This is a genomic window from Hydrocarboniphaga sp., assembly GCF_028291725.1.
Classification (GTDB): domain Bacteria; phylum Pseudomonadota; class Gammaproteobacteria; order Nevskiales; family Nevskiaceae; genus Hydrocarboniphaga.
The window spans coordinates 57,477-114,522 of the sequence record NZ_JAQGNT010000100.1; the positions used below are offsets into that span (position 1 = coordinate 57,477).

Below are 57,046 nucleotides of genomic sequence, written 5' to 3' on the forward strand. Positions count from 1 at the left end.
TGTCCAAGATTTCGCGCATCGTCGACATGTTTGCACGGCGTTTGCAGATACAGGAGAACCTGACCAAGCAGATCGGCGAGTGCATCCAGTCGGTTACCCATGCGGCCGGCGTCGCCGTCGTCATCGAAGCGAAACACCTGTGTTCGATGATGCGTGGGGTCGAGAAGCAGAATTCCGCGATGGTGACGTCGATGATGATCGGCCGCTTCCGCGAAGACCCGCGCACACGGATGGAGTTTCTGAACCTCGTGCGCACCCAGTAGTCTCAGCTATGACTCTCATTGACCGATCGGTCCGGTGCCACCCCAGGGTTCGGGTAGACTTTCAGGCCGGCCCGACGGGGGCGTCCTTGAACAGAGCCCGGAACAGAGCCCGCACCGGCGGTACCTCCCTACGGCCGTCGTCATCCGGGTTGGAGGTATGAAGATGGGCTCAGCCCCAGGCTTGAAGTTGGAGAAGACCGCGCAGGTCGAAGTATTGGCCTCGATGGACGCTTTCGTGCGCGCCGAGATGGAAGCGCACCGGGAGCGCCGCAATCTGTGGTTCCCCAACGAACTGGTGCCGGCCGACGCCGACCTGCCCGGCAGCTGGGACGAGTCGCTGCGTGAGGTCCGCGCCGCTGCCCGCGATCTGCCGGACGTGGTCCGCGTCGCGGTCGCGCTGAACCTGCTGACCGAAGAGGGGCTGCCGCACTTCCATCGCCTGATTGCCGTGTATTTCGGCGAGCACTCGGCCTGGTCGGACTGGAACAACATGTGGACGGCTGAAGAAGACCGTCACGGCTGCGCGCTGCGCGACTACGTCCGCGACGCGCGCCTGTTCAATATGGGTGAACTCGAGCGCCAGCAGTACGCGTACATCGAGGCCGGGTTCGATCCGGAGTGGGAACAGGATCCCTATCGCCTGCTCGCGTACACCTCGCTGCAGGAGAAGGCCACCCAGCTGTCGCATGCCAATACCGGGCGTATGGCTGCCGGCTGCGAGAACCTGCTGCAGCGCGTACTCGCACATCTGGCTGGAGACGAGTCGCGGCACTACGTGTTCTACCGCTCGATGTTCGGCGAGATCATCAACCGCGATCCGGATCGCGCGCTGGTGTCGCTGCAAAAAGTAGTATCGAACTTCTCGATGCCGGGCCACCGCATCGCCGGCTTCGACGACATGAGCGAAGTCGTGCGCCGTGCGGATATTTTCGGCGCGCGCCAGTATCAGCGTATCGTCGAGGAGTGCCTGGCGCACTGGGAAGTCGACAAGCTCACCGGGCTGTCAGCCAGCGGCGCCGAGGCGCAGGAAAAGCTGCTCAAGGTGCCGGCGCGGCTCGAGCGCATGGCCGACTATGTGGCCAGCAAGGAAAAGCCGAAGACTTTCCGCTTCGCCTTCGCCTACAACCGCGAAATCGTTATCTAAGTGCCTCGTTTCCCAAGTACAGTCACGAATCCGCGGCGGATTTTCGCGCCTGGGGGCGTTGCGACTCCTCGCCATAGCGGGGCTATGCCTCGTCGTCGCGCCTTGCCAGTCGCAAAACTCCGCGTGCGCCTTCGTGACCGTACTTGGGAACCGAGGCACTAAGGCGAATGCCTGCGCTGCCGAAGCTCAAGGGCCAGCGGGTCCTGATCACCGGCGCGGGCAGCGGCCTCGGCCGTGCGCTCGCGCAGGGCTTCGCCGCCGCGGGCTGGCGTGTTGCCTGCAGCGATGTGCGCCTGGATGCCGCGCAACAGACGGCTAGCGATCTCGCTGCTGGTGGCGCAAGCAGCTTGGCACTGGCGCTCGATGTGCGCTCGGAAGCAGGCTTCGCCGACGTCGTCGCCGAGGTACAAAAAGCCTGGGGCGGCATCGACGTGCTGGTCAACAACGCGGGCGTCGCCACCGCTGGCACCGTCGCCGATTCGCCGATCGAACAATGGCGTTTCGTGCTCGACATCAACCTGCTCGGCTGCGTGCGCGGCGCGCGTGCGGTGATTCCGTTGATGAAAGCGCAGGGCGCCGGCCGCATCGTCAACGTCGCCTCCTTCGCCGGCATCGCCAACCCGCCGGCGCTGGCCAGCTACAACGTCAGCAAGGCCGCAGTGATTTCGCTGTCCGAGACGCTGCGCAGCGAACTGGCTGGCGACGGCATCGGCGTAAGTGTCGCCGCGCCGTCGTTCTTCAAGACCGATCTGCTGAACAGCGGCCGCGGCGAAATCGCCGATGCGGCGCACAGCACCGCGCCGCAGATGCAGCGCATCGTCGAGCGCCTGATGGACAAGGCCAGCGTTAGCGCGGCCGACGTCGCAGGCGATATTTTCGATGCGGTGCAGAACGAGCGCTTCCTGGTGATCACGCATGCCGAGGCGCGCAAGCAGGCGCTGATCAAACGCTATGCGCCGGAGATGTTCTTCAGGATGGCGCTGAAGTCGACGGCGGCGTTTCTGGCGAAACGGACGTAGTTCGATCACTGAACTGTAGGAGCGGCCCATGGCCGCGATTGAGGCTTCACCGACACAATCGCGGCCATGGGCCGCTCCTACAGTGGCGACACGCTGGCGCAGCGCTTTGGTGAAACGGACTACGAGTTGCGAACCTCGAAGTCGTCGAAGCCGGGCGAGTCCTCGCTTATCCATTCGAGCTGGTCCACCTGCGCCGCGGCCGGCCCCAGATGCAGCCAGGCGCGCAGTTGCTCCAGTGCGTCCGGCTCGCCGTAGGCGCAGCCCTCTACCGAACCGTCCTCGCAATTGCGCACCCAGCCGCGCAGGCCCAGCTCCAGCGCCTTGTGCCGCGTCGACTGGCGGAAGTAGACGCCCTGAACCCGTCCGTTCACGCTAAAGCGGTAACATAGCTTGAAGGCTGAGTTCATCGAGACACCGGTTCCGGGACGTCGCAGGAGTGCCGACATGGGCATGTTAAAACGCTGGCGCGAGCGCATCGACAAGCGCGGTGCCGATCATCGTCTTGCCGACGGCGATGCGACTCTGCCCGAACGCTTCGCGTTCTCGGCCGCGATTCCGGCCGGCAGCTTCGGCTCGCTGTGCCGCGTCGATCTGCAGCTGCTGCGCGAACCGCAGCAGGACGGCGAGCGCATGCATCTGCGCGCGCACTTCCAGACCAACTTCGCCTCGGTGCTCAGGCCGGCGCTGCTGCAGGCGGCCGGCGCGATGGCGGACGAGCCGTCCGCGTCGCGCGCGATCGAGCCGGCGGGCCGTGCCGCGCGGATCGCCCATGCCGGCCTGCAGAAAGTCCTGGCGACGCGCCTGGTGCAGCGCGTGGCCGCGCCGCTGCTGACGCACGACTTCAACACCTGGATGGAGATCCAGGCTTCGACCGAGCCGCTCGACGACGGCGCGCATTCGCTGGTGCCGCAGCAGGAGAGGCTCGCCGCGATGGGTATTCAACCCGCGCGCGGCATCGGTCCGCAGGCCGAGAACTGGTCGAGCCAAACGCCCAACGGCTATGCGCAGCTATCGCTGCTGCAGGTCGACAAGTCGCATCTGCCGCCGGAGCTGGCGAAGCACTTCGGCAAGCAGCCGTTCCAGCTGGCCGCGGCGATCGTCAATACCGTCGAGCGCAAGTAGCCTGCGTAGGTCGGCAATCCCTTGCCGACATGAGGCGGTGATTGCGCATCCGAGGGTACACGTCGGCAAAGGATTGCCGACCTACGGTGATTGGTTGACCCCTAGCGCCTGCAGGGTTTCGATGGTCAGACCACCCTGCGTCAGCTCGTTCCTGGCCTGGTAGGCGCGTAGTGCCTGCGTCGAACGAGAGCCCCAGCGGCCGTCGCTCGAGCCCGGATCGAATCCGTCTTTTGCCAGTGCCTGCTGCACGCGACGCAACAGCTGCGGTGTCGCGTTGATGTCGCAGACCATGCTGAACCACTGGTTGCGCGCCGCCGATATCTGGACGACGCGAGTGACGTCCTCGTAGACCGGCGGTGTCGGCACGCTGCGCTGGTACGCGGGCTCGACGATCTGGCGGACGCGCCGCGTGATCGTGCGCTCGGGCGCATCGACCAGCCTGGTTTCGGCCGGCGTAATCAAGTTCTTGTGACGCAGCGTTTTGTAGACCGCCGGCTGCGCGACCGGCTCGCTGCGCGCCGGCTCGACCAGCAGTTTGCGCTTCACGATCCGGTATTCGATCGGGCCTTCCACCGCGCACATTTCGCCAGTGACCGGATGTGGCTTCAGCACCGTGCCGGTGCGCGTCACCACGCGCTCTTCGACGGTCCTGTACTGCGCCGGCTGCACGCGATCATGCGAGCCGGCCGGCTTCACCAGCACCTGCTCCTCGACGACCTCGTATTCGGCCGGCCGGGTCACGACGCGGCGTTTGCCGGCCGGGCGCGTCTCGGTTTTCTCGACCCATTCGTAGCGCGCCGGCACCGTTTCGAAGCGCTCGCCGCCAGGCACTTTCAGCACTGATTCGGTCCGGCGCTCGTAGCGCGCCGGCTGCAGCCACTGCGCCCAGCATTCACCGGGCTGCGCTTTCGGCGGCTCGGCCAGCAGCAGGCCTGCGTCGGCCGGTGGCCCGGCTGCCTGCGCGGCCGTCACCATCAGGCTGGCCGCAAGCAGCAGTGCCGCGCGGTGCATGGGGCGCTTCAAGCTCGTTTCGCTCAGCTGTCGCTGGCACGTCCGGCGGAATGAACGCCGAGACGTTCGAGCGTCTCCAGCGTGATGCCGCCCTGGGCCATGCCCTGCGAGGCCTGGTAGCGGCGCACGCCATCGGCCGTGCCGCTGCCGATGCGGCCGTCGAGCGGGCCGCTGTAGTAGCCGGCGGATTTGAGTGCCTGCTGCAGCGCGCGCACGGTGTCCGGCGTCGCATTGGTTTCGCAGAGCACGCCGCGCCATTCCATGTGGCCGTCGGCGATTTTCTCTTGCCGGGTGAGGATCTGGTATTCGGCCGGGATCGCGATGCGGTTTTCGCGTGCCGGCTCGACGAGCCTGCGCACCTTGATGTTCTGGTACTGCGCCGGCACTTCTTCCTTGCGGACCTCGGCCTCTTTCACCAGCACCTGGCGGCGCACGGTCTGGTATTCGGCCGGGATTTCGCTGCGCCGCGTCGTCGCGGGCTGGTCGACTTCGCTGTGCGTGACCTCGCGATATTCGGCCGGACTCTCGACCAGGCACATGATGTCGCCAGTGAGGTTGTCGACTTTCTCGACCAGGCCGTGGCCGCGCTTCCATTGCTGGCTCGCCGGCTTCACCAGCTGGCGTTCGCTCGTCGTTTTATAAGTCGCCGGAACCTGCTCCAGCTTCTCGGCCGCCGGTTTGACCAGCAGTTGCTGCTCTTCCCATCGGTACTGGGCCGGTACGACTTCGACGATGCGCTCCGACGCCGGCTTGACCATCACCGTCTGCTCGTCCCATTCGTAGCGCTCGGGGATCACCTCGATGCGCTCGGACTCGGCTTTTTTCAGCACCGACTCGCTGAGCGTCTTGAACTGCGGCGGCGTGTAGACGCGGGCATAGCATTCGCCGACGCGTGCGCGCAGCGGCAGGCCGGTGTCGAAGACCGCTTCCTGGGCAAAGACGGGCGCAGCGACGAAGGCCGCCAGCACGCAGCCGGCGGCAAAACGATGGCGTAGCATGGACACTCCCTGGTGTCCGGCAAGCCTAGCGGTGTGACGCACGCACGCCAAGCAGACATTCCATACCGGTCCCCGATACTGGCCACTAGTTCGTAGGGCGGGTCATGACCCGCCGTTTTTCGGCCTGCGAGAAACAAAATCAAAACGGCGGGTCGCGACCCGCCCTACATAAGGCGCACCTTGAACAGCGCCCGCGAGCGCGTCCAGATGTAGCCGACCACGCCCAACGTCGCCATGCCGCCGGCGATCACCGACGGCACCGTGCCCAGCAGTTTCGCGGCCAGGCCCGACTCGAATGCGCCGAGTTCGTTCGACGCCGAGATGAAGATGCTGTTGACCGAGGCGACGCGGCCGCGCATGTGATCCGCGGGCAGGGTCTGCAGCAGCGTGTTGCGGATCACCACGCTGACGCTGTCGAAGGCGCCGCTGGCGAACAGCGCCGCAGCCGACAGCCAGAACGTCTTGGAGACGGCGAACGCCAGCGTCGCGACGCCGAAGCCGGCGACCACCAGCAGCAGCGTACTCCAGGGCCGGCGCGTCGGCGGATACCAGTTGCAGGCGATCACCGTGATCAGTGCGCCGGCGGCCGGCGCCGCGCGCAACAGGCCCAGGCCCTGCGGGCCGACCTTGAGAATATCTTCGGCAAAGATCGGCAGGATCGCGACCACGCCGCCGAACAGCACCGAGAACATGTCCAGCGAGATCGCGTACAGCAGGATCTTGGTCTTCCAGACGTAGGCGATGCCTTCGCGCAGGCTCGCCCACAGCGCGATGCCGGCCGGCGGCGACACCGGCTGCTTCTCGATGCGGCCGATCAGCACGATGTTGATCAGCACCATCGCCAGCACCACGATCAAGGTGCCGGTCAGGCCGACGCCGACGTACAGGAACCCGGCGAGCACCGGACCGGCGATCGCGCCCGCCTGGAAGAAAGTCGCGTTCCAGCTCGCCGAGTTGGAATAGATCTCACGCGGAATCAGGAACGGCCGCAGCGACGCCGATGCCGGCGAATAGATGCCGCGCGCCAGGCCGAGCATGAACACCGAGGTGTAGATGATGCCCAACGTCACCGGCTGCGACAGCATCGCCTGGGTCGACGGCAGCGTCGCGCAGAGCAGCAGCGCCGATCCGGCCGCGATCACCGCGCCGGCCATCTGCATCAGCCGGGTTTTTTCGCGGCGGTCGGCGAGATGTCCGCCGAACAGCGCCAGGCCTATGAACGGAACCGCTTCGGCGAGGCCGATCAGGCCCAGCGCCAGCGGATCGTGCGTCATCTGGTACAGCGCGTAGCCGAGCACCACGGCCTGGATCAGCACGCCGGTGGATAGCAGCAGGTTCGCCGTGATCAGCCGCCGGAACGGCGCGTGACGCAGGGCGGCGTAGGGGTCGTGGCGGGGGCTGCTCATGGAAGCCGCGCAGGGTACAGATTGATGCGGCGGATGTCTCGCGCGCGTCCCTCGATACGGCCCGCATGCGGGCCTACTCGGGAGGAACGGAGATCCGCGCAAAACCCCGTTCCTCCCGAGTAGTTCGCGCAGCGAACGTATCGAGGGACGGACGAGACCCCGCGTTCTTGAACGCCCACAAAAAAAGGCCGGACGGCTTGCGCCGTCCGGCCCTGGTTACAACGCGACGCTTGAGGCTTACTTCGCCAGCACGCGGAACTCGACGCGGCGATTCTGCGCACGGCCCTCGTCGGTGTCGTTGCTCGCAACCGGCTTGCTCTCGCCGTAGCCCTTCGCGGTCAGACGGCTGGCCGGGATGCCCTGGGTGACCAGGTAGGCCTTGACCGAGTTCGCGCGGGACTGCGACAGCTTCAGGTTGTACGCGTCGCTACCCTTGCTGTCGGTGTGACCGGCCAGCTCGACCTTCATCTGCGGATCGCTCTTCAGGCCAACCGCGACACTGTCGAGGACGGTCTTGCTGTCACCGGTCAGGGTTGCCTTGTTGAACTCGAAGTTGACGTTCTGCAGCACGATGGTCTGGGCTTCGCGGACGCAGCCTTCGGCATCGACCTTCAGGCCGTACGGGGTGTTCGGGCACTTGTCGGCATAGTCCGGCACGCCGTCACGATCGCTGTCGAGCGGGCAACCGCTGGCATCCACGGTGGCGCCACGCGGGGTGTTCGGGCACTTGTCGAGGTAGTCGGCAACGCCGTCACCGTCGGAGTCGACCGGGCAGCCCTGGGCATTGACCGGCGCACCGCGCGGGGTGTTCGGGCACTTGTCGAGGTAGTCCGGCACGCCGTCGCCGTCCGCGTCGAGCGGGCAGCCGCGGCTGTCGACCTGGACGCCGGCCGGCGTGTTCGGGCAGGCATCGTTCGGGTCGACCACGCCGTCGCCGTCGGCATCCAGCGGCTTGCGCTTGCCGATGTCGGCCTGCAGCGCGACGCCGACTTCGAGGTCGTACAGCGGGTCGTTGCCAGCGGAGGCATGGTCGCTGAACACCGCCACGTAGCGGCCTTCGGTGCGCAGCTTCAGGCCCTCTGTCAGCGGAACGAAGAAGCCGAGGCCGGCATTGGCGTAACCGCCGCCGGCGGTGTCGCCCTCGACTTTTTCACTGGTGTAGCCGCCGCCCGCGAGGACGAACGGCTGGAAGCCGCCGGTCGTGAACGGGAACAGGAAGTCGCCACCGGCGCCCCAGGCGGAATCCTTGCCGGAGCCGAGGTCGCGCTCGCCCTGCAGGCCGAACACATTGCCTTCGAACATCAGGCCGCTGTCCAGACGCGTGCCGATGAAGGCGCGAGAGCCCCAGCCGTCGCCCATGTTGCGGTTGGAATCGGGGTGATTCCAGAACGCGCCGCCGCCGACATAGGCTTTGGGCTCTTCGTAGCCGGCAGAATCATCTGCGGCGACCACTTTTTGCGTGAACCCGGCAACCGCGCAGAACGCGGCGGCCGAGAACGCTAGACAACGAAGTCGGGACGACATTGGCAACCTCCTGGTAAGAAAAAATCCCACAACAAACCTTTTTGAACTTGTTCGCCGCCAACCCAGGAAGAGCCCCCCCGATGTCGCGCCGGCCACACAACAGGCGCTATGGTTAGCTGAACCAATTAATTTAACCTGAACGCGGCCCTGAACGTGGTGTTTGTAAGCCCCGGTATCGAGAGCAAATTTTGCCCGATCCCTGATCTTTTTGTCAGGCGCCGCCGTGCTCTTTGGTATCCAGAAAACGCACGTCCGGATGGCGCTCCTGGGTCATCGAAAGGTTGACGCTGCTCGACGCCAGATAGACCCAATCGCCGTAGTGGTCCTTGGCGATTCGGGTTTCGTTTTTGTCGACGAAGGCCTTGAACAGTTTTTCGTCAGTCCCCGTGACCCAGCGCGCGCAATACACCTGCACCGGCTCGAAAACGCATTCGACGCTGTACTCGTCGCGCAGCCGGAACTGCACCACGTCGAACTGCAAAGTGCCGACCGCGCCGAGGATGATGTCGTTGTTGGTCAGCGGCCGGTAGACCTGGGTCGCACCCTCCTCGCTGAGCTGGTCCAGGCCCTTGTTCAGCTGCTTGGCTTTCAGCGGGTCCTTCAGCACCACGCGGCGGAACAGGTCCGGCGCGAAGTTCGGGATGCCGGTGAAGCGCAGTGCCTCGCCTTCGGAGAACGAGTCGCCGATCGCGATCGTGCCGTGGTTGTGCAGGCCGATGATGTCGCCCGGATACGCTTCTTCGACAGCTTCGCGGTCCGCGGCCATGAAGATCAGCGCGTGGTTCACCCGCACCGGCCCGCCGAGGCGCACGCTGTGCAGCGTCATGCCCTTGCGATACACGCCGGAACAGACGCGCAGGAACGCGACTCTGTCGCGGTGCTTGGGGTCCATGTTCGCCTGGATCTTGAACACGAAGCCGCTGAACTTGGGCTCGGTCGGCAGCACTTCGCGGCCTTCGGTGAGCCGCGGCAGCGGGCTCGGCGCCCAGTCGGTGAAACCCTTGAGCAGCTCGCGCACGCCGAAGTTGTTGATCGCCGCGCCGAAGAACACCGGCGTCAGCTTCGCGGCGCGGTACAGATCCAGATCGAAGTCGGTACCAGCCATCTGCAGCAGCTCGATCTCGTCCTGCAGCGTCTTGAACACCGCGCCGAAACGCTCCAGCAGGCCGGGCGTCGCGATGCCGTCGATGGTCTCGATTTCCGAGATCCGGTGCTTGTCGCCCGAATACAGATAAAAGCGGTCTTCGAGCAGGTGATACACGCCCTTGAACTCGCGGCCCATGCCCAGCGGCCAGGTGATCGGCGTGCACTGGATGCCCAGCACTTTCTCGACTTCGTCGAGCAGCTCCAGCGGCGGCCGGCCCTCGCGGTCGAGCTTGTTGATGAAAGTGATGATCGGCGTATCGCGCAGCCGGCAGACTTCCATCAGCTTGATCGTGCGGTTTTCCACGCCCTTGGCGCAGTCGATCACCATCAGCGCGCTGTCGACCGCGGTCAGCGTGCGATAGGTGTCCTCGCTGAAGTCTTCGTGGCCGGGCGTGTCCAGCAGATTCACGATCTTGCCGTTGTACGGGAACTGCATCACCGAAGTGGTGATCGAGATGCCGCGCTGCTGTTCCAGCGCCATCCAGTCGCTGGTCGCATGCCGCGTCGCCTTGCGGCCCTTGACGGTGCCAGCGAGCTGGATCGCGCCGCCGAACAGCAGCAGCTTTTCCGTCAGCGTGGTCTTGCCCGCGTCGGGATGCGAAATGATGGCGAACGTGCGGCGGCGCAGTGTCTCTTCGGCGACAGTGGACATTAGGACCTGCAGACAGTCATTGGATCGCTTCGCTGGCTAAAGCCAGCCCTTCGGGTTGCCGCCAACCATGCGGCCATCCATCGTTGCTCGTCGTCACCATAGTCAAACTATGCCTCCTCCTCGCGCCTTGTCTGACCGCATGGTTGGCGGCGACGCAGCGATCCAATGACTGTCAGCAGGCCCTCGCGGGCGGCTGAGGCCAAGACGGGGCCGCGGATTGTAGCCCTCGTCAACGTGAACCGCTCGTAGGTCGGCAATCCCTTGCCGACGTGAACCCTTCGATGCGCAACCGGGGCCTCACGTCGGCAAGGGATTGCCGACCTACGCTGATTTCACCGCCGCTCGCGCCGGTGGACCGCGAACAGCGGGTGCGCGCCGAACTTCTTGGCCAGCTCCAGCTCGCCGGCATATTCGGCCGAAAACCTATCCGGCGACTCCAGCATCAGCCGCGCGACGAAGGCGTCCGAGCCGAACACCGTGCCCGGCGGCGTCACCGGCTCGATGCGCGCGGCGAAGCTGATCTGCGACCCATAAAACACCGGCGTGCCGCGCAGCGCATCCAGGTCCTCGAACGCGGGCGCGTAGTGCGCGGCGACGCGCAGCTCCAGCTTGGACGCAACGCCGTTGGGGTCGCGGCGCTGCTGGTCCAGCGCCTGCAGGATGTCGGCCGCGATTTCGGCCGCCGTGCTGGCGTCCCGGGTCACCACGTGCAGCGCATCGCCCCAGGTTGCGCTGTGCAGCACGCTCTGGCCGTAATGGCTCAGCCGCGTGCTCATCGTGCCCATGACCTCGCGCCAGAAGCGCTGCATCTCGGTGTCGGGGATGCGGCCGAAGCCGGCAAAGTCCGCGAACAGGATGCCGACCATGCGCCGATTCGGAGCCGGCGGCGGGCCGTCAACGTATTCGCCGGGCTCGCCCGAGCGCAGGAACACGCGCTGATCCATGCGCTGCACCCACGCCGGCCGCCATTCGCAGCCGAGCCGCAGCGCGGTCAGCAGCGCGGCGCCCAGTGCGGTGCAGGCCAGCTGGTGCGCGCGCCACTCGGCCTCCTCGTCGAGGAAGCCGGGCACGATCGCAAGGCGCTGCGCGCGATCGACCACGCGGCGCAGCCGCGCCGCGGTGGCTTCGCCCCAGCGCGAGCTCCACTCGGCGTGCGCGTCGGCGGCCGGTTGCGACAGCAGCGGATACAGATGCGCGCCGCGCTCCAGCAGATGCTCGGCGACATCCAGATCCACCGTGTCGAGCAGCGCCATGAAGACCAGCGCGCCGGGCGGAATATCGGCCTCGATGCGCAGTTCGCGCGCCGCGGCACTCAATGCGGCTCCGCTGTCCGGCCGGCGGCGCAGCAGCAGCAGCGGCGGCATGCGCAGATTCGCCAGCACCGAGGGGTCGGCCGCCAAGCGCTCGCACAGGCGCCGCATTTGCTGCAGCGTGCGGCCGCGGCGGACCACGTCGTTGACGCACAGCTCGTTGGCCTGCTGCAGCCGCTCGCGGCACTGCGCCTGGTCGCCCAGGTGCAGCGCCGCTTCGGCGCCCGACACCAGATGAAAGAACTGCTCGGATTCCGAGGCCGGGCGCAGCTCGGCCAGGCGCGTCCGCACTTGCTGCGCGACATCGCGCGCCTGCGCCGGCTGGCCGGCCATCAGCAGCATCGTCGCGGCATTGATGCCGCTGTACGGCCCGCGCCAGCGGCGGAAAGAATCCGAATAGACTTCTGCCGAACGCAGGAAATGCGCGCTCGCGTCGCCGCCTCCGGCCAGCGCCAGGTCTTTCTCCAGCCGTCCCTGCAGCGCAAGCCAGTCCTCGTCCAACTCCTGCGGTTCCAGCGCCAGCCGGCCGTAGTGCTCCAGCGCGAGCTGGGTGCCGCCGACGTTGGCCAGCGCGAGCAGCCGCAGGTATTCCATGCGCCGCGATACCAGGCCGCGCTTCAACGCCCGCGACAGCAGGTCGTGGCAACGCAGGTCGTTGCCGTCGCGCATCGCCGCCTCGGCCTGCGCCAGCACCGCGGCGGCTTCGTCGTTGGCGGGGCCGGCGTCGCGCGCGGGCTGCGCGTCGGTATCAGTGAAGGCGACGCCGGGGTCGATCACGATCAGCGGCCGATGATGGTTGCGGTGCTGATCATCCGGCGCCAGCGTCGACAACGGCAGCGGGATCCGCTGCGGATGGCGGCGCCATTCCACGACTTCGGCGGTGCCGCCGGGTTCGCCGAGTTTTTGCGAACGCAGCACCGCGATCAGCACGTCGGACTGCTCGGCCAGGCAGGCCGCCAGCGCGCGATATTGCTGGGTGCGCCATTCGGCGGAAGCCGCGAGCACGTCCAGATCGGCGGCGTGCGCGTCGTAGAGCGTCACGCGCCATTGCGCTTCTTCGAGCAGGCGCATGATCGCCGCGTGACAGCGCTGGCGTACGTCGTCGGACAAGCTCTGGCCCTCGGCTTCGGCGCGCAGGATCCAGTCGCGATACAGCCATTCCGGCGGCACCGGCAGCAGCGCGACGCTGGCGCAGGCGACGCCATGGCGCTGAAACCATTCGAGTGCGCTGCGATGAAAGACCAGGTCGATGCCCGGCGCGGCACCGGTCATCAGCACCACTTTGCCGGCGGCGGACTGCCGCCGGATGTCGGGCAGCACGCGCCGCAGCAGGTGCGCGGTGGTGTGGGTTTCTTCGTCGGCCGACAGCAGCAGGTGGCCGGTGCCACCGAGCAGCAGCGCCGCGTCGGCACCCGCGCGCGCGTAGCCGCGCCGCAACAGCAGCCACTGCCTGATGCCGATGTCGCTGCTTTCCGCCGAATTCACTTCGCGTCGATTGCCTTGGCCTTGCACTGCAGTCTAGTACAGTGACCTACGAGCTGAGTTCGTATCGCTAAATTCCGATAGACGCGCGCAGCTACGCTGTCCACACTCGATACGGGGCGAAAAAAGCGGCACCTTAGCGGCGAGGGGGACATTTGTCTGAGCAGCCGTACCGGTATTGGGCGTTCATCAGCTACAGCCATCACGACGCGCGTGCGGCGGAGCAGCTGCGCCGCTGGCTGGAGCGTTACTCGGTGCCGCGCCGCCTGGTCGGCCGCGCGTCACCGGCCGGAGCGCTGCCGCGCCGCCTGTTCCCGATCTTTCGTGACCGCGACGAGTTGCCGAGTTCGGCCGAACTCGGCGGCGTCATCAATCGTGCGCTGCTCGCGTCGCGCTATCTGATCGTGGTGTGCTCGCCGCAGGCCGCAGCGAGCCACTGGGTCAACGAGGAAATCCGCCAGTTCAAGGCCATGGGCCGCGCCGATCGCGTGCTCGCGCTGATCGTCGACGGCGAGCCCAACGCCGTCGATCCGGCGCATGAATGTTTTCCGCCGGCGCTGCGCTGGGACGACGATGCCGCCGACAGTTCCACGCGGACGCCGATCGAGCCGATCGCCGCCGATGCGCGGCGTAGCGGCGACGGCGAATCGCTGGCGCGGATCAAGCTGGTCTCGGGCCTGCTCAACGTCGGTCTCGACGAGCTGCTGCGCCGCGAACGCCGCCGCCTGCTGCAACTGCGCCTCGCCTGGTTCTTCGGCCTCGCCACGGCCGCTGCGCTGGCGGCTTCGGCGCTGGTGCTGCAGCAGCGCGAATACGCGGCGCGCGAGCGTGCGGCGACGTTGTCGCGACTGGTCGAGAATGGCCGCGGCGAGCTGCTCGCCGGCGCGCAGATGCGCGCGGCGGTGTACTTGTCCGAGGCCTATCGGCAGGGGGTCGACACGCCGGCGCTGCGTTTCATGCTGCGCCAGGCGATGCAGCCGATCGACGCGCTGACCCAGGTGATCGACAACGGCGAGTCGGTGCGCGCGATGGCGCTGAGCCGCGACGACCGCAGCCTGGTCACTTTGTCCAGCTCCGGCGAGCTGCGTGTCTGGTCGCAGCCATCCGGCCGTGAGCTGGCGCATCTGCCAGTTCCGGACTTCGCAAGCAGCCAGGCGTTCTGCGGCCCGCTGCTGAGTGACGACGGCAGCCGGCTGATGTTCGCCACCGTCCCCAGCGATGGCGGCGCCGCGTTGTTGCAGGTCTGGTCGCTGCCGGACGGCGCGCGCCTGCTGCAGGTGCCGATGGCGAATTTCAACTGCACCGTGACGGTGCCTTTCAGCCCCGACGGCTCAAAGCTGCTGGCGATCGCACCGAACGGCCGGCCCACAGTGTGGCCGCTGGCCGGCGGCGCCGCGTGGTCCGCGCCCGGCGCCGAAGGTAGCGAGGCCACCGCGGTGAGTTTCAGCGCCGACGGCCGCTGGCTCGCCGCCGGCTACCGCGACGGCAGCGTGCTGCTGTGGGAGCCCGGCAACAACAGGCCGGTGCTGCGCCTGACTGGCCTGGGCCAGACCGTCATGGGTATCGATTTCCAGCCGGCGGGCGATGTGCTGGTGGCCAATGGCGTCGACGGCGCCATGCGCGGATGGACCGTACCCGACGGCCACATCGCGTTTGCCGGCGGCCATGCCCAGCCGATCTACCAGATGCAGTTTGCGGCCGCCGCCAAGCGCCTGTTGACGCTGGGATCGGACGGCGAGCGCGTCTGGCGCACCGACAACGGCAGCCTGGTCTATGCCAGCGGCAGCAGCAACCGTTTTGCGTCCAGCTCGCTGCGCGCCGACGGCGAGCAGCTGGCCCGGGTCGAATGGCGCCAGACCGTGGTGTCGGACGTCATCAGCTCGAAGCCGCTGTTCACGTTCAACGTCGACGCCACCGTGGCCTTGTTCACCGGCAGCGGCGCGCAGCTGATGAGCGCCGACCCCGACGGCCATATCGCGATCTGGAGCGAGCGCTTCCGGCCGGTGGCCAGCGCCTGGCATGGCCCGCGCGTCGGTCAGCCGCCCACCTGGTGGTCGCCGCTGGTGGCCTTCGCGCAGCTGTCCGACGGCCGTGTGCTGAGTGGTGGCCCGGATGGCCGCCTGCTGCTGTGGAACGGCCGGGATCTCGTGCCGGTCGGGCGCTTGGCGGATCAGGGCGCGGCCATCAGCGTGGTCGCGGCGACGCCGGACGGCCAGCGCGCCGCCGCCGCGGACGTCTCCGGCCGCATCGAGCTGTGGGATCTTGCCAGCGGCCGGTCGCTGCAGCGTTTCGACCTGCCGGGCCATTTCATCTCCAAGCTGCTGATCAGCCCGGACGGGCACTACCTGTTCGCAGCCGACCGCTCCAACCACGGCTATCTGTGGCGTACCGACGACGGCCGGCGCCTGGCGGACTACGCGATGGACTCGCGCTTTGCCGCGGATTTCAGCGAGGACTCGACGCACCTGGCGATCGGCGTGCAGCACCGCGTACAGACCATCGCGCTGGCCTCGCTGACCACCGAGCTGAGCGAGTCTCTGGCAGCGAGCGACCCACCCGTCGGCTGCCTGAAGTTTGCGCCGGCATCCGATGCGCTGGTGGCGATGGCCGACGACGAGAGCGGCGCGGCGCGCTGGGTTTCGTTGCGCGGCAGCGAGCGCCGGCAGCTGAGCATCGACGGCGCCACCGGCTGCTTCAAGGCGGAGTTCGAGCGCAGCGGCGAGCGGGTGCTGCTGCAGCAGGGCGGATCTTCGGTTTCGATCTGGGAGCCGCGGAGCAATCGCCTGCTCAAGCTGGGCGAACACGCGGGCCCGATCTTCGACGCGCACTGGAGCCCGGACGGCCGCTTCGTCGTCACCGGCGCGCTCGACGGCCTGGCCGACGTCGCCGACAGCTACGACGGCAAGCTGTTGCAGAAACTGGCGGTCCACGCCGGGCAGGTGTCGGCGGCGGCGTTCTCGCTTGACGGCGTCACGGTTTACAGCGCCGGCGACGACGGCCGCCTGCAGGCCTGGGAAGCCGGCCTGGAAACCCGGCCCGCCGTCGAGATCGCCAGCAAGGTCGCCTGCATCAGCCCGTGGCGGCTCGACGGCACCGCGCTGATCACGCAGTCCGTCGATCTGAGGAACTGCGTCGGGGCCGAACCCGCCGCGGCGCGCAAGCCATGAAGCGGGCGGGCCTCGACTTGGCGCCTCACCAGGATTTCGCGAGATTCCAGTACACCGCGCCGCCGCTCAGATTGGGGTCGGCGCTCTCGTTCCAGCGGTAGCTCAGATTCGCGTTGACCAGGTTGGACAAGCCCAGCCGCTGCTGCAGCCAGGAGCGCAGATCCAGGCCGACCGCGACCTGGTCGACCGGGCTCGCGGCGCCGGGCACGTACCACAGCGGATCGGCGTCGCGCTGCCAGCCGGCGGTGACCGCGACATTGGCGATTTCGCGGCGCAGATTCGCCTGTGCGACCCACTGGCCCGCCTCGGCGCCATCGATCTCGGTGACCCGGCGCACACCGACCGCGGTGTCACCGGTCCAGGGGCCCGCCGAGCGGGTCTGCGACAGCTGCAGTTCATAGCCCGAGGCAGCCGGGCCGGTGCTCTGCTGCATCGTTGACGGCAGTGTCTCGAGCATCGTGAATCGCAGGCGGCCGGATCGATCCGCCGGGCCAAACTGCCAGGCGCCACTCCAGCTGTCGACACCCAGCCCGCCGGCAACGCGATCTGGGGCGTTGACGCTGCAGCTGCGCGCGCCGAACTGCAGCGACTGGTCCGCCGCGCCGAGCACGCCGAGGCCCAGCTGCACTTTGCCGCCCAGGCTGCAATCCAGCGGTGTCGCCGGGTCCGCGACGCTACGCTGGGTCGCGGCCCATTGCAGCTGCAGGCTCAGCGGCGAAGTGGTCCACGCCAGCTGCGCCTGGTGCTGCTCGCGCCGCTGCGTATCGCCGGCCGAGGTCAGCGTGCTGCTGTCGACAGTGTTGAAGCTCAGGCTCGGCTTGCCGCCGGCAACGCTGGGCAGCGCCGTCGCCACCGATTGCGTGAACGCACCGCCGCCGATTTGCGAGGGCGCCGCTAGCAGCGGCGCGGTTTGAGGATGATCGGCCAGCCGCGGCAGCAGGTCGCCGCCCTGGATCGCGTAGCCCGCCTGGTAATTGACCAGATCAAGCGGCCCGGCAACGCTGACGCGGCTGTCGATCCAGTTGCTGCTGGGCGCGTCGCGGTCGGCGATGACGCCGCCGATGCTGAGCTGCGGCGCGCGGGTGTCGGGAGCCTTGTCGGGGACCGGGGGTGCCGCAGCGCAGCCGAGCAGCAGCGCGGCGGCACAACAAAACGGCAGGGGGCGCATCGCTGAAATCAATCGACCATCCTTGGTCTTTCCATCGCGTCGGCTTGTGGACCGCTGATGCCACGCAAGATTCAGGCAGAACGCGAACCCAGGATGATGTCGCGCTGGACCAGGCCGTTGAGCAGCGTCGAGCCGGCCTCGACGATCGCGTCCGGATCGGCGTTGTCGAGTTCGACGGCCAGTGTCTGCAGCAGATCGCGCGCGCTGAGCTGGGGCTGCGATTCGATCGCGCGCAACAGCAGCAAGGTCAGCGCATTGATCTCCATGAAGCGCACTTCGTCGCCGCGGTTGCGGTACACGCACAGATAGGTCGCATCGGCCGGCGCACTCTGCGGCTGATGCTCCATGCCGATGCGATGCACCGGGTAGCGATAGCTCAAGGTCCAGGCCAGCGGCGACAGCTGTGGCGGCCGCTCGAACGAGAACGGCAGCTCGGCTTTCAGCTCCGTGGGATCGCTCGCCAGCGCCAGCTCCACCCATTCGTAATGGCACAGCTCCGCGATCCAGCCCGGATCGCCGCCGCGTTCGCCGGCACTAGCAGCCTGTCGGGCTTGGGAGATCGTAGCGAGGGTTTGGCCTGCTGTGTCCAAGCTGTGGGCGACTGAGGAAAATATCGAGTCATATTTGACGAGGGCGCCCGCAGCTTGGGCGCAGCGGGCCGAAGCCGCAGTAGATCTTGCCAAGCCCGACAGGCTGCTAGCGTCGAGCCAGGCGATGAAGTCTTCCGGCAGATGGCGCAGCTCCGGGTTCTGGCAACGATGTTCGGCGACAAAGCGGCGCAGGCGCGCATGCCAGTCGTCATCGCCGCAGATCGAGCGCAGCACCGGGAACGTGCCGGCCAGCGTGCGCTCGATGTTGTTGTAGACCAGGCGTCGGTAAACCTGCAGCGCCGCGGGCGAAACGCCGTCGGGCGCATCGAGCTGCGGATCGCGCAGCGCGGCCGTCAGTGCGTACTGTGTTTTCGCGAGCGCCGTCGCGGCTGCGCTAGACATGCATCGGCTCGTTCATGGCGCGCGCCTGATGCGCGCGCAGCGTCTGCAATTCTGCCAGCAGCTGCGGCCACGGCGGCAGATTGAAGTCGCGCTCGAGCACGGTCGGCAGCACGCCGAAGCGCGCATACGCATGATCCAGCAGCGCCCACACCGGCGCGATCACCGCCTCGCCATGCGTGTCGATGCGCAGGCCGTCGGCCTGCAGCTGATGCCCGGCGACATGCAGGCCGCGCACCCGGCCGAGCGGCAGCGAGTCGATCAGCGCGCTCGCGTCCTCGCCGTGATTCATCGCGTTGACGTAGACATTGTTGACGTCGAGCACCAGATCGCAGTCCGCGCGCTCGATCACCGCATTCAGAAACTGCGCTTCGCTGAGTTCTCCGGGCAGACGTGCATAGGCGCTGATGTTCTCCAGCGCGATGGTCCGCTCCAGCACGTCCTGCACGATCGCGACGCGCCCGGCCAGGTGCTCGACCGCCTCGTCGGTGAACGGCAGCGGCAGCAGTTCGTAGAGCTGGCCGTCGTCGCTGCAGAACGACAGGTGATCGCTGTAGTCGGCGATATCGTGCGCGTCGAGGAAGCCGCGCAGGCGCCGCAGCCAGTCCAGATCCAGCGGGGCCGGCCCGCCGATCGACAGCGCCAGGCCGTGCGCGCGCAGCGGATAGCGCTCGCTCAGCGCGCGAAAACGCCGGCCGAGCGCGCCGCCGACTTCCATCCAGTTTTCCGGCGCGGCCTCCAGAAAGTCCGGCGCGCCCAGTGCCTCATCGGCCTGCGCCAGCGGATCGAGCAAAGCCCGCCGCAGGCCGAGTCCGGCCGCTACCGTCATCGGGTCGCTGCGCGCGCTGCTACTTCTTGGCCGCCGGCGCAGGCTGCTGCTCGCTCGCAACTTTCTGCGCAGCCTTGGCGTCGGCCGCCTTGGCATCCGCGCTCTTGTCCGAGGCCGCGCCGCCCATGTCACCGCCGCAGCCGCCTTCGCCGCAGCTGTGCTCAGCCTGCTTCTTCGAGGCGGCCGCATCATCCGCCGAGGCGAGCGTATAGCCCGACGCCAGGTCCGTGGCCTGAAACGTCGGTGCTGCCGCCTGCGCGCCGATCGCGCCCAGGCCCAGGCCGGCGCCGATCAGCCGCGCCAGCGGCCGGTTGCGGAGGGTCGGTTTGTTCATCGGTAAAACTCCAGAGAAAAGCTCGAAGCCCATGATGGTACCCAGCCGCCGCCGCTGGAACCACCCGTAGGTCGGCAATACCTTGCCGACGTGCACCCTACGATGCGCAATCACTGCCTCACGTCGGCCAGGGCTTGCCGACCTACGACGGCGCTACCACGACGCGGTCGCGTCCCTGGCGCTTGGCCTCGTACAAGGCCGCGTCGGCCAAACTCACGAGCCGGGCAGCGGTCTGGTCTTCGGCCGGCACCAGCACGGCAATCCCGATGCTCACGGTGACGATGCCGCGATCCGCGCCGCCGTGGATCTTGGCCAGCGCGGCGACGGCGGCGCGGCTGCGCTCGGCCAGCGGCAGCGCCATGTGCATTTCCGCGTCCGGCAGGATCAGCGCGAACTCTTCGCCGCCGTAGCGCGCCGCCAGATCGATGCCCTGGCGTACGCTGCCGGCCAGCGCCGCGGCCACGCCGCTCAGGCAGACATCGCCTGCGGGGTGGCCGTAGAGATCGTTGTAGCGCTTGAAGTGATCGACATCGATCATCGCGATGCCGAGCGAGCGGCGCATGCGCAGCGCCCGCCGCCATTCGCACTCCAGGGTTTCGGTGAAGCGCCGGCGGTTGGGCAGCCCGGTCAGCTCGTCGGTGAGGCTGAGCGTCTCCAGCCGCAGATTGGCGGACTCCAGGGCCTGGGTGCGCTCGATCACCTTGCGCTCCAGCGAGGCGTAGAGCAGTGCATTCTCCAGCGATACCGCGAGCTGGCCGGCGACCAGCTGCACCGCGTCCAGGCGCCAGGCCGAGAACGCGGCGCTGCTCAGCCGGTTCTCCAGCACCAGCATCGCGCGCATCACACCCTGCATCAGCACCGGCACGATCAGCAGCGAGCAGCGTTGCAGCGTCGCCAGATACGGGTCGTGCGCGAAGCGGTCGTCGCGGGTGGCGTCTTCCACCAGCAGCGTCGCGCCGCTGCGCTCGGTGTAGCGCAGCGCCGACAGCGGCAGCAGCGCTAGCGCCTCGGGCTCGTCGAGCGCCAGCATGTCGGCGCCCCGATCCGTGGCCCGCACCAGCGCCCAGCCCGAGGACGCTTCGGAGCGCATCACCAGCTGCACGCCGGAGGCGCCGGTCATCGCGCCGAGCGCTTCGTCGAGGCGCAGCCGCAGCCGCGCCATGCTGGTTTCCGAGCTGAGCGCCTGCGACACCCGCAGCACCGCCAGCATGTCGATGGAATCGACCGAGACGCTGCCTTCGTCCGTGGTTTGCGAGTACGAGCCGGAATGGGGGCCGTGGCTGGAGCGAGTGGGCCCCGCTTGGTGCATCGACTGCAGCAAAGGATGGCCGCGTTCCAGCTCGGCAAGCTTGGCGGCCGCGCCCCAGGCGCGGTATTCGCGATAAGCCTCGGCGAGCAGCTGCCGGCTGCGATGCGTCAGCCCCTGTTCGAGGTGGAAGGCGCTCGCGCGCTCGGCGATCAGTGCGCGATGCCAGACGCGCGAGCGCGCGAGCGCCTCGTGCAGCGCGCCGTCGAAGGCGCGTGCGGCGGCCCAGGTGTCGCCGCGGCTCCAGGCGCGTTCCGCCTGAGCCAGCAGCGACAGATGCAGGAAATTGGCGGGCGCATCGGCGGCGCGATCCGCCAGAAAGTCCACGCAGCGGTCCAGTTCCATCGCGGCCTCGGCGCGCTGCCCGACAGGGCCGCTGCGCGTGCGCTCGGCGCAGGCCAGGGCCTGCAGCAGATGCGCGGTGGCGGTGCCGGGCGTGCTCTGGATGTAGGGCAGCAGCGGCATCGCCGCGGCGGCGTGGATCAGCAGATCGTCGGTGTGGCCGAAAATCGCGGCACTGATGGCGCGGGCGATGTGGAAGTTGGCGGCGGCGGTGGGATTGAGCGCCAGGCCTTGCAGATAACGCGCCTGCTCGAAATCGGCATCGTCAAAGCTGCCGGGCGCGGTGGTGCTGCCGGCCAGCGAGCGGCACAGCTGCCGCCACGCCAGATAGGCCGCTGCCGCCTGGTCGTTGCCGGTGCGCGCGGCGAAGGCCAGCCCGGCCTGCGCGTCCGCCAGTGCGCTCTCGAACCGCGGTGCGCAGTCGAAGATGATCTGGATCGAGACGTAATAGGTGAAGCAGGCGTTCTGCAGATCGCCGCCGCGCATCAGCCCTTCGTGAGCGCGCTGTGCCTGCTGCAGGTTGTCTTCGAGCGAGCCGGACCAGTGGCCGCTGCCCAGCGAGAACAGAAACCGCGCCTGCGAGGTTTCCGGCTCATAGCCGCGCGCCTCGCCGTAGGCCAGCACGCGGCGGGTCACGCGGTCGCCGGTGCGATAGTCCTGGCGCAGCGCCATCATCACGAAGGGCACGTGGGCCAGCGGCCCGATCAGCGCCGCGCAGGGGCCGTAGTCGGTCCAAAGCCGGTGCGCTTCGGTAGCCAGCCAGGCCATCATCACCTGGTCGCCGAAGAACGACGGCGGCATCAGGCGATTGATCATGCGCGCGGTGGCCAGCACGCGCCGATCGCTCATCTCCGCGGTAGCCGGCGGCTCGCGGTTGCTCCAGTAGTAGATCCGCTTGAGCCCGGCTTCGATGGCGCCGGGCAGCGATTCCGGCGGCGGCACCGGCAGGCCGAGCCGCAGCAGCGCCTGCCGGCCGAGCGCGAGCGCATCCGGAATGCGGCCGCGGTTGGTGAGGCTGCTCACCTGCACGCAGGCGGCCTCGTCCCAGGCGCAAGGCTCGGCACCGAGCGGCGCGAGCGTGGCGAAGACGCCGTCGGCATCGTCGAGCCGGCCGAGGTTGTAGAGCGCCGCATGGCGGCCTGCCTGCAAGGGCGCGATCAGGCTGTCGTCCGCTTGCGGCAGCCGCAGCAGCAGCTGCAGCGCGGCATCGAGATAGCGCTCGACCCGCACGTGGTTGGCCAGCAGCTGGGCGTGCGCCGCGCCGGCCTGCAACAGCGCTGCGGCGCGGCGCCATTCCTGCGCATCGGTGAGCGCATCGCCCGCCGCCAGATACTGCTCGGCGGCGGCCGGCGCGTGAACCGGCAGCGTCGCCAGCCGGCGCGCGAGCCGCAGATGCGTCTGTTGCCGATCGATGGCCGGCTGGCGGGCGTAGGCGGCCTGCTGCACGCGGTCGTGGGCAAAGCGCAGCGCGCCGTGCTCGGCCGGTGTCAGCACGCCGTCTTCCAGCGCCGGCAGCAGCTGCCGTTCCAGCTCGGCTTCGGACAGGCCGCTGGCCGCCTGCAGCAGCTCGTACGACACCTCGCCGCCGAGGCAGGCCAGGGTTTCCAACAGCGCGATCGCCGATGCCGGCAGCCGCGCGATGCGTGCCGCGAGCGCATCCAGCACGTTGCCCTGGCCGACGAAACGGCGGATCGCGTTCTCGTCCCAGCGCCAGCCGCCCTGGTCCGGCACCAGCGCCGCGTCCTGGCGCAAACCGGCGAGCAGCTCGACGGTGTCGTAAGGGTTGCCATCGGTGCGTTCGGCGATCAGCCGCGACAGCGCCGAGGCTCGGGCCGGCGGCAGGCGCAGCATGCGGCCGACCAGCGCGTCCAGCTGCTGCTGCGGCAGATTGTCCAGATGCAGCAGCAATGGCGTGTGGCCGAGCCGCTGCCAGCGCTGCAGCTTCTGCGTCAGCGGCTGCCCGGCCGTCAGCTCGGCGTCGCGGTACGCGCCCACCAGCAGCACGCCGCGCAGCGTCGGGTCCAGCAGCACCGCTTCGAACAAGCCCAGCGGCGTCGCCGCCGCCCACTGCAGATCGTCGATGAAGATCACCAGCGGCCGCTCGGCCGATGCCGACGATCGAAGCAGCGCCATCGCGCACTGGATCAGCCGCTCTTCGAGCGCGGAATTGAATTCGATCGCGGCTTCCGGGGCTTCCGGCTGCGCATCCAGCAGGCGTGTCAGCAAGGGCTGCACCGCTGCCGCCAGCCCGGCGTTGGTACCCAGCGCCGCCAGCAGGCGCGAGCGCAGCGCGACCAGCTCGGCCTCCGGCTCGGCCATCATCAGCCGGCACAGCGCCTCCAGCGCCTGGCGCACCGCGTCGGAGGCGACGTCCTGGCGATACTGGTCGAACTTGCCCGACACGAACCAGCCGTGGTGGGCGGCGACCAGCGGACGCAGTTCGTTGATCAGCGCGGTCTTGCCCACGCCCGGCGCGCCGGCGACCAGCAGCACCTGGCTGCGGCCACCGACCGCGTCCTCGAAGCCCTGGCGCAGCGTGGCCAGCTCCGCTTCGCGGCCGATCAGTTCGGACGGCGCCGACAGCCGCAGCGGGAAATCCCGCGTCGCCAGCACCAGCGGCTCCGGCGCGTCGCTGGTCAGCGAATCACGCATCAGCATCAGGTCGTACTGCAGGCCTTCGGCGCTCTGATAGCGGCGGTCCGGTTCTTTCTCCAGCAGCCGCATGATGATGTCGGACAGCGCCTGCGGAAGCGCCGGCTGCAAGCGGATCGGCGCCACCGGCGCACGCGCGAGCAGGTCGCGGATCAGCTCCAGCGGATCGAGGTCGGCGAACGGCAGGCGGCCGGTCGCGAGTTCGTAGAGCATCGCGCCCAGGCCCCAGAGATCGGCGCGCGCGTCCACCGAGCGCCCGGTGCGGCCGGTCTGCTCCGGCGCCATGTAGGCCAGCGTGCCGGCGATCTGGTTCGGCGCCACGAAGCCGAGGCGCTCCTGCGTGAACGTGGTCGCCAGGTCGAAATCGATCAGCATCACGTGGCCGCTGGGCGAGCGCAGGATGTTGGCGGGATTGACGTCGCGATGCACCACGCCGCGGCGATGCAACTCGGCCAGGATGCCGGCCAGCTGCAGGGCGATATCGGTGAGTTCGGCGACCTCGGGGCGCAGCCCGCTCAGCGGCCGGGCGCCGGCGAACGCCTCCGGCTCCTGCAGCAGCAGCACATCGTCGGCAGCCGGCTGCGCCGCCAGCTGCGGCACGCCGGCCATGCCGGCCAGCCGTTCCAGGATGCGCCGCTCGTGGCGCGAGCGCTCAGCGCCCTGCGGCCCCAAAAATTCCTTGCAGACGACACGGTCTTCTGCCGCCGGCGCCTGGCGTCGACGGCTGATACGCGTGCGTTCCGATTCGTATAGCGGCTCCTGTAGCGCCGCACTGGTTTTGCTCATCCTCGATCTCCACCCGCCCACCCACGGGTTGAAACCCCGCTTTGCCGCTGTGCAATAGCAGGCTTTGGCCGCCCCCGCGCTGTCTGCCGACGGAAGGTGCCTGTGGCCGGTCGGTGCCGCGAAGCCGGCTCCGCTTCGATGCTCTGACGACGAAAGAGGTAAAATTGGCGCCGAGGGCCTGTAGCTCAATTGGTTAGAGCAGAGGACTTAACGGGAGCGAGCCTAAACGCCGTCATGGCGCATGGTTGCTCCCATCTGGGTTGCCATCGGCCAAGTTGACTCTGGCGGACGGTAGAACCGGTCAAAGTCGGTGAACGCCACGTCGCGATGACTGGCCGATACCGAGCCAAGCCCCAAGCACCGGGGAAGGTGTAGAGACTAGACGGCCGGCCCGTAATGGGAAGGTATAGTCCAGACCACGAACCCGAAAGGGGCGGCGAAAGCCGAAGTGGTAAGCATAATCCTTTGGTTCAGGGTTCAAGTCCCTGCGGGCCCACCACTCATGCTCCATATCTCGACTTTTTGTGCGGGTAACTAAGATTTGAAACACGGTCAGACGAGGCTTCGTTCTGTGGGCGCGGAAGTGAAGTCTGAAACGCGATCCCAACTCAGAGTGCCCCGAATCGTCAGGCATCCGGTGAGACGCAGCCTGGAACCGTAGAGCAGGCTCGCCATGAGTTACCGGGCTTCCTACCAACCCGGCAAGCACACTTCGGCATTCATCCTGGGAAAACACCTATGGGAGTCGCCGAGGCTCCTTAGCGCGCGCGTAGTTTTCGTCACAGTCGGGCGGTTGCCGGACCACCCGTCGGTACAGGAACACTTCGCGATAAACAGGTTAAGACTGTCAAACTCTCTCTGGGACGCTCGCTAAGCTGACTCCTACGCTAAACAAAAACACAACGAGCCAACTCAATGTTTGAAAACGCGTTCAACAATATCGACCGCGATCTCCGGAACGACGAGGGGCTGGCCTCGGAGCTGGACTACGCCGAGCAGACCTCGTGGGTGCTGTTCCTCAAGTACCTCGACGACCTCGAAGCCGAGCGCGCGGACAAGGCCGAACTCGAAGGGCAGCAGTACACACCGATCCTTGAAGCGAAGTTCCGCTGGCAGACCTGGGCCGCCCCGAAGAAGGACGGCAAGCTCGACGACAAGCTGGCGCTCACCGGTGTCGACTTGGTCGACTTCGTCAACCGCGAGCTGTTCCCCTACCTCAAGAAATTCCGCGAGGCCACCGACAGCCCCGACACGCTCGAATACAAGATCGGCGAAATCTTCTCGGAGGTGGTCAACAAGTTCCGCTCCGGCTACACGCTGCGCGACGTGCTGGAGATCGTCGATGGCCTGAGCTTCAACAGCCAGATGATGCAGCAACTCCTCACCGGCCAGACGAGGTTGTTATGACCGCTCTTGTCCCCACACAGGTTGATTTGCTGCTTGAAATAAAACGGCTTATTGACGGTGCCTGGCAGCGGGCGGCGATAGCGGTCAATGCCGAACTCACGCTGCTGTATTGGCAGGTCGGCCAGCGCATCCGTCACAACATTCTGGGCAATCAGCGGGCGGAGTACGGGGCGGCGGTGGTCGCGGGCTTGTCGCTGCAGTTGACGGCGGCGTATGGCAAGGGTTGGGGCGTGCGTCAGCTACGCAACTGCCTGCGCTTTGCCGAGGTGTTTGGCAGCGAGTCGATTGTGCACACGCTGTGTGCCGAATTGAGCTGGTCGCACCTGCGCCTGATCGCGGCCGTGGATGACCCGCTCAAGCGCGACTTCTACGTGGAGCTGTGCCGGCTGGAGCATTGGAGTGTGCGCCAACTGCAAGAGCGCATCGGCAGCCTGCTGTTTGAACGCTCGGCCATCTCCAGACAGCCGGAACAAACCATCGCCCATGATCTTGCGGCCTTGCGCCAGGGCGAGCCGCCCAACCCGGCGCTGCTGCTGAAAGACCCTTACGTGCTGGATTTTCTGGGCCTGAACGACCGCTACCTGGAGCGGGATCTGGAAGACGCCATCCTGCGCGAGATCGAGCAGTTTCTGCTGGAACTGGGCGCCGGCTTTACCTTTGTGGCGCGGCAAAAGCGGCTGCAAATTGATAACGATGATTTCTACATCGACCTGCTGGTCTACAACCGCAAGCTGCGTCGGCTGGTGGCCATCGAACTGAAAATCGGCGAGTTCCGCGCCGAATACAAAGGCCAGATGGAGCTGTATCTGCGCTGGCTGGCCCGGCACGAGCAGGAGGACGGCGAAAACCCGCCGCTGGGCATCATCCTCTGCACCGGAAAGAAGCAGGAGCAGATTGAACTGCTGGAGCTGGATCAAAGCGGTATCCACGTTGCCGAATACCTCACGGTGCTGCCGCCGCGCGAGCAACTGCAAGCCAAGCTGAACCAGTCGATTGCCAATGCGCGGAAGCGGCTCGGAGCGAAGCTCAATACCAAGGGGGCGCCGTGAGTGACGCGCCGCTGCCGCAGTCCGAAATCATCCTCTACCAGACCGAGGACGGGCGCACGCGGGTGCAGTGCCGCTTTGAGGCCGAGACGCTGTGGCTGACGCAGGCGCAGATTGCGGAACTGTTCGAGGTGACGCCGCAGAACGTAACCCTGCATCTGAAGGCGATCTTCTCCGAGGGCGAGCTGACCGAGGCAGCAACTTGTAAGGATTACTTACAAGTTCGTACCGAGGGCGGGCGGCAGGTCAGCCGCGCGCTGCGCCATTACCGGCTGGAGGCGATTCTGGCCGTGGGCTTCCGGGTGCGCAGCCACCGCGGCACGCAGTTCCGCCAGTGGGCCACGGCCCGCCTGGGCGAATACCTCGTCAAGGGCTTTGCGATGGACGACGAGCGGCTGAAGAACCCGCCCGGCAAAGGCCAACTGGACTACTTCGACGAACTGCTGGCCCGCATCCGCGACATCCGCTCGTCCGAGCGGCGGTTCTACCAGAAGGTGCTGGACATCTACGCAACGAGCGTGGACTACACGCCGGACGCCGAAGCCTCACAGCAGTTTTTCGCTACGGTGCAGAACAAGATGCACTGGGCCACGCACGGCCACACTGCCGCCGAGGTGATCGAGGCGCGAGCCGATGCGGCGCAAGCTTTCATGGGCCTGCAAACCACGCGGCCCGGCGGCATCGTGCGCAAGGACGACGTGACGGTGGCCAAGAACTACCTCACGGCAGACGAGCTTGAGGTGCTCAACCGCATCGTCAACCTCTACATCGAATATGCCGAACTCCAGGCACTGGAGCGCAAGCCGATGACGATGCGCAACTGGATGACGAAGCTGGACGAGTTTCTGAAAATCTCCGGCCGCAATCTGCTGGATCACGCGGGCAAGATTTCTGCCGAGTCGGCCAAAGCCAAGGCAGAGCTGGAATATGCGCGGTATCGCGCCTTGCAGGCTGCGCTGCCAAAGCCCATCGATGCGGAGTTCGAGAAGGCGGCAGACGAGCTGAAGAAGTTGCCGCGGCCCAGGAAACCGAAGCCGCCCAAGGCCTGAGCCTTGCATTCATCAGCCCAGAACGCCATAACCGAACCCTTGCGCAGCGAACGCAATACCCAGAACCGGCTGGTGGCGATGGCCAGCCGGGCGACGCCCAGGCGCTTCAGGCGTGTGCCGTCCTGAATTCGATGGACGCTTGTCCCGCCAGCAAGCCCAACACCGAAATATCCTCGTCAACAGCGGGCCAGTGGATACCCTGACCCTCACCCAATAATTCATATTGAGCGCGTTGTGCCGCAGAGGCATGAGCCAGGCGCGGAAACCAGGCGAGCGGCACCGACAGCCAGCGGCCGTCGGTAAGCGATACGCGCAACTCGTCGTCCGAGCACACCACCTCCATGGCGCGCGGCGCGACCTCAAGCACCAAAGAACTCATCCCAAGCCTCCACGAACGTCTGTTGATCCTCCTGCGCAGAAAACCCGACGTTGCCCGCGAGCGATACCGGTTTGAGCCAGAACTTTGCCCAGCCTTTGTTCGCGTTGAACGTGAATATGGTGCGGCTCGCCGTTCTCGTTCGCGTAGAAAAAGAAGCGGTAGGCGCCGATGCGAAGAACCGTTGGCACAGTGCATTGAGTATGCCGCAAACTCGTTCGGAGCCTGACACCCCGGCCGTGAACCCATAGCCCGATGCCCGAAACCCTGCGCGGCGACCGCACCCGCCGGCCGGACTGGTGCTGTATATCAACGGCATCAGCGATGAGGTTCTGAGGCTATCCGCTGAGCCATTTTGGCTCAGCGGATAAGCTCGACCCCCTCAACGATGAGCCAGCGAGGGGCATCGTTGAGCCATGGAAGGTCATGCTTGAGCCGTAGAGATTCATTGATGACCCTCGACGGTTCATGCATGACCCTCGCCGGGGCACGCGACAGCGCCGGAGGCTGGGCCGATAGCCACAAAGGCTCAGGCTTGAGCCAGAAAGGGGCTGCGGTGAGGGTTCGAGGCTCATCGCCCGGACCCCGTCAGGCATCAGCTCCCGCGGCGGCTGGATTCGAATAGGAACCAGGTGCGGCGTTCGGTCTCGTCGATCCAGTTCTCGATCAGGCTGGCCGTGGCGATGTCGCGATGCTCGTCGACGACGTTATGCACTTCGCGCAGGCGTGCTGCCAGCGTCTGGTTGTCCTCGCGCAGTTCGGCCAGCATGTCGAGCGGCTCGACGTAGTCGGCGTCGTTGTCCTTGATCCGCTGCAGGCGGGCAATGTGTCCGATCGATCGCAAAGTCGAACCGCCCACTTTGCGTATCCGTTCCGCGATCGGATCGGTCATCGCATAAATCTGGTCCGCCTGCTCGTCGAGCAGCAGATGGTAGTCGCGGAAGTGCGGGCCGCTCATGTGCCAGTGGAAGTTTTTGGTTTTCAGATAAAGCGCGAATACGTCGGCCAGGATCGCGTTCATACCGCCGGTGATGTCCCTGGATGCGTCAGCACCAAGGTCTGTCGGCGTGATCAACGGAGCCTTTCTACGCTCTTTCAGTTCGCTGACTTTGTTGGAATCCTTCTTTGCCATGTTGTCCTCGATTTGATGTTCTGGTAAGCCGATCGGACCGCTGTTGTTCCTGCGCCGCTTGCAGTTCGGTAGTGTCGCGCTTTTAGGCCGGGCGTGGCAGCACGCCCGGCCGATGGCGCGCGCGGCAACAGGTTTCCTCGATACAAGACCGGTAGACGCGGCCAAGGCAGTTTTGCACCGGTCTGCCGCCACGGGGTTCTTGATGTCCATTCGTCGATTGCTGTCGGTTCTGCTGTTTTCGGGCCTTCTCGCAAGCCTGCCCGCGCTCGCTGCCGATGCCGACCCGGCGAGCGCGCTGATCGGGCCATGGCAGGCAAAAAAGCGCTTCGGCCCGGATGTGAGCGGGACGCTGACCCTGGTGCGCAGCGGCGCGGGCGGCCGGGCGTTTCTCGCCGGTCGTGAAGCCGAGGCCCGCTTCGACGGCGACACTGTCAGCTTCGCGCTGGCTTGCGAGGAGGGCGCGTTCTGCGGCGCGCTGGTCGAGGGTGGCCGGCGCGTTCGCGGCTTCTGGACGCAGCCGAAAACGGTCATCGGCGGCCTGGCCTACAAGACGCCGGTCGAACTCGCCGCCACGTCGGCCGGCTTGTGGAGCGGCGCCGCTCGGCCGCCAAGAGCCTGACCGCGGTGCTGATCGGCGCGAACATCGAAAAGGGCGCGGCGATCAGCCCGGCAACACCGGTCTATCGGACGATGGACGCAGCGCAAGCGCCCGGGCTCGATCCGCGCAAGCACGCGATGACGCTGGAGCATCTGCTGACGATGTCGTCCGGCTTCGCCTGCGACGATCGCGATCCGCAGGCGCCGGGCAACGAGGACGTGATGCAGGACCAGCAGGCGCAGCCCGACTGGTACCGCTACGCGCTCGATCTGCCGATGGCGTCTGCGCCGGGCGAGCAGACCGTCTATTGCTCGACTGCGCCGAACCTCGCCGGCGGCGTGCTGGCGAAAGTAACGGGTGAGCGGCTGGAGGACGGCATCGACCGGCTGATCGCGCGGCCGCTGCAGTTCGGCCCCTACGCGCTGGATCTGGTGGTCGCCATCTACGCCGGCAACTACAGCGACAAGCTCATGTACGACGCGCAGGAGCGCTACACGCCGGCCTATATCCTGCCCGCGATCCGGTAAGTCGCGGCGGCCGCGATCACGCCGCCTGCTTCGCCGTCTCCGGCGCCGAGTGCCGGATCAGGTGATCGAAGGCCGACAGTGCCGCCTTCGATCCTTCGCCCATTGCGATGATGATCTGCTTGTACGGCACCGTGGTGACGTCGCCGGCGGCGAACACGCCGGGCAGCGAGGTCTGGCCGCGTTCGTCGACGATGATTTCGCCGCGCGGCGTCAGCTCAAGCGTGCCGCGGAGCCAGTCGCTGTTCGGCAGCAGGCCGATCTGCACGAAGATGCCTTCGAGCTCGACGTGGTGCAGCTCGCCGGTGCCGCGGTCCTTGTAGTTCAGGCCGTTGACGCGCTGGCCGTCGCCGCTGACTTCGGTGCTCTGCGCCGACACGATCACGCGCACATTCGGCAGGCTGTAGAGCTTGCGCTGCAGCACCGCGTCGGCGCGCAGCTGGCTGTCGAACTCGATCAGCGTGACATGGCTGACGATGCCGGCGAGATCGATCGCGGCCTCGACGCCGGAGTTGCCGCCGCCGATCACCGCCACGCGCTTGCCCTTGAACAGCGGGCCATCGCAGTGCGGGCAGTAGGCCACGCCCTTGTTGCGGTACTCGTTCTCGCCGGGCACGTTCATCTGCCGCCAGCGCGCGCCGGTGGACAGGATCACGGTCTTGGATTTCAGCGTTGCGCCATTGGCGAGCTGCACTTCGACCAGGCCGTCGGCGCCGGCCGGCGTGAGCTTCTCGGCGCGCTGCAGATTCATGATGTCGACGTCGTAGTGGCGCACGTGCTGCTCCAGCGCGGCGACCATTTTCGGGCCTTCGGTCTCGGTGACCGAGATGAAGTTTTCGATGCCCATGGTGTCGAGTACCTGGCCGCCGAAACGCTCGGCGGCGATGCCGGTGCGGATGCCCTTGCGCGCCGCATAGATCGCGGCCGCCGCGCCGGCCGGGCCGCCGCCGACGATCAGCACGTCGTAGGCTGCTTTACTGACGAGCTTGCCGGCTTCACGCTCGGCGGAGCCGGTGTCGATCCTGGCGAGGATTTCTTCGGCGCCCATGCGACCGGCACCGAAGTTCTCGCCGTTCAAAAAAATCATCGGCACCGACATCACCTGGCGTTGGTCGACCTCGGCCTGGAACAGCGCGCCGTCGATCGCGGTGTGGCGGATGCGCGGGTTCAGCACCGCCATCAGGTTCAGTGCCTGGACCACGTCCGGGCAGTTCTGGCAGGACAGCGAGAAATAGGTTTCGAAGCTGAAATCGCCGTCCAGGTTCCGGATCTGCTCGATCACGTCGGTGGCGAGCTTTGACGGATAGCCGCCGACCTGCAGCAGCGCCAGCACCAGCGAGGTGAACTCGTGGCCCAGCGGGATGCCGGCGAAACGCAGGCTGATGGCCTGGCCCGGCGAGCCGAGTGCGAACGAGGGCTTGCGCTGGTCGTCGTCGCGGCGCTCGGTAACGGTGATCTTGTCGCTGACCGATACCAAGTCGGCGAGCAGCGCCCGCATTTCGATGGAGGCGGCGCTGTCGTCCACGGAGGCGACAATCTCGATCGGCCGCGTGACGCGTTCGAGATAGGTTTTGAGCTGGTCTTTGAGATCGGCGTCCAACATGGCGAGGCTCCAGGAATCGGGTGAATCAAAAAGTTGTATATCGAATTGGGCGAATTGGGCATGCATCAACGAACTGCGGGCAAAACTAGCCCGTCATGCCCGCGCAGGCGGGCATCCAGTTCCGGCCCCAACGGCGGCGGCCACGGTGAATCTGGATTCCCGCTTGCGCGGGAATGACGGGCTTGGGTGGCGCGTGCTGCTTAGATCTTGCCGACCAGATCCAGCGAGGGCTTCAGGGTCTTCTCGCCTTCCTTCCACTTGGCGGGGCAGACCTGGCCCGGGTTGTTGGCGACGAACTGCGCGGCCTTGAGCTTGCGCAGCGTCTCCTTCATGTCGCGGGCGATCGCGTTGTCGTGGATTTCGGCGGTCTTGATCACGCCGTCCGGGTTGATAACGAAGGTGCCGCGCAGCGCCAGGCCTTCTTCTTCGATATGCACGTCGAAGCCGCGGGTCAGCTGGTGCGTCGGGTCGCCAACCAGCGGGAACTTGGCCTTGCTGACGGCCGGCGAGGTCTCGTGCCAGACCTTGTGCGAGAACTGGGTGTCGGTGGTGACGATGTAAATCTCGGCGCCGGCCTTCTGGAATTCGGCGTAATTGTCGGCGGCATCTTCGACTTCGGTCGGGCAGTTGAAAGTGAAGGCGGCGGGCATGAACACGACCACCGACCATTTGCCCTTGAGCGAGGCTTCGGTGACTTCGATAAAGGCGCCGTTGTGGAAGGCGTTGACCTTGAACGGCTTGACGGAGGTATTGATCAGAGACATGGCGGGGATCGCTTCAGAGGTTTGGGAGACCGCATCCTAGAGCCTGCCGAGCAATAGTTACAATGACTTTATTATTTTGAGTTATTAGTTTTTATTAATGACAGCCTGGACGGAATCAGCCTGCCGCACCGCTATTGCAGGCTCAGCTCCATGCGCACCGCGCCGTCACCGCCGAGGCTGGCGGCGTGCCGGCCTGTCAGGAAAATCCGCTCGGGCGGGATGTCGGTGTGGGCGAGCACGGCGGCCTGCACGCTGCGGGCGCGATCTGCCGCCAGGCGGTCGATCGCGGCGGCGTCGGGAGCGAGCTTTTGCAGCAGGGCGGTTTCGACGAGGCCCGTTCTGGCCGCGAGCCGGGCATCGGCATCGCCGGCGGCCGGCATTGCGTCGTACCCCGGCGCTGCGACCAGCAGCTCGCGATGTAGCTGTTCCAGCGCCCGCAGCCGCTGGCTCGGCGTGTTCTGCGGGCTCGCGCCGGCACTGGCCGCGGCCGGGACCCGGCGGTCCAGCTCCTGGCGCGCCAGCGCCGCGGCGTCCTGCTCTGCGGCTTCGGCCATCGGAATGTCGAGCTTGAGTGCGGGCCGCTCGATCAGCGCCTGGGCCAGGTGGTCGAGCTTGGCGCTCTCGGCCTCGCTCAGTGCGGCGCTGCCCGGCGCAAAGTTCACGTAGGCGAGTTCGTCGCCGCCGCCGAACAGCGCGGCCAGCGCCGAGAACGGCGCGGTGACGGCTTTCGCCAGCAAGTTGGTCAGCACTTTGCCGACCATCGCGCCGACGTGAAAGGCCGGGTCGTCGAGACTGCCGCGCACCGGCAAGGCCAGGTCGATGACGCCGTGACGGTCCTTCAACAAGGCCACGGCCAGTTTGATCGGCAGCGGCACCGCGTCCTTGGAGCCGGTGGCGTCGCCGAACTCGAGTTGGTCGAGCACGACGTGGTGCTCGGCCACCAGTTCGCGATCTCGGATCTGGTAATGCAGGTCGGTGGTCAGCTTGCCCTTGACGATGTTGTAGCCGGCAAAACGGCCGGAATACGGGTTGAAGCGCACCAGATCCATGTTGCGGAAACTCAGCGAGATGTCGCTGTAGTGATCAAAGCGCGACGGCACCAGCTCGCCGCTGATCAGCACCGGCGCAAACTCGTCGACCTTGCCCGCCAGCTCGATCTTCGCGTGCACCGCCGCATCGCTGGACAGCTGCGTGATGTCGCCGCCGAGAGCAAAGATCCCGGCGGAAAAATTCGGATCGATCGACAGATCGGTGAAGCGCATCTGCCCTTTGCTGACGTGGATCTGTTTGATCTGCCAGGGCAGCGCCGGCGCGGACTTGTTTTCGCTGGCCGCCGCTTGCGGCGCGCTCGCGCTTGCTGGCGCCGCGCCCGGCGGCACCAGCGCGCTGGTGACATTGATCTCGCGGCTCGGCGAAATCGTCACGCGCGCCGAGGGCTCCACCAGATCGACCCGTTCCACGCTGAGCCTGGCCGGCTGGCTGTGATAGTCGATGCCGGCCAGCCGCAGATCGCGCCAGCTGAGCAGGTCCTGCTTCAGCGCGCGGTCTTCCACATTCAGCTGCGATAGTCCCGCTGCACCGCTGAAATCGAGTTGCGGTTCGGACGGCGCTTCTTTCTGCAAGTAGGCGAGCTCGCCTTTGACCGCCAGCAGGCCGGTCTTGAGCCGCAGGCTGGTGCGTGTCGCCAGATAAGGCTGCAGCACCGACAGATCGATGCCCGCCGCATCCACGCTCAACTTGGTGGATACCGGCTGCAGGCCGACATCGCCTTGCAGGCGCAGCGTGCCCTTGCGATTGATGTTGACGGATGCATCGACATGCAGCGGAGCGGCGAGCTCGGAACTCAGGCCGGTGATGCTTGCCGTCAGCGGATTCAGCGCGATCTGAATCGCGGGTTGTACGCCGTGATCGGTGATGCGGATGTCGTTGTCGATCAGGTCGACTCTTTGGATGGTGGCGCGCCATGGTGCCGCGCTCGCATCGTCCGCAGGTTTCGTGCCCGCAGTCGGCGGCGTATACAGGCGCGACAGATTCACGCTGCCATCGGCGTTGCGCTGCACGTCGGCGCGGAACTGCGTGATCGCGATCCGCTGCAGATTCGCCTCGCGCTTTGCCAGCGAAACGCTCAGCCCCTGCAACGCGAGTTCCGCAATCGAAACGGTCGGTGCCGCCTGCGCCGTTTCGGCCAGTGCGAGCTGGTGCAGGCTGATCAGCGGAATCTGCAGGTCCAGCGCCAGTGACGGAGCCAGCGTCAGCTGGTAGTCACCGCTCAATTCACCGCTGCCCGAAACCAGGTGCACCGGCAGCTGGTTCTGCAGGTAGGCGACCAGCGTCGACGACCGCAGCTTGCTCAGTGAGAAGTGGCCCTTGGATGCGATCGGCTGCACGCTGAAAGTGCCGGACCAGCTTAGCGTTTCGCCGCTCGTCGCCGCTGCGCTGAACTCGTACAGATTCTCGTAGCTCGGTTCGGTGCGGAAATCCCGGAGCGTGAATTCGATCGGCGCCAGCGTCGTGCTGAAGGCCTGCGGCCGGCTGCGATCCTCGAGCCCGACGCGGCCTTTCTCGATGATCAGCTCGCCGATGCGCACATGCGGCACGCCCGCCGATTCGGGCTTGGCTGGGTCCGGCGAAGGCGGGATCAGTTTGTTCCAGTTGATCGAGCCATCGGCGTCGATCAGCAACGCGATGTCGGGCGCGGTCCAGCGCAGCGTCGTCAGCACCGCGCCGCGCTCGATGATCGAATGCAGGATGTCGAGGTTCGCGTAAAGCGCATCGAAGGCCAGCAACGGCTTGCCGTCGGCCTCGCTCAGTTTCAGCGCGTCGATGCCGAGTTCGAAGCTGAAGGGATTGAACCGGATCGCGCCGATTTCCAGCTTGCGGCCCAGCTTGTCGACCTCGTCGCCGGCAATGGTCCTGATCAGCCAGGGTAGGCCGAAGAAGCCGGCCAGCGCGTAGGCGCCCACCAGGGCCGCGCCGGCCGCGGCCAGCCGCCATCGGCGACGGCTGCGAGTGCGATCGATCTGCATGGATGAGAGCGTGCTCCCGCTTCGGCTGGCGGTTGTTCTGGGTTCGGGCACTTACTTTAGCTCACTGCCCTTACAGCTCGGATGACCTACGACTGAGGTCGAGACCCGCGCCGGTCACCATCAAAGCTGAAGCACGGCGACCGCCGCGCCGCAGACCAGCAGAAACGGGATCGAGTACAGGTGCAGCACGCGCAGGCCGCCGGGCGCGCCGGACAGGCGCAGCGCGATCAGGTTGGCGAGCGATCCGATGAACAGCCCGAAGCCGCCGACGCTGACGCCGGCCGCCAGCGCCGGCAGGTCGTGCACGAACGGGGCGAGCAGGATCGCGGCCGGCACATTGCTGAGCACTTGCGACGTCAGCAGCGCGGCCAGATAGGCATTGAGGCCGCTGCCGATCGGCAGCGAGCCCAGCCATGCATGGACCGCGGGCAGCGCGGCGAGCAGGCGCATGTCGATGAACATCAGCGCGATGATCAGCAGCAGCGTCCAGTCGACCTGCAGCAGCAGCTGTCGATGCGCGATCAGAAACACCAGCGTGACCACGATCAGCGCTGGCCACAGCAGGTGAAAATTCAGCGCCAGCACGAAAGGCAGGAACAGACCGGCCGATGTCCACAGCAGGCGCATCGCCGGCCGTTGCTGCGCCCCGGTGGATCGCAGCGACACCGGGCCGGCCGGCAGCGCGCGCCAGGCGGTCAGCAGCAACAGGCCGAGCATGATCGCGACGCTCGGCAGCATCATCAGGACGAAGTCGGCGAAGCCGATTCCGGACACTTGCCACAGGAACAGGTTCTGCGGGTTGCCGATCGGCGTCAGCGCCGAGCCGGCGTTCACCGCGAGGGCTTCGAGCGCAACGATCCGCGCCAGCGGCAGCTCGGCCTGCTGCGCGAGCGCGCGGGTCAGCGGCACCAGCAGAAACAGGCAGACGTCGTTGGTGACGATCGCCGCCAGCGCGGCGGACAGCGCGGTCAGCATCAGCGCCAGCCTGCGCATGCTGGTGACGCGCTCGAGCACACGCCGCGCGAGCGTCTGCAGCGCGCCGCTGCTCTCGATGCCCTTGGTCACGATCAGCAGACCGGCGAGCGCGCCGATGGTCTGCCAGTCGATCAGCCTGGTGATCGACAACGGCTGCTGCGGGTGCAGCAACAGCAAAGCGAGCGCGGCGATGCCCAGCGTCCACAACAGCCAGGTGTCGGCGTTGGGCACGAGTCGTCGCAGCGTGGTCGCGGTCGGCATGGTTGATTGAAGGATGTGAGAGGAATAAAAAGAGCCGTTGTCGATGATCTCATCACCGCTGGCCAGCGTTAAACCGTAGCGCTTTTCATCCAGGCGCTGCTGCCACCTCGAATGACTCGATGGTGCCGACAGCCTTGACAGCCGCCAACACGTCATTGCGATTCAGCAGTTGGCGGCTCTGCTCAAGCCATTTCGTCGCCAGTTCGGGTTGCGGCTCTTTTCGATAGGTCTGTATTTGGCGAAGCGCCTCGGAACGCTCGTCGGGATCGCCAAGGCGCTGGATCAGCAGTTGCGCCGCGTCGTCATTGTGGCCGGCTATTACTAGGGCAGACTGGTAAAGATAAAGGGATTCAGCCCGGTGTTCGCTCATATAGGCAAGCGCCGTCTCCTGGGCAGAGACGTCTCCGGTCTGCATCGCTGAAGCCAGCCGGATCCAATACATTTGCATCAACCCGTATTTGGAAACGTTTTCGATCTCTGAAATCACTCCGAGCGCGGGTTCCGGACGCCCGAGCTTGCACAGCAGTTGTGCGAGGTTGATGGCCTGATTGATGTTGGGCCTGCCGTTCTCTGGGCGGCGCGCAGCGCGTTCCAGCTGGAGAACAGCCTCGTCCCAGCGGCCCAGGGCCTGAAGCGCACGGGCTCGGCTGTTCATGACCCAGATCAGTTTGTCGTCGGTGTCAGTGTAGGGCGATGTCGACGAAGCCGACGAGGCTGCTGCCTTCACTTCGCCGATGATGGCGTCGGAGATGTCGAGGACATCTTGATACTGCCCCCCTCGCAGCAGCACGTTGACCAGGTCGACTTTCCACGACATTTCGTGGGGCCGCCGTTCGGCCTCGATCGTGTACAACTTTACGCTTTCGGCCTGAGCTTGGTTGATATCGAACCGTTCCGGCGCCGCCTTGCGGAGCGCCGCAAAGCGCAGATCGGCGCGCAATTCGATCAGGACATCAATGTCGTCGATACGCCGGGCGACAGCCAGCGCCCGGTCCGGGGATTTTCGCTTGATCCAGCCGACCACGAGGTCGCGCCATTGCCAGCTCGGCTCGAGGGCGCCTTCGACTGTCCACCCTGCATCGAACAAGGCCTTGAGCAACTCGAAATGAAGCTCGTCATGAGAGTCTGCATAGTCAGATTGCGCGATCTGCATAACCGCCTGGTAATTGATCTGGTCCAGTGACTGCGGCCAGCGCTGCGCGATCACGGTCAGGCTACGCAGACTGTCAGCTTCGTCGTCCAGCATGAACGCCACATTGAGTCGTTCGTGCCAGTCGGAGCCGCCGGACTGGGGCATGTCAGTCGCCCTAACAAGCAGTTCGTGGGCATGCGCCTTGTCCCCGTTGTTGAGAGCCGACAGTCCTCCGAGCAGCAAAGCCCGATAACGCGACCTGCTGGGAAGCCCATCGAAAGCGGGGGAAGCGATCACTGCATCCAGCGCAGGTCCGGAGCCCGCTATGTCGTTGTTGCTGAATCGAGCCACGGCTGAATCCAGGGCTTGCTGCGTCGCGTCGATACTGCCCGGTTCGGGGGTTGCAGAAGGCTTGCCGGCAACAGCGAAGGCTTCAGTCGACACCATCACCAGGCTCAGAGCCGCCGCAAATCCGCAAATGATCCAAGTTCCCTTCATGGCGCCGCCTGTCTGCCTGTCATAAAGGGAGAATATCGCAGCTGATATGGTCTGGACCGCAGCGGCTACGAGCGATCCCGTGCCGAAGTTGACTGCGAGGCCCGATACGCCACCACCGCGCGGTCTACGCTTGAACACACCTGCCTCGCTACCTGCAAGCTGACCGGCCGTAGATCCGGAAAACAACCGCAGCGCGATTAGCGGATGTGGCTTCGCCAGCAATCGCGTGGCGGGGATCGGTTCCGGGGCGGATGCTCATGTGGGTTCGCGAATGATCGCACCGTGTGCCGGCGTCTACGGCCTGATCATGCCGGTACTGCACAAGCTGCTGCGCGAAATCACCGGCAGCGCCGCGATCAGCGCGCCCTACGGTGCACTGATCGTGCTGTATGCGCTGATGTAATTCGTGTTCTCGCTGGTGCTTGGCGCGCTCAGCGATTGCTACGACCGGCGCCCGGTGCTGCTGGTGTCACTGGCCGGCGCCGCGATCGACTACCTGGTGACGGTCTCGAGCACCACGCTGACGATGCTGTTCATCAGCCGCGCGATCGCCGGCATTGCGGCGCCAACGTCGCGGTGGCCGCCGTGGATACCGCCGGCATCAGCGAGGAATCACGGTGCGCCAAAGACTGCCGTTGGCTCAAAACTCAGATCCCGACAAACCATGCAGCATCGCGATCTTGTCGTCGCGCACGTTCAGGTTGTCGTCGAGGATGCCGCCGGTGCCGGCGCTGTTTGGCGTATAGCACCAAGTAGAACGCGCTGCGCATGTCCTTGCCGATGAGGTGGTCGACGAGCGTGTCCTGCCACTGCCGGTCCTTGTCGCCCGATACGCCGCTGCCGTAATGGCTGCCGAACTCGCCGACGATCACGGTGGGGCCGAGCACGATCGGCGCGACCGGCTGGTAGCGGCCGAACAGCGTCTCCCAGCCGCTGGCGAAATTGTTCGGAAAATTCGCATCGTCGAACAAACTCTTGGACGCGCCTTCGAGTGCATCGGGTCCGTAGGTATGCGGGAACAGCACCAGCTTGTCGTCGGGAATCGCCAGCGGACGGTAAGACTCGGGCTGCAGGTTTTCGCCGTAGTTGATCGGCGGCGAGCTGTCCTCGATGCCGTCGTTGTTGACGTAGATGCCGTGCACGAAGATCAGCAGCTTCGGGTTCGCCGCGAGTAACGCGGCGGCCGCGTTTTCAGCGGCGAGCTTCCAGTCGTTCCCGACCTTGTATACGGCCTCTTCGCCCGGCCCCCAGCGCACGACATCGTGCGGCTCGTTGTACAGGTCGACGCCGACCAGGTGTGCGTTGCCGGCATAACGCGCCGCCACGAACACCGGGTCACGAATCCAGTTGTCGGCGGTGTAGGACTGGAAGTTGTAGGTCGGTGCGGTGCCGCCGTCGGCGTAGATCGCCGCATCCTCGACATGCCAGACCGGGTCGAGCGTGCCCTTGCTCAGCGAGTGGAAATCGAGCACAACGTACAGGCCCCGGCGATCCGCCTCGGCCATCCACAGGTCGAGGAATTCCAGCGGTGTCTTGCCGATGACGTCGCCGTTCAATACCGGGTCGACATAGGTATCCAGCGTGCCGCCTATGGTCAGCGGCGAGTACGGCGTCTCGGGCACGAACGGCAGCCGCACCGCGTTGAAGCCCAGATCTCTGACTTGCTGGATCTGCGCCTTCCAGCTCATCTTGTCCAGGTACTGTGCGGGATCAGGATCGCGGAGTCGAAGCCGAACATGTTGATGCCGCCCGGTTGCACCGCCTCGCCGCCGGGCGCGTAAACCTTGCCGGCGCCAGTGGTATAGCTCCCGCTGTCGGCGTCGCCGTTCTTATCGCCACCACCGCCACCACAGGCGGTCAGCAGCAGGGCAAGCAACTGCGATATCAGGGGGATAGGGCGCGCATGAGTACGGCGAGTCTAGTCGACGCGCACGACGGCTCGTTGCCGTTTAAACCAACTACAAAAAACGGCGGGTCACGACCCGCCCTACGGGACTGATCTTCGGGCGGGTCGAGACCCGCCGTTATGTCTCAATCCGCCGCCACCGCATGTGCGGCGCCGCGCGGTCTGCGCGTGAACCACACCAGCCCTGCAACCGCGAAGCTGATCCAGCCGCAGATCCAGAAGAAATCCAGCGCCGACATCAGATAGGCCTGGCTGCTCATCGTGCGCGTGAGCGCGCCGACCGCCTGCTGGTCGCTGAGCCCGAGATCGTTCATCGCACCGAGCGCCTGCTGCAGCCGCGGATCGTAGACGCTGGTGGCCTCGGCGAGCCGCGTCTGGTGCAGCGCCGCGTGGCGGTCCCAGAACGTGGTCACTATCGAAGTCGCGAACGCGCCGGCGGTGATGCGCAGGAAGTTCGACAGCCCGGATGCCGCCGGAATCTTCGCGTCGGGAACGCCGTCGAGCAGGATCGTCAGCATCGCGACGAAGAACATCGACATGCCGATGCCCTGCACCAGCAGCGGCATCGTGTAGCTCAGGTATCCCGCGTCGGCGGTATAGCCCGCGCGCATGAAGTACGAGATGCCGAAGATGATGAACGCGCTCATGCCGAAGATGCGCGGATCGAAGCGGCCGATGTTCTTGCCCACCAGCGGCGACAGCAGCACCGCGACCAGGCCGCTCGGCGCCGCCACCAGGCCGGCCCAGGTGGCGGTGTAGCCGAGCCAGGTCTGCATCCACAGCGGCTGCAGTACCACCGAGCCGAAGAACAGCGCGTAGCCGACGCAGAACGCGAGCACGCCGAACGCGAAGTTGCGGTTCTTGAACAGCGACAGGTCGATGATCGGGTTCTTCTCGCCGAGTTCCCAGATCATGAAGGCGACGAAGCCGACGCCGGCGACGATCGCCTCGACGACGATCGCGGTCGACGAGAACCAGTCCTGGTCCTTGCCGGTGTCGAGCATGATCTGCAGCGCGCCAACCCAGACCACGAGCAGGCTTAAGCCCACGCTGTCGATCGGGATCCTGCGCGTCGGGGTTTCGCGGCCCTTCAGACCGCTCCAGCAGATCGCGGCGCAGAACAGGCCCACCGGCACGTTGATCAAAAATATCCACGGCCAGGAATAGTTGTCGGAAATGTGGCCGCCGAGGATCGGGCCGCAGATCGGCGCGACCAGGGTCGTCATCGACCAGATCGCCAGTGCCGTGCCTTTTTTCTGCGGTGGGAAGATCGACATCAGCAGCGCCTGCGATCCGGGGATCATCGGCCCCGATACCGCGCCCTGCAGCACGCGGAACATGATCAGCGACGACAGGCTCCAGGCGACGCCGCACAGAAACGAGGCGATGGTGAACGCGAGCACCGACAGCACGAACACGCGCACCACGCCGAAGCGCTGCATCAGCCAGCCGGTCAGCGGTACCGAGATGCCGTTGGCGACCGCGAACGAGGTGATCACCCAGGTGCCCTGGTCGCTGCTGACGCCGAGGTTGCCGGAGATCGTCGGGATCGACACGTTGGCGATCGTGGTGTCGAGCACCTGCATGAAGGTGCCGACCGCGAGCGCGGTCGCGACCAGTGCGTGCGAGCCCTTGACCGGCGGTGGCGTCGTCGCTGGCGCCGCCGCGGTGCCGGCGGAGCCGCTCATGGCGCGGCGTGACCGCCGCCGGCGCCGCCCGGCAGGCCGGCGTTGTCGGCGATGATCTGCGCGATCCTGGCGTCGATCACGTTGTCATGGTCTTCGGAGATCGCGGTCCGCTGCGACTGGGCGCGCACCTGTGATGCGACCAGCGAGCCGGAGGTGTCGTGCAGATCGACTTCGGCTTTCATCGACAGGCCGACGCGCAGCGGATGCTGGGCGAGTTCGTTCGGATCGAGCGCGATGCGTACCGGCACGCGCTGCACGATCTTGATCCAGTTGCCGCTGGCGTTCTGCGCCGGCAGCAGCGCGAAGGCGCTGCCGCTGCCGGCACCCAGGCCGGCGATCTTGCCGTGATAGACCACGTCGCCGCCGTACAGATCGGCCTGCAGTTCCACCGGCTGGCCGATGCGCATGCGCGGCAGCTGCACCTCCTTGAAGTTGGCGTCGACCCAGGCCTGATCCAGCGGCACCACCGCGAGCAGCGGCGTGCCGGCAGCGATACGCGCGCCGATCTGCACGCCGCGGCGCGCGACCACGCCGGCCACCGGTGCATTGATCCTCGTGCGCTTCAGCGCCAGCGCGACTTCGCGCACCTTGCTTGCAGCCGCCAGCACCTGCGGGTTGGTTTCGATCTGCGTGCCGCTGATCTGCGCCTGCGTTGTGGTCAGGCTTTCATTGCTGACGTTGAGCGCCGCGGACAGCTGCGCGACCTGGTCCTTGGCGTGCTGCAGTTCTTCGGCCGAGACGCTGCCGTCGTTGGCCGATATCTGGCGGCGTCGCAGATCGGCCTGTGCCGCAGCCAGCGCGACCTGGCGTTCGCGGATCTGCGCTTTCAGGCCCTCGGCCTGCGAGAACACGCCGCGCACCTGGCGCACGCTGCGCGCCAGCTCGGCCTGGGCCGTCGCCATCGCCACTTCCGCGTCGGCCGGATCGAGTTCGAGCAGCGGCTGGCCGCGTTCGACATGCTGGGTGTCATCGACATGCAGCGCGATCACGGTGCCGGCGACTTCAGAGGTGATCTGCACCAGGTCGCTGGACACGTAGGCGTCGTCGGTGTGTTCGAAGAAGCGCGCATGCAGGTACCAGTACGCGGCGTAGCCGGCGAGCGCGACGATCACGATCAGCGCGACGCCGATCAGCCGTCCGCGGCGCGGGTTGCCGGGAGCAGGAGCTGCGGGCGCGCCGGCAGCGGTTTGAGAAGTCTGATTCATGAGGAAGCTCCGGAACCGGCGACGGCCGAAGAAGGTGAGGAAGGAATGGAGTTGTCGGCGGCCGCCGTGTCGGCCGGCGGCTCGAAGCTGCCGCCCAGGGTCAGCAGCAGGGTCACGCGCGCGATCACCAGGTTTGCATCAATCCCAACGGTGGCAGCGCGCAGGCCGAGCAGCTGCGTTTCGGCGTTCAGCACCGTCAGCTGCGACGTTAGGCCTGATTTGTAGCGGCTCTTGGCCAGATCGTAGGCGGCCTGGGCCGCGACCAGGCTCTGCTCGGATTCGACGCGCTGGCGCATCAGCGAATCGCCGCGGCTGAGCGCGTCGGAGACGTCGCGCACCGCGCCGAGCACGGTGTCGTTGTACTGCGAAACCGTGCCGTCGATCTCGGCCGTCGCGCCGAGGTAGCCGGCCTCGAGCCGATGCGCGTCGAAGATCGGCAGATGGATCGCCGGGCCGACGCCGTAGGCGGCGCTGTTGGAATCCAGCAGCTTGTCGAGACCCACGGCCTGGAAGCCGGCGAAGGCACGCAGGCTGATGTCCGGATAGAACGCGGCCTTGGCTGCCGCGCGATCGGCGGTTGCCGCATCGATGCGCGCCTTGGCCGCGATCACGTCGGGGCGATGTGCCAGCAGATCCATCGGCAGCGCATCGGGCAGCGGCAGCGCGGTGTCGAGTTTCAGCTGCGGGCGCTGGATCCTGTCGTACCAGTCGGCGCCGTGACCAGCCAGCGCGGCGAGGCGATGCACGGCGACATCGCGCTGGTTCTCGGCCATCAGCCGCGCCAGCCGCGCCTGCGGCACCAGCGCCTCGGCGTTCTTCACTTCCACCGCGGTGTCGAGGCCGGCATGCAAGCGGCTTTGGGCGAGCCGCAACAGCGACTCGCGCTGCGTCTGCGCGTCGGCCGCGACGTCGGCGAGCGCGTAGGCGCGATACAGGTCGACATAGGCCTGCGCGATCGAACCGGCCAGTGCCAGGCGAGCGCTGGCGCGGTCGAGTTCGGCGGCGTAGGCCTGGCTGCTGGCGGCCTGCAGCAGGCTGGCCTGGCGACCCCAGAAATCCAGATCCCAGCCCAGGTTCAGCCCCAGCTCGCCGATCCAGTACACGCCGCCACCGCCGGCGCCGATATGCAAATCCTTCGGCGGCGCGGTGTAGTTTTCGGACAGGCGCTGACGGATCTCGTTGCCGTCCAGCGTCAGCTGCGGCTGGCTGCCGGCGCCGGCTGCCAGGGCCTGCGCCTGGGCACGGCGCACGCGTGCAATCGCCTCGTCCAGGCTCGGGCTGTGCGCGAACGCCTCCTCGATCAGCGAGTCCAGCTGCGAGTCGCCGAAGCCTTTCCACCACTGCTTGTCGACGCTCATCATCCGCTGTTGCGACAGGCCGAGCTGCTGCGGGCTCACGGCAGCAACCGCGGGCGCGGTCTTGGGCACGGTGACGCAGCCGGCGGCGAGCAGCAAGGCGGCCGGTGCCAGTACCGCGGCACAGAGGTTTCGCAGCAAAGGCGCGAAGGGATGGGGGCGCGAGACAAGGCGCGAGGAGGAGTCATAGCCGTAGCTATGGCGACGACGAGCAACGCCGTATCGCGCCACCAGACCGAGCGGATTTGTTGCGAAACCTCTGTGCCGCGGTACTACAGTGGCCAGCGTCCTGGGCAGCGCGTGATACGGGAATGGGCGCATCAGGATTCTCCGCCGCCGGCATCCGCCCGGATGGTAGCGATCAGTTTGTTGAGCAGACGCGACAGCTCGTTGAATTCGGCCTTGCTGAAATCGGTGAGCGCGTCGTTGAGGCGGTCGACGATGATCGGCGTCAGTTCTGTGGTTTTCTGCAGGCCCGCCGTGGTCAGTTGCAGATACACCACGCGGCGGTCTTCCTTGCTGCGTTCGCGCGCGACGTAGCCGCGCTCCTCGAGCTGATCCAGCAGCCGCGTCAACGCGCCGGTATCGTGGCGCAACGCGCGGCACAGGTCGCTGGCGGTGACCTCCTTGCCCTCTTTCAGCCGGATCAGAACGATCCACTGCGCGAACGACAGGTCGTGCCCCAGGAAGGCTTCGGTGGCGCGGTCGAGCATCAGCGAATGGGCGACTTTCACCAGATAGCCGATGCTGCTTGCCGACCTGAAATTCGCGGTGCTGTAGTGCTTGGCCATCAGTTATTGCTGCCTAGGCAGATATTGTCCGGGCAGATACTGATCCGACAGCAACTGCCTGTCAAGATTGTTTCGGCGTGTTTCGAGCGGCTTTCCGGTGCAGCGCGGCAGTGCGCGCCGGATCGAAACGATCAGGCGTCGGCGGGCGTCGGCTCGCGCACCACGTAGAGCCGCAGCATCAGCGTCACGAACAGCACCACCCACATGCCGTTGAACACGATCACCGACTGCAGATCGGCGCCGGTGTCGCGGTAGGTGCGCACTTCCCAGACCATGTAGAACGTCATCGCGTAGGCCATCATGCCGCTCATGAAAGTCGCCAGCGCGCGATAGCCTCGATGCCGCTGCCTGCCCCGCAGAAACACGATCAGTGAGAGCAGGTAGAACCAGCCGAAGAAGTAGGTATCGAACTCGTTGATCATCTGCAGCCAGATCGGGATGTTCGCGTACAGCGGTTCCACTTTCGTGTAGCCGAGCCAGGCGCGGCCGACCCAGCTGTCGGCGCAGGGTCCGGCGGCGCCCTGCATCAGCCCGGCCCAGCCGCAGCCGAGCAGGAACATCGGCGTGTAGACGAAGGACGTGAAGCCGGCGAGCGCGAACAGCAGCATCAGGAAGCGGTCGATCCAGCGGGCCATGGCGTCTCTCTGCAGTTTGTCGTGAGCGGACAGTGCCGCAATGGCGCCGCATCAACGTCGTCCTTTTGCAGGGCGGGTCGTAAGCCGCCGTACGCAGCCACGTAGTCCGACCGGAGGATGAAATTCGGTGGCCGGTTCTCGAAACTGGCCGCATGAACCCGGACTCCGCCGACCCGATCGCCCTCAGCGCCGTGCTGCCGAACCGCGTCGGCCGTCCGCCGCGGGTGAACCTGCAGCTGATCGTCGATGCCGCGCTGGCGATCGGGCTCGACCGGGTCAGCCTGCCGATGGTCGCGGACAGGCTCGGCGTCGGCTCGTCGACGCTGTATCGCCACGTGCGCAATCGCGACGAGCTGCTGCGGCTGGCGACGGTCAAGGTCGCGCTCGAACGCCGCCTGCCAACCGGTGTCGGGCTGCACTGGTCCGAGCTGGCCGGGCGCTACGCCGAGAGCCTGTTCGAGTCGCTGGCGCGCGAGCCGCTGGTGATCCAGGAGCTGATGCGCGGCCGGCTCGGCCCGGATATCGAGGTTGATTATCTGGAGCCCTTTCTGGAGGCGATGAGCCAGCACGGCTTCGCGCCCGGCGAGGGTCTGCAGCTGTTCCGCGCGATCGGCATGCTGGCGGTCGGCGCGGCGGTCGCGGCCACCGCGCAGCAGTCGCGAGCCTCCGGCGGCGAGGAGGGTGAGGCCTTTGCACGCGCGCTCGCGGAGCGTCCCGCCGGCGCGCTGCCGCGGATCCGCGCGGCGCTGGCCGCGAATGTCGATCTGAACGCCGGTGACTGGAAGACGCTGTTGCGGCATCTGCTCAGCGGCGTGGCCGCGGCGCGCGGCGAGATCCTGCCTTGCGCCGGCGCGGTGCCGTGAATCGCGTGGGAGCGGCGCCGTTCTAGCCGGAAATCAGTGCGAAACCCGTGGCCGGGCCCGATTGCAAACGCCCGTCCCGATCACCAGGAGACCCAGATGAACCCTGTCGCCCGCTCCGCCGTTGCCGCTCCAGCCGATCCCGTCGGCGCGCGGCCGTCGAGCCGTCTCGAAATCGACGGCCGTCTGTTCAATCCGTATTCCAAGGACTTCATCCGCTCGCCCTGGGATGCCTGGGACCGCCTGGTGCGCGATTACCCGGTGTGCTGGCACAAGGACCTGCAGATGTGGGTCTGCAGCAGCCACGACGCCTGCTCGGAGATGCTGAAGGACACGCGCTTCTCGACCAACTACAAGAACTGGGAGCATGCGCCGGCGCCCAAGCCAGAGGCCGACAAGAACCATTTCGAAAAGGCGATCGACGCGGGGCTGTTCGCCGTGGAAGTGCGCGAGCACCTGCGGCTGCGCAAGCTGACGATGCCGGCGTTCTCCAAGCCGGTGATGATGAAGATCGACGCCAAGATCCGCGATCTGATCGTGACCTGCTTCGACGAGATCGGCAGTCCAGCGACTTTCGATGCGTTCGAGATGATCGCCGAGAAGCTGCCGGTGCGGTCGATCGCGCGCATGGTCGGCGTGCCCACCGACATGGAGAATTTCTTCCACGACTTTGCTGTCAACGTGGTCACTGCCACGCGCATCAACCTGCCGCTGAAACGCCGCGAGCAGGCGATCCAGGACACGCTGCCGGGGTTCCAGTATTTTCTCGATCTGATCCGGCAGCGCCGGGCCGCGCCGCATCCGGGCGACGACTTCGTCGGCAGCCTGATCTCCGCGTCCGATAACGGCGATCGCCTGGACGACTACAGTATCGTGTCGGTGATCCAGGCGGTGATCGTCGCCGGCTCGGATACCGCGACCGATCTTCACACCTACGCGCTGCAGGGCCTGCTGAAAAATCCGCAGCAGTTCGCGCTGCTGAAGCAGCAGCCGGAGCTGATGGAGAACGCGATCATCGAGCTGCTGCGCTACGGCGCGTTCGGCAAGACGCCGCAGTTCCGCTTCGCCGCGCAGGACGCCGAGTTCTGGGGTCAGCCGATCAAAAAAGGCCAGTCGATCCTGCTGAATCTGACGGCGGCCTGGGTCGACCCGCAGAAGTGGCCGAACCCGCGCCAGCTCGATATCACGCGCAAGATGGACGGCAACATCGTGTTCGGCGCCGGCGCGCATTTCTGCATCGGCACCTACCTGGTGCGGGTGCAGGGCGGCCTGATGATCCAGGAGTTCGCCCGGCGTTTCCCGAACGCGGAGCTGCTCAATGGTGACGGCGAGGTCGACTACGACTACCAGCATCACAACGCGCGGCGCATCAACAAGCTGATGATCAAGACCCATCTGTGAAAGGCGGCGATCGATGCCGACGCATCAGCGATGGATCTGCGTGATCTGCGGCTTCATCTACGACGAGGCCATCGGGATGCCCGAGCACGGCATCGGTCCGGGGCAGCGCTTCGAGGATCTGCCGGAGAACTGGATCTGCCCGGAATGCGGATCGCCGAAGTCGGCGTTCGAGGTCTACACCGGCATCTGATCGGCCGCTGAACCGGCAGGTACTTATTTCGGATGATGTGAGCTCGTCGGGGCCGATGGAGGATGCTTCCAGCAATACACCCCCTTGAATGACACAGGCCCTTGCAAGGCACGACGACGGTCCGGTCCCGGAGCGCGCTCGTTAGCCAGGCCATCGCGATTAGGAGAAGTCTATGAAGCGTCGAATCCGGTTGAGTTGGTGCCTGGCGGTGCTCGGCGCAATGTTGCTGCCGATCACCACCTCGCTCGCCAAGGTTGCCCCCGACAAGGCGGCCGAACTCGACGGCGGCAGGCTGACCTGCGGTGGCGCTGAAAAAGCCGGCAGCGCCGGCGGCGTCGCCGAATACACCGGCAAGTACGTCGGCAAGTGGCCGGGCATGAAAGGCCCGTATGGCTACGAGCCGGGCCCCTACGCCGACGAGAAGCCCAAGTTCACGATCACTGCCGCCAATATGGCGCAGTACGCCGCGAATCTGACCGAAGGCCAGAAGGTGATGCTGAAGAAGTACCCGAACTACAAGATGAACGTGTACCCGAGCCACCGCGACTTCGGCTTCCCGTCCTGGGTCTGCGATACCTCGAAGAAGAACGCAACCACGGCAGAGCTGGTCGACGACGGCCGCGGCGTCACCGGCACCGGCGGCGCGGCGGCGTTCCCGATTCCGCAGAGCGGCCTGGAAGTGATCTGGAACACCTCGACCTCGTTCCGTCCGACCACCGAGAAGGCGGTGTGCGACATCGCCAACGTCTACGCCAACGGCAGCGTCGCCTGGGGCCGCAACAAGTTCATGACCTACAACCTGATGAACGATCCGGCCAAGCGCCTGCCGCTGACCGATCGCATCAACTCTTACTTCTATACCGGGTATTCACTGCCGGAGCGCGACAAGGGTTATGTCGCCGTCGGTTTCCAGCCGAACAATTTCGCCAAGGATCACACCCAGGCTTGGCAATACCTGCCCGGCACGCGCCGCGTGCGCCAGGCGCCGGAAATCGGCTTCGACTATCCGGTGCCGCCGGCCGGCGCGCGCACCATCGACGACGACTACGGCTTCAACGGCTCGCCCGAGCGCTACACCTGGAAGCTGGTCGGCAAGAAGGAAATGTATGTCCCCTACCACGACTTCAAGATCAACGATCCGGCGCTGAAGTATTCGGACATCATCAAGCCCAGCGTGCCCAACCCCGACCACATCCGCTACGAAATGCACCGGGTCTGGGTGCTGGAGGCGACGCTGAAGGAAGGCGTGCGCCACATCTACAAGAAGCGCCAGGTCTACGTCGACGAGGACAACTGGCAGGTGGTCTGGTCCGACAACTACGACGGCCGCGATCAGCTGTGGCGGATCTCGATGGTCACCTATCACTACTCGCAGGAATCATCGAGCTTCCATCGCGGCGCCTCGTTCTACATCGATCTGACGGCCGGCGGCTACGAGGCCGGCTATCTGGTCAACGAGCGCGGCGGCGACTGGTGGCGCATCAATACGCCGATGTCGGCCTCGCTGTTCACGCCGGAAGCGGCGGGCCGCGCGGGTCATTGAGTAAGGGGTTCAGATGAATATTGCTACCGACATGCCGATGCCGACTGCGGCTATCCGCGCGACATTCGATAAGGTAAAAGCGCTGGCGCCGGCCTTGCTCGACACCACTGCCGAACAGCGCATCGCCAAGATTCAGCGCCTGATGAAGACGCTGATGAAGTACCGCGAGCAGATTTACGAGACCGGCAAGCTCGAGCGCGGCCTGTCGCCGCCGGACATGGATGGCGAGCTGGTGATGCTGAAGTTCGAAGCGGAATTCATCGCCAAGCACCTGCGGGCCTGGATGACGCCCAAGCCGGCGCCGCCGTCGCTGATGACCCTGGGCAAGAAGTGCTACGTGCGCTACGAGCCCAAGGGCACGGTGCTGGTGCTGCCGAGTTGGAACGCGCCGTACGTGATCGGCTTTCTGCCGGTGTTGGGGGCGATCGCCGGCGGCAACAGCATCATCATCAAGCCCAGCGAGCTGTCGCCGTATTCATCGGCGCTGTGCGCGAAGATCGTCGCCGAGGCCTTCCCCGACGGCGAGCTGAGCCTGATCGAAGGCGGCGCCGAAGCCGCGCAGGCACTGCTCGCCTGCCCGTTCAACCACATCTTCTACATCGGCAACAACCACGTCGGCCGCATCGTGATGAAGGCCGCGGCCGATCACTTTGCGTCGGTCACCCTGGAAATGGGCGGCAAGAATCCGAGCATCATCGACAAGAGCGCGGATGTCGAAGATGCCGCGCTGAAGACCAGCTGGGGCCGCATGTGCAACGCCGGCCAGGCCTGTATCGCGCCGGATTACGTGATGGTGCATGAGTCAGTGGCCAGGCGCTTCACCGACGCGCTGGTGCGTGAAATCGGCGCAATGTACAACCCGAGAGGCAAGGGCTTCGAGAACAACCCGGAGTTTCCGCGCATCATCAATGCGCGGCATTTCGAGCGCATCAAGGGGCTGATCGACGACGCCAGGGCCAAGGGCGCCAGGTTCGAATGCGGCGGCGAGTATCGGGCGCAGGATCGCTACATCTCGCCAAGCGTCGTCACCGGCGTGACCGAAGACATGCGATTGATGAAGGAAGAAATCTTCGGGCCAGTGATTGCAGTGGTGCCATACAAGACGCGCGAGGAGGTGATTTCGTATATCGCGGGCCGCGACAAGCCGCTGGCGCTGTATGTGTTCTCCAAGGACCGCGAGGCGACGGACTACTTCATCAAGCACACCACGTCCGGCAGCTCGGTGGTCAACCACAACGTCGTGCAGTCGGGCACCAATCCGCATCTGCCGTTCGGCGGCGTGAATTCCAGCGGCATCGGCCGCATGGTCGGGTTTGCGACATTCAACGAATGCTCGAACGCGCGCGCGATCGTCGAAGAAGGTCCGCCGCTGATGGACCCGCGCGACATGTTTCCGCCGTTGACGGACAAGTACAAGAAACAGCTGGCGGATCTGATCGGCCGGGAGAAACCGATCCCCTCGTTCGTGGTGCCGATGGTGTCGGCGGTGATCAAGTTACGGACGATGTTCTCGTCCAGGAGCTGATCAGCTGTCCGAGGGACCCCGGTGAATCGCCGCTGTAGGAGCGGGTCATACCCGCGACTGTGCCGGTGAAGTCCCAGTCGCGGGTATGACCCGCTCCTACAGGCAGCGGTCAGCACGCCGACGCATCGCTCACTTCCGATTCAGACGGCGCGCTGCATCCTCACGCCGGAATCCAAACGGGATACGGTTCATGAAGCACGCCACAAGGCTGTGGGCATCACTGTGGGCATCGTCGCTGCTGCTGCTCGCCTGCAGCATTCCCTTGGCACTAGCTGCGCCGATGCCGCCGCCAGCGCCGGGCTGGATCACCGCCGGGTCCGCGCCGGCCGACTATGACTTCGGCACCGACACCACGCAGGCCGTGCAGGGCACGAGCAGCGCCTACATCAAGGCCAAGGCGGCGACGGCCGGCGGCTTCGGCACAATGATGCAGACGATCTCGGCCGACCACTATCGCGGCAAGCGGGTGCAGCTGTCGGCGATGCTGAAGACGCAGGACGCGCGGCGTGCGCAGATGTGGATGCGGGTCGACGGTGCTCCGGGCGGCAAACCGCTGGCCTTCGACAACATGGACGAGCGGCCGCTAGTCGGCAGCGCTGACTGGACGCGCTGCGAAATCGTGCTCGACGTGCCGGCCGAAGCGCAGGCGATCGCGTTCGGCTTCTTTTTGAGCGGCACCGGCAAAGTCTGGGCCGACTCGTTCGCGCTCGACGTGGTGACCGCGACTCAGCCGGCGACTGGCGCCGCCATCACGCTACCGGCCGAGCCGGTGAATCCGGGTTTCGAATAGCGCCAATAGCGCCGCCTCGAATGGCGCTAATGCGTGCTGGTATCCGCGGCAGAGGAATGTGACGAGCTGCCCTGCGCGACGGTTACCGATCCACCGGTTGGCCGCGACAGATCCGCTGCGCTCTGCAGGCCCAGCAGAATCAGCGTTGCGGCGGCGATGGCGATCAGGATCGGTTTCATGATGGTGTGCTCCGTCACAGGGCACCTGTGTTCGCATCCTGGCCGAACAGCAGCTTCCTTGCGGCTTCGTCCACGGTGGGTTCCTTGTTGATGCGCTCGCCTAGCTGATATGCGCGAACCGTGCCGGGCCGGGCCGCAATCGCGTCGAACCAGCGGTGCAAGTGTGAAAAGTCTCTCAGATCCTGTCCCTGGTTCTTGTAGGGCACGATCCACGGATAGATCGCCATGTCGGCAATGCTGTACATGTCGCCGGCGATGAACGGCCGATCAGCCAGCCGCCGGTTCAGCACGCCGTACAGGCGATTGGTCTCCTTGACGTAGCGCTCGATCGCGTACGGAATTTTCTCCGGCGCGTACTGGCTGAAATGATGATTCTGTCCGGCCATCGGCCCCAGTCCGCCCACCTGCCAGAACAGCCACTGCATCACCTCGGCGCGCCCGCGCAGATCCGCCGGAATGAATTGCCCGGACTTGTCGGCGAGATACAACAGGATCGCGCCCGATTCGAACAGCGAGATCGCCGCGCCGCCGTCGATGGGCTCATGGTCGACGATCGCCGGGATGCGGTTGTTCGGCGCAATCGCCAGGAATTCGCGCTTGAACTGATCGCCGCGGCCGATATTCACCGGCAGCAGTCGGTAAGGCAGCCCGGATTCCTCGAGGAACAGGCTGATCTTGTGGCCGTTGGGCGTGGTCCAGTAATGGAGGTCGATCATGGCGCGGCGCTGTGCGGCAGGTAGGTGGTGTTGAACGAAATCTGGCTCGCCGAGGTTGTGGTGCGCGCCGGCACCGCCGCGTTCGCCAGACGCGCCTTTTGCGCGGCGACTGAAACGGCGACCGGCTGATCGTTCAGCGACTTGTCTGGCACCTCGTTCCAGCCGCCGCCGAGCGCCTTGTACAGCGCGATCAGGCCGGTCGCCGAGCCGGTGCGGGCCTGAGCCAGGCGGTCCTGCGCCTCGAGCTGCGAACGCTCGGCGTCGAGCACGTCGAGGAACGAGCTGGCGCCGCCTTCATAGCGGATGCGCGCGAGTTCGGCGGCGCGATCACTGGCGACGACGCTGTCGCGCAGATGATCGAGCTGCTCGCGCGAGCGGCCGTAGGCGACCAGCGTGTTCTCGGTTTCTTCCAGCGCGCGCAGCACGGTCTGCTCGTACAGCGCGAGGCTGCCGTCGCGGCGTGCCTTGGTCTGGTCGATGCGCGCCTGCACGCGGCCCAGGTCGAGCGCCGCCCAGCTGATGCCGGGCCCGTAGCCCCAGGTCTCACCGACCGAATGCCCGGCGTTGTCGAGATCCTTGACCGCAAACCCGACTTCGCCGGTGAAGGTCACGCGCGGAAACAGGTCTGCGGTGGCGACGCCGATGTCCGCGGTGCTCGCGGCCAGGCGACGCTCGACCGAGCGCACGTCGGCGCGGCGGCGCAGCAGGTCTTCGGGACGGCCGATGCTGGTCACGCGCGGCAGTTCCGGCAGCGCGACCGCGGGACGCAGCTCGGTCTGCAGTGCGGTCGGCACCTGGCCCGTCAGCACCGACAGGCGATGGATGGTGTTCTCGACCGTAGTCTCGATCACCGGAATCACGGCCAGCGTGGTCGACAGCTGCGCACGGGCGCGCGATACGTCGAACTCGGTGCCGCCGCCGGCATCGAAGCGCGCCTCGGCGTAGCGCGTGGTCTCGGTCTGGTTCGCCGCGTTGCGACGAGCTACCGCGAGCCGCTCCTGCGCGCCGCGCAGTTCGAAGTAGTTGCGCGCGACTTCTGCTGCGACGCTGATCTGCGCGTCGTGCAGGTTCGCGGCGAGCGCTTCTTCGCTGGCTTTCGCCGATTCGTTGGCGCGGCGCACGCGGCCGAACAGGTCGAGTTCCCAATAGGCGTCGAAGCTGCCGTTGTAGATGCCGGTGTCGCGCTGGTCACGATCAAAGCCAGGCGCCTGGTCGGCCGATTGCAGCGCATGCGTGTAGCCGCCCTGCGCGGTGATCGTCGGCAGGTAGTCGAAGCGGGCTTCGCGGCGCAGCGCCCGCGCCTCGTTGAGATTCGCCAGCGCGATGCGCAGGTCGTGGTTGGCGGCGAGCGCGCGGTCGACCAGCGTGCTCAGCTCGTGGTCGTCGAACAGCGTCCAGAACTGCAGCTGCGGATTCGCCGCGCTGTAGACGCCGTCGGTCGCGGCCACATTCATCGCGGTTTCGGTGCCGGCAGGAACCGCCGGCGCCGCGGGCTGACGATAGTCGGGGCCGACGGCGCAGGCCGCGAGCAGCGCGGTCAGCAGCGCGGCGGCGCTTTTCCTCAGCGGAGCGGCGGTTTTCTTCACCGGAATCGGGAGGGTCTTCGACAGGGTTTTTTTAGGCGTGTTCATGACTGTTTTCCGCAAGGCGGGCGTAGTCGGTGTAGCCCGACGCGCCGCCTGCATAGAGCTTGCTGAAATCGACGTCGTTGAGCGGTGCGCGCAAGCGGAAGCGCTCCACCAGATCGGGATTGGCGATGTAGGGCTTGCCGTAGACCACCGCGTCGGCGAGGCCTGAAGCCACGTCGGCTTCGCCCGACTCGCGCGTGTAGCCGCCGTTGAGCAGCAGTGGCACGGTCAGGATGTTGCGCGCGATACCGGCGAGTTCGAGCTCGGCGGGATCGGTGTGCTGGTTGTGACGCAGCTCGAAGAGTCCGCCGCGACGTTTCTCGAACTGTTCGGCGACGTAACGCACCACGCCGGCGGGATCGGAGTCGGAGACGTCGTTGTACGGCACCAGCGGCGATATGCGTACGCCGACTCGGCCGGCGCCGTAAACCTCGATCGCCGCGTCGATCACCTCGAACAGCAGGCGAGCGCGGTTCGCGATGCCGCCACCGTAAGCGTCGCTGCGATCGTTGACGCTGTCGCGCAGGAACTGGTCGAGCAGATAGCCGTGAGCGCCGTGGATCTGTACCGCGTCGAAGCCGGCGCGCTTGGCATTTTCGGCCGCTTTGCGGAACTGCGCGACGATGCCCGGCAGTTCATCGATGCGCAGCCGGCGCGGCTTGGACTGCGGTACCTTGCCGGCCAGCGTGTTGATGCCGTCGTCACGGATCGCGCGATCGGTGGACGACACCGACTCGACGCCGTCGTTGTTGTAGGGATGCGTCGCGCGGCCCGGGTGCCAGATCTGCATCGCGATCAGCCCGCCGGCGGCATGCACCGCGTCGGTAACTTTGCGCCACTGGGCAAGCTGCGCATCGTTGTAAATACCTGGATCGGTAATGAACGCTGACGCCGTGCCGGAGACCATCGTGCACTCGGTGATGATCAGGCCGGCGCTGGCGCGCTGTACGTAGTGCTCGACCATCAGCTCGGTGGGCACATGCGCGAGCGTGGCGCGGGTGCGCGTCATCGGCGACATCACGATGCGGTTGCGCAGCTGCAGGTCGCCGAGTTTGACCGGGGTGAGCAGCAGATCTTTGACGGAATTGTTCATAGGAAACCTTAGAAGTCGGATGGGAGTGAAAGCGGGTATTGGACGGGCGCGCTACCAGGGAAGTGTTTCGCCCAGATGGGTGAAGCTGCCGTTAGGGCCATCGCCGCCGATCAGCGCCATCGCGACGCTGGACTTGGCGCCGTCGGGGATTTCCATTTCGCCACCGCCCTGGTTCATCTCGGTCTTCACGTAGCCGGGGTGGATCGCATTGACCTTGATCGCTGTGTCCTTCAGTTCGTAGGCGAGCTGCACGGTCCAGGCGTTGACGGCGCTCTTGGAGACGTTGTAGGCCGGCATGACCTTCATCTCGTAAATCGGCGAGCCCGGCTGCGTGTGCAAGGTGTTCGAGCCCAGCAGGCTGGACACGTTGACGATGCGGCCGGCTGCGGATTTGCGCAGTAAGGGCAGCAGAGCCGTCGTGGTCTCGATCAGGCCGAACACGTTGGTGTCGAAGATCTGGCGCCATTGCGGCATCGTCTGTGCCGAAGCGCCGGCGACGG

The 57,046-nt window shown here is 66.3% G+C and carries 47 protein-coding genes and 3 pseudogenes (2 of these 50 only partly in view); 18 read left to right on the plus strand and 32 right to left on the minus strand.

The window, feature by feature from the left end; all coding sequences use genetic code 11:
• The 3 genes from folE to JWQ90_RS26280 form a co-directional block, all read left to right on the plus strand.
• Positions 1 to 263 carry the final stretch of a GTP cyclohydrolase I FolE gene (folE, locus tag JWQ90_RS26270; protein WP_366919605.1) on the plus strand. Its footprint begins 316 nt before the window's first position, so 263 of the gene's 579 nt are visible here — the last part of the coding sequence; its start codon lies off the left edge, out of view; it ends in the stop codon at positions 261 to 263.
• A gap of 163 nt (positions 264 to 426) precedes the next feature.
• Entirely contained in the window at positions 427 to 1,407 is a 981-nt protein-coding gene (locus JWQ90_RS26275) for an acyl-ACP desaturase (RefSeq protein WP_299698039.1), read from the plus strand.
• Positions 1,408 to 1,574: 167 nt separating this feature from the next.
• Complete coding sequence (locus tag JWQ90_RS26280; RefSeq protein ID WP_299698040.1) at positions 1,575 to 2,426, plus strand: SDR family oxidoreductase; 852 nt, start codon at positions 1,575 to 1,577, stop codon at positions 2,424 to 2,426.
• A gap of 119 nt (positions 2,427 to 2,545) precedes the next feature.
• On the opposite strand, the gene JWQ90_RS26285 is transcribed toward JWQ90_RS26280, so the two are convergent.
• Complete coding sequence (locus JWQ90_RS26285; protein ID WP_299698041.1) at positions 2,546 to 2,833, minus strand: acylphosphatase; 288 nt, start codon at positions 2,831 to 2,833, stop codon at positions 2,546 to 2,548.
• A gap of 37 nt (positions 2,834 to 2,870) precedes the next feature.
• On the opposite strand from JWQ90_RS26285, the gene JWQ90_RS26290 reads away from it, so the two are divergent.
• Positions 2,871 to 3,548 (plus strand): hypothetical protein, encoded by a 678-nt coding sequence (locus JWQ90_RS26290; RefSeq protein ID WP_299698042.1) that lies wholly within the window; start codon positions 2,871 to 2,873, stop codon positions 3,546 to 3,548.
• 81 nt (positions 3,549 to 3,629) lie between these two features.
• Here JWQ90_RS26290 and JWQ90_RS26295 read toward each other — a convergent pair whose 3' ends face one another.
• The 6 genes from JWQ90_RS26295 to JWQ90_RS26320 form a co-directional block, all read right to left on the minus strand.
• A complete protein-coding gene (locus JWQ90_RS26295) occupies positions 3,630 to 4,559 on the minus strand; it encodes a peptidoglycan-binding domain-containing protein (protein WP_299698043.1) in 930 nt (309 codons plus the stop codon).
• 23 nt (positions 4,560 to 4,582) lie between these two features.
• Positions 4,583 to 5,557 carry a peptidoglycan-binding domain-containing protein gene (locus tag JWQ90_RS26300; RefSeq protein ID WP_299698044.1) on the minus strand — a complete coding sequence of 325 codons (975 nt, stop codon included), beginning with the start codon at positions 5,555 to 5,557 and terminating at the stop codon, positions 4,583 to 4,585.
• A gap of 164 nt (positions 5,558 to 5,721) precedes the next feature.
• Positions 5,722 to 6,963: an MFS transporter gene (locus JWQ90_RS26305; RefSeq protein WP_299698045.1), complete on the minus strand. Its 1,242-nt coding sequence runs from the start codon at positions 6,961 to 6,963 to the stop codon at positions 5,722 to 5,724.
• A 237-nt stretch (positions 6,964 to 7,200) separates the two neighbouring features.
• Complete coding sequence (locus tag JWQ90_RS26310) at positions 7,201 to 8,487, minus strand: OmpA family protein (RefSeq protein WP_299698046.1); 1,287 nt, start codon at positions 8,485 to 8,487, stop codon at positions 7,201 to 7,203.
• Between the two features lie 211 nt (positions 8,488 to 8,698).
• Positions 8,699 to 10,285, minus strand: a complete 1,587-nt coding sequence (locus JWQ90_RS26315; protein ID WP_299698047.1) for a peptide chain release factor 3 — start codon at positions 10,283 to 10,285, stop codon at positions 8,699 to 8,701.
• 332 nt (positions 10,286 to 10,617) lie between these two features.
• Entirely contained in the window at positions 10,618 to 13,080 is a 2,463-nt protein-coding gene (locus JWQ90_RS26320; RefSeq protein ID WP_299698048.1) for a TRAFs-binding domain-containing protein, read from the minus strand.
• 152 nt (positions 13,081 to 13,232) lie between these two features.
• On the opposite strand from JWQ90_RS26320, the gene JWQ90_RS26325 reads away from it, so the two are divergent.
• Entirely contained in the window at positions 13,233 to 16,244 is a 3,012-nt protein-coding gene (locus JWQ90_RS26325; protein WP_299698049.1) for a TIR domain-containing protein, read from the plus strand.
• 25 nt (positions 16,245 to 16,269) lie between these two features.
• Here JWQ90_RS26325 and JWQ90_RS26330 read toward each other — a convergent pair whose 3' ends face one another.
• From JWQ90_RS26330 to JWQ90_RS26350, 5 genes are all read right to left on the minus strand, one after another.
• Positions 16,270 to 17,412: a hypothetical protein gene (locus tag JWQ90_RS26330; RefSeq protein ID WP_299698050.1), complete on the minus strand. Its 1,143-nt coding sequence runs from the start codon at positions 17,410 to 17,412 to the stop codon at positions 16,270 to 16,272.
• A 71-nt stretch (positions 17,413 to 17,483) separates the two neighbouring features.
• Complete coding sequence (locus JWQ90_RS26335; RefSeq protein ID WP_299698051.1) at positions 17,484 to 18,404, minus strand: putative DNA-binding domain-containing protein; 921 nt, start codon at positions 18,402 to 18,404, stop codon at positions 17,484 to 17,486.
• On the minus strand, positions 18,397 to 19,230 hold the full coding sequence (locus tag JWQ90_RS26340) for a DUF692 domain-containing protein (RefSeq protein ID WP_299698052.1): 834 nt from the start codon (positions 19,228 to 19,230) through the stop codon (positions 18,397 to 18,399). Before JWQ90_RS26340 ends, JWQ90_RS26335 begins: the two co-directional genes overlap by 8 nt.
• Before the next feature lie 19 nt (positions 19,231 to 19,249).
• Positions 19,250 to 19,564 carry a hypothetical protein gene (locus tag JWQ90_RS26345; protein WP_299698053.1) on the minus strand — a complete coding sequence of 105 codons (315 nt, stop codon included), beginning with the start codon at positions 19,562 to 19,564 and terminating at the stop codon, positions 19,250 to 19,252.
• A gap of 142 nt (positions 19,565 to 19,706) precedes the next feature.
• A complete protein-coding gene (locus JWQ90_RS26350; RefSeq protein ID WP_299698054.1) occupies positions 19,707 to 24,650 on the minus strand; it encodes a diguanylate cyclase in 4,944 nt (1,647 codons plus the stop codon).
• A gap of 915 nt (positions 24,651 to 25,565) precedes the next feature.
• Between JWQ90_RS26350 and JWQ90_RS26355 the strand changes: the two are divergent.
• The 3 genes and pseudogenes from JWQ90_RS26355 to JWQ90_RS26365 form a co-directional block, all read left to right on the plus strand.
• Positions 25,566 to 26,015, plus strand: a pseudogene (locus tag JWQ90_RS26355) (type I restriction-modification system subunit M N-terminal domain-containing protein); the annotation flags it as partial.
• 38 nt (positions 26,016 to 26,053) lie between these two features.
• Positions 26,054 to 27,106 carry a PDDEXK nuclease domain-containing protein gene (locus JWQ90_RS26360; RefSeq protein ID WP_299698056.1) on the plus strand — a complete coding sequence of 351 codons (1,053 nt, stop codon included), beginning with the start codon at positions 26,054 to 26,056 and terminating at the stop codon, positions 27,104 to 27,106.
• Positions 27,103 to 28,152, plus strand: a complete 1,050-nt coding sequence (locus JWQ90_RS26365) for a virulence RhuM family protein (protein ID WP_299698057.1) — start codon at positions 27,103 to 27,105, stop codon at positions 28,150 to 28,152. Before JWQ90_RS26360 ends, JWQ90_RS26365 begins: the two co-directional genes overlap by 4 nt.
• 106 nt (positions 28,153 to 28,258) lie before the next feature.
• On the opposite strand, the gene JWQ90_RS26370 is transcribed toward JWQ90_RS26365, so the two are convergent.
• The 3 genes and pseudogenes from JWQ90_RS26370 to JWQ90_RS26380 all read right to left on the minus strand — a co-directional run bounded on the left by JWQ90_RS26370 (position 28,259) and on the right by JWQ90_RS26380 (position 29,660).
• On the minus strand, positions 28,259 to 28,531 hold the full coding sequence (locus tag JWQ90_RS26370; RefSeq protein ID WP_299698058.1) for a DUF2442 domain-containing protein: 273 nt from the start codon (positions 28,529 to 28,531) through the stop codon (positions 28,259 to 28,261).
• Positions 28,512 to 28,719, minus strand: a pseudogene (locus tag JWQ90_RS29320) (DUF4160 domain-containing protein). Before JWQ90_RS29320 ends, JWQ90_RS26370 begins: the two are co-directional and overlap by 20 nt.
• Before the next feature lie 404 nt (positions 28,720 to 29,123).
• Complete coding sequence (locus tag JWQ90_RS26380) at positions 29,124 to 29,660, minus strand: DNA starvation/stationary phase protection protein (protein WP_366919606.1); 537 nt, start codon at positions 29,658 to 29,660, stop codon at positions 29,124 to 29,126.
• Between the two features lie 202 nt (positions 29,661 to 29,862).
• On the opposite strand from JWQ90_RS26380, the gene JWQ90_RS26385 reads away from it, so the two are divergent.
• Both JWQ90_RS26385 and JWQ90_RS26390 read left to right on the plus strand, forming a co-directional pair.
• Positions 29,863 to 30,279 (plus strand): hypothetical protein, encoded by a 417-nt coding sequence (locus JWQ90_RS26385; RefSeq protein WP_299698061.1) that lies wholly within the window; start codon positions 29,863 to 29,865, stop codon positions 30,277 to 30,279.
• Entirely contained in the window at positions 30,168 to 30,785 is a 618-nt protein-coding gene (locus JWQ90_RS26390; RefSeq protein WP_299698100.1) for a serine hydrolase domain-containing protein, read from the plus strand. The genes JWQ90_RS26385 and JWQ90_RS26390 overlap by 112 nt, the downstream gene beginning before the upstream one ends.
• Before the next feature lie 16 nt (positions 30,786 to 30,801).
• Here JWQ90_RS26390 and ahpF read toward each other — a convergent pair whose 3' ends face one another.
• The 5 genes from ahpF to JWQ90_RS26415 form a co-directional block, all read right to left on the minus strand.
• Complete coding sequence (ahpF, locus tag JWQ90_RS26395) at positions 30,802 to 32,385, minus strand: alkyl hydroperoxide reductase subunit F (RefSeq protein ID WP_299698062.1); 1,584 nt, start codon at positions 32,383 to 32,385, stop codon at positions 30,802 to 30,804.
• Between the two features lie 200 nt (positions 32,386 to 32,585).
• Positions 32,586 to 33,149 carry an alkyl hydroperoxide reductase subunit C gene (gene ahpC, locus JWQ90_RS26400; RefSeq protein WP_299698063.1) on the minus strand — a complete coding sequence of 188 codons (564 nt, stop codon included), beginning with the start codon at positions 33,147 to 33,149 and terminating at the stop codon, positions 32,586 to 32,588.
• 131 nt (positions 33,150 to 33,280) lie between these two features.
• Positions 33,281 to 36,175: a DUF748 domain-containing protein gene (locus JWQ90_RS26405; protein ID WP_299698064.1), complete on the minus strand. Its 2,895-nt coding sequence runs from the start codon at positions 36,173 to 36,175 to the stop codon at positions 33,281 to 33,283.
• 120 nt (positions 36,176 to 36,295) lie between these two features.
• Positions 36,296 to 37,411, minus strand: coding sequence for an SLC13 family permease (locus JWQ90_RS26410; protein WP_299698065.1), 1,116 nt, complete (start codon positions 37,409 to 37,411; stop codon positions 36,296 to 36,298).
• An 85-nt stretch (positions 37,412 to 37,496) separates the two neighbouring features.
• The gene (locus tag JWQ90_RS26415) at positions 37,497 to 39,041 is read right to left on the minus strand and encodes a hypothetical protein (protein ID WP_299698066.1); all 1,545 of its coding nucleotides are present in this window, start codon (positions 39,039 to 39,041) and stop codon (positions 37,497 to 37,499) included.
• A gap of 271 nt (positions 39,042 to 39,312) precedes the next feature.
• On the opposite strand from JWQ90_RS26415, the gene JWQ90_RS26420 reads away from it, so the two are divergent.
• Together JWQ90_RS26420 and JWQ90_RS29325 are read left to right on the plus strand one after the other, a co-directional pair.
• A complete protein-coding gene (locus JWQ90_RS26420) occupies positions 39,313 to 39,444 on the plus strand; it encodes a hypothetical protein (RefSeq protein ID WP_299698067.1) in 132 nt (43 codons plus the stop codon).
• 15 nt (positions 39,445 to 39,459) lie between these two features.
• Positions 39,460 to 39,594: pseudogene (locus tag JWQ90_RS29325) on the plus strand (tetracycline resistance MFS efflux pump); the annotation flags it as partial.
• 94 nt (positions 39,595 to 39,688) lie between these two features.
• Here JWQ90_RS29325 and JWQ90_RS26425 read toward each other — a convergent pair.
• The 7 genes from JWQ90_RS26425 to JWQ90_RS26455 all read right to left on the minus strand — a co-directional run bounded on the left by JWQ90_RS26425 (position 39,689) and on the right by JWQ90_RS26455 (position 46,621).
• Positions 39,689 to 40,729 (minus strand): cellulase family glycosylhydrolase, encoded by a 1,041-nt coding sequence (locus JWQ90_RS26425; protein WP_299698068.1) that lies wholly within the window; start codon positions 40,727 to 40,729, stop codon positions 39,689 to 39,691.
• A complete protein-coding gene (locus tag JWQ90_RS26430) occupies positions 40,726 to 40,917 on the minus strand; it encodes a hypothetical protein (RefSeq protein ID WP_299698069.1) in 192 nt (63 codons plus the stop codon). The genes JWQ90_RS26425 and JWQ90_RS26430 overlap by 4 nt, the downstream gene beginning before the upstream one ends.
• A 155-nt stretch (positions 40,918 to 41,072) precedes the next feature.
• On the minus strand, positions 41,073 to 42,635 hold the full coding sequence (locus JWQ90_RS26435; protein ID WP_299698070.1) for a DHA2 family efflux MFS transporter permease subunit: 1,563 nt from the start codon (positions 42,633 to 42,635) through the stop codon (positions 41,073 to 41,075).
• Positions 42,632 to 43,840: an HlyD family efflux transporter periplasmic adaptor subunit gene (locus JWQ90_RS26440; RefSeq protein ID WP_299698071.1), complete on the minus strand. Its 1,209-nt coding sequence runs from the start codon at positions 43,838 to 43,840 to the stop codon at positions 42,632 to 42,634. The genes JWQ90_RS26435 and JWQ90_RS26440 overlap by 4 nt, the downstream gene beginning before the upstream one ends.
• The gene (locus JWQ90_RS26445; RefSeq protein WP_299698072.1) at positions 43,837 to 45,336 is read right to left on the minus strand and encodes an efflux transporter outer membrane subunit; all 1,500 of its coding nucleotides are present in this window, start codon (positions 45,334 to 45,336) and stop codon (positions 43,837 to 43,839) included. Before JWQ90_RS26445 ends, JWQ90_RS26440 begins: the two co-directional genes overlap by 4 nt.
• A gap of 179 nt (positions 45,337 to 45,515) precedes the next feature.
• Entirely contained in the window at positions 45,516 to 45,986 is a 471-nt protein-coding gene (locus JWQ90_RS26450) for a MarR family transcriptional regulator (protein ID WP_299698073.1), read from the minus strand.
• Positions 45,987 to 46,117: 131 nt separating this feature from the next.
• Positions 46,118 to 46,621, minus strand: coding sequence for a hypothetical protein (locus JWQ90_RS26455; protein WP_299698074.1), 504 nt, complete (start codon positions 46,619 to 46,621; stop codon positions 46,118 to 46,120).
• Positions 46,622 to 46,773: 152 nt separating this feature from the next.
• On the opposite strand from JWQ90_RS26455, the gene JWQ90_RS26460 reads away from it, so the two are divergent.
• The 6 genes from JWQ90_RS26460 to JWQ90_RS26485 all read left to right on the plus strand — a co-directional run bounded on the left by JWQ90_RS26460 (position 46,774) and on the right by JWQ90_RS26485 (position 52,930).
• Positions 46,774 to 47,484 (plus strand): helix-turn-helix domain-containing protein, encoded by a 711-nt coding sequence (locus JWQ90_RS26460; RefSeq protein WP_299698075.1) that lies wholly within the window; start codon positions 46,774 to 46,776, stop codon positions 47,482 to 47,484.
• A 96-nt stretch (positions 47,485 to 47,580) separates the two neighbouring features.
• Positions 47,581 to 48,882 carry a cytochrome P450 gene (locus JWQ90_RS26465; RefSeq protein WP_299698076.1) on the plus strand — a complete coding sequence of 434 codons (1,302 nt, stop codon included), beginning with the start codon at positions 47,581 to 47,583 and terminating at the stop codon, positions 48,880 to 48,882.
• Between the two features lie 13 nt (positions 48,883 to 48,895).
• Positions 48,896 to 49,072, plus strand: coding sequence for a rubredoxin (locus tag JWQ90_RS26470; protein WP_299698077.1), 177 nt, complete (start codon positions 48,896 to 48,898; stop codon positions 49,070 to 49,072).
• Between the two features lie 172 nt (positions 49,073 to 49,244).
• On the plus strand, positions 49,245 to 50,615 hold the full coding sequence (locus JWQ90_RS26475; protein WP_299698078.1) for a DUF1329 domain-containing protein: 1,371 nt from the start codon (positions 49,245 to 49,247) through the stop codon (positions 50,613 to 50,615).
• 13 nt (positions 50,616 to 50,628) lie between these two features.
• On the plus strand, positions 50,629 to 52,140 hold the full coding sequence (locus JWQ90_RS26480) for an aldehyde dehydrogenase family protein (protein ID WP_299698079.1): 1,512 nt from the start codon (positions 50,629 to 50,631) through the stop codon (positions 52,138 to 52,140).
• A 190-nt stretch (positions 52,141 to 52,330) separates the two neighbouring features.
• On the plus strand, positions 52,331 to 52,930 hold the full coding sequence (locus JWQ90_RS26485) for a hypothetical protein (protein WP_299698080.1): 600 nt from the start codon (positions 52,331 to 52,333) through the stop codon (positions 52,928 to 52,930).
• Between the two features lie 26 nt (positions 52,931 to 52,956).
• Here the strand turns inward: JWQ90_RS26485 and JWQ90_RS26490 are convergent, their stop codons facing one another.
• The 5 genes in view from JWQ90_RS26490 to JWQ90_RS26510 are tightly spaced (at most 51 nt apart) and all read right to left on the minus strand, a layout consistent with a single transcriptional unit that may run on beyond the window.
• Entirely contained in the window at positions 52,957 to 53,109 is a 153-nt protein-coding gene (locus tag JWQ90_RS26490; RefSeq protein WP_299698081.1) for a hypothetical protein, read from the minus strand.
• Positions 53,110 to 53,123: 14 nt separating this feature from the next.
• On the minus strand, positions 53,124 to 53,825 hold the full coding sequence (locus JWQ90_RS26495; protein ID WP_299698082.1) for a glutathione S-transferase C-terminal domain-containing protein: 702 nt from the start codon (positions 53,823 to 53,825) through the stop codon (positions 53,124 to 53,126).
• A complete protein-coding gene (locus JWQ90_RS26500; protein WP_299698083.1) occupies positions 53,822 to 55,456 on the minus strand; it encodes an efflux transporter outer membrane subunit in 1,635 nt (544 codons plus the stop codon). The genes JWQ90_RS26495 and JWQ90_RS26500 overlap by 4 nt, the downstream gene beginning before the upstream one ends.
• On the minus strand, positions 55,443 to 56,546 hold the full coding sequence (locus JWQ90_RS26505) for an alkene reductase (protein ID WP_299698084.1): 1,104 nt from the start codon (positions 56,544 to 56,546) through the stop codon (positions 55,443 to 55,445). Before JWQ90_RS26505 ends, JWQ90_RS26500 begins: the two co-directional genes overlap by 14 nt.
• Before the next feature lie 51 nt (positions 56,547 to 56,597).
• Positions 56,598 to 57,046, minus strand: the 3' portion of a protein-coding gene (locus JWQ90_RS26510) for an SDR family oxidoreductase (protein ID WP_299698085.1). 283 nt of this gene lie beyond the right edge of the window; 449 of the gene's 732 nt are visible here — the last part of the coding sequence; the start codon falls outside the window, past its right edge; it ends in the stop codon at positions 56,598 to 56,600.

Coding starts and splice junctions, on each gene's coding strand:
- JWQ90_RS26275 (WP_299698039.1), top strand. CDS start 427: ATGGGCTCAGCCCCAGGCTTGAAGTTGGAGAAGACCGCGCAGGTCGAA.
- JWQ90_RS26280 (WP_299698040.1), top strand. CDS start 1,575: ATGCCTGCGCTGCCGAAGCTCAAGGGCCAGCGGGTCCTGATCACCGGC.
- JWQ90_RS26285 (WP_299698041.1), bottom strand. CDS start 2,833: ATGAACTCAGCCTTCAAGCTATGTTACCGCTTTAGCGTGAACGGACGG.
- JWQ90_RS26290 (WP_299698042.1), top strand. CDS start 2,871: ATGGGCATGTTAAAACGCTGGCGCGAGCGCATCGACAAGCGCGGTGCC.
- JWQ90_RS26295 (WP_299698043.1), bottom strand. CDS start 4,559: ATGCACCGCGCGGCACTGCTGCTTGCGGCCAGCCTGATGGTGACGGCC.
- JWQ90_RS26300 (WP_299698044.1), bottom strand. CDS start 5,557: ATGCTACGCCATCGTTTTGCCGCCGGCTGCGTGCTGGCGGCCTTCGTC.
- JWQ90_RS26305 (WP_299698045.1), bottom strand. CDS start 6,963: ATGAGCAGCCCCCGCCACGACCCCTACGCCGCCCTGCGTCACGCGCCG.
- JWQ90_RS26310 (WP_299698046.1), bottom strand. CDS start 8,487: ATGTCGTCCCGACTTCGTTGTCTAGCGTTCTCGGCCGCCGCGTTCTGC.
- JWQ90_RS26315 (WP_299698047.1), bottom strand. CDS start 10,285: ATGTCCACTGTCGCCGAAGAGACACTGCGCCGCCGCACGTTCGCCATC.
- JWQ90_RS26330 (WP_299698050.1), bottom strand. CDS start 17,412: ATGCGCCCCCTGCCGTTTTGTTGTGCCGCCGCGCTGCTGCTCGGCTGC.
- JWQ90_RS26335 (WP_299698051.1), bottom strand. CDS start 18,404: ATGTCTAGCGCAGCCGCGACGGCGCTCGCGAAAACACAGTACGCACTG.
- JWQ90_RS26340 (WP_299698052.1), bottom strand. CDS start 19,230: ATGACGGTAGCGGCCGGACTCGGCCTGCGGCGGGCTTTGCTCGATCCG.
- JWQ90_RS26345 (WP_299698053.1), bottom strand. CDS start 19,564: ATGAACAAACCGACCCTCCGCAACCGGCCGCTGGCGCGGCTGATCGGC.
- JWQ90_RS26350 (WP_299698054.1), bottom strand. CDS start 24,650: ATGAGCAAAACCAGTGCGGCGCTACAGGAGCCGCTATACGAATCGGAA.
- JWQ90_RS26360 (WP_299698056.1), top strand. CDS start 26,054: ATGACCGCTCTTGTCCCCACACAGGTTGATTTGCTGCTTGAAATAAAA.
- JWQ90_RS26370 (WP_299698058.1), bottom strand. CDS start 28,531: ATGAGTTCTTTGGTGCTTGAGGTCGCGCCGCGCGCCATGGAGGTGGTG.
- JWQ90_RS26380 (WP_366919606.1), bottom strand. CDS start 29,660: ATGGCAAAGAAGGATTCCAACAAAGTCAGCGAACTGAAAGAGCGTAGA.
- JWQ90_RS26385 (WP_299698061.1), top strand. CDS start 29,863: ATGTCCATTCGTCGATTGCTGTCGGTTCTGCTGTTTTCGGGCCTTCTC.
- ahpF (WP_299698062.1), bottom strand. CDS start 32,385: ATGTTGGACGCCGATCTCAAAGACCAGCTCAAAACCTATCTCGAACGC.
- ahpC (WP_299698063.1), bottom strand. CDS start 33,149: ATGTCTCTGATCAATACCTCCGTCAAGCCGTTCAAGGTCAACGCCTTC.
- JWQ90_RS26405 (WP_299698064.1), bottom strand. CDS start 36,175: ATGCAGATCGATCGCACTCGCAGCCGTCGCCGATGGCGGCTGGCCGCG.
- JWQ90_RS26410 (WP_299698065.1), bottom strand. CDS start 37,411: ATGCCGACCGCGACCACGCTGCGACGACTCGTGCCCAACGCCGACACC.
- JWQ90_RS26415 (WP_299698066.1), bottom strand. CDS start 39,041: ATGAAGGGAACTTGGATCATTTGCGGATTTGCGGCGGCTCTGAGCCTG.
- JWQ90_RS26420 (WP_299698067.1), top strand. CDS start 39,313: ATGATCGCACCGTGTGCCGGCGTCTACGGCCTGATCATGCCGGTACTG.
- JWQ90_RS26425 (WP_299698068.1), bottom strand. CDS start 40,729: ATGAGCTGGAAGGCGCAGATCCAGCAAGTCAGAGATCTGGGCTTCAAC.
- JWQ90_RS26435 (WP_299698070.1), bottom strand. CDS start 42,635: ATGAGCGGCTCCGCCGGCACCGCGGCGGCGCCAGCGACGACGCCACCG.
- JWQ90_RS26440 (WP_299698071.1), bottom strand. CDS start 43,840: ATGAATCAGACTTCTCAAACCGCTGCCGGCGCGCCCGCAGCTCCTGCT.
- JWQ90_RS26450 (WP_299698073.1), bottom strand. CDS start 45,986: ATGGCCAAGCACTACAGCACCGCGAATTTCAGGTCGGCAAGCAGCATC.
- JWQ90_RS26455 (WP_299698074.1), bottom strand. CDS start 46,621: ATGGCCCGCTGGATCGACCGCTTCCTGATGCTGCTGTTCGCGCTCGCC.
- JWQ90_RS26460 (WP_299698075.1), top strand. CDS start 46,774: ATGAACCCGGACTCCGCCGACCCGATCGCCCTCAGCGCCGTGCTGCCG.
- JWQ90_RS26465 (WP_299698076.1), top strand. CDS start 47,581: ATGAACCCTGTCGCCCGCTCCGCCGTTGCCGCTCCAGCCGATCCCGTC.
- JWQ90_RS26470 (WP_299698077.1), top strand. CDS start 48,896: ATGCCGACGCATCAGCGATGGATCTGCGTGATCTGCGGCTTCATCTAC.
- JWQ90_RS26475 (WP_299698078.1), top strand. CDS start 49,245: ATGAAGCGTCGAATCCGGTTGAGTTGGTGCCTGGCGGTGCTCGGCGCA.
- JWQ90_RS26480 (WP_299698079.1), top strand. CDS start 50,629: ATGAATATTGCTACCGACATGCCGATGCCGACTGCGGCTATCCGCGCG.
- JWQ90_RS26485 (WP_299698080.1), top strand. CDS start 52,331: ATGAAGCACGCCACAAGGCTGTGGGCATCACTGTGGGCATCGTCGCTG.
- JWQ90_RS26490 (WP_299698081.1), bottom strand. CDS start 53,109: ATGAAACCGATCCTGATCGCCATCGCCGCCGCAACGCTGATTCTGCTG.
- JWQ90_RS26495 (WP_299698082.1), bottom strand. CDS start 53,825: ATGATCGACCTCCATTACTGGACCACGCCCAACGGCCACAAGATCAGC.
- JWQ90_RS26500 (WP_299698083.1), bottom strand. CDS start 55,456: ATGAACACGCCTAAAAAAACCCTGTCGAAGACCCTCCCGATTCCGGTG.
- JWQ90_RS26505 (WP_299698084.1), bottom strand. CDS start 56,546: ATGAACAATTCCGTCAAAGATCTGCTGCTCACCCCGGTCAAACTCGGC.